Source organism: Acinetobacter sp. GW821-FHT01C12 (genome assembly GCF_059422625.1).
Genome location: NZ_JBWKXD010000016.1, coordinates 1 through 57,671 on the forward strand (window position 1 = coordinate 1; position 57,671 = coordinate 57,671).

Sequence of the window (57,671 nt, forward strand, 5' to 3'; positions counted from 1 at the left end):
ACCAATACGTCAAATATCGCAACGAATACATCAAATATTGCGACCAATACATCTGACATCACGACTTTAAAAGGTGGCTTTAACTTACAAACCAACGGTCAGAACAGTGGTGCGATTAAAGCGGGTGACACGGTTGATATTGGTGTAGCAACGCCAGCAGATACTAACCTTACAGCAACCAAGACAGGTAATAATGTCGCATTTGCTTTAAGCAAAGACTTGAACTTAACCAGCGTTACAGTGAACGATGGAATCAATGGTACAAATGGTTCTACAGTGATCGGTAAAGATGGTATTTCGGTTAAAGATGGTTCAGGCAATACCATTGCAGGTGTAGATAACACAGCATTGACTGTTAAAGATGGTAGTGGCAACACAGAAACTAGCATCAACAAAGCGATCAATACTCTGAATGCATCGCAAGGTGAGACTGACAAGTTTGCAGTGAAGTACGACAAGAATGCTGATGGTAGTGCAAACTATAACAACATCACATTAGCAGGCAGTGCTTCAAGTAGTACGAAAGATGCAACGACAGGCAAGATCACTACAACAGGTGGTACAAGCTTAAACAACGTTGCGAGTGCGGGTGACTACACTAAAGAGGCGAATGCGAGCAAAGGTGTTAACGCTGGTGATTTGAACAATGCAGTTGTTGATGCAACTAATGCAGCGACGAGTAAAGGCTTTGCATTACAAGCAGCAGATGGCGCTAAAGTACAGAAGAACCTAGGCGAAGCGGTTGAGGTTGTTGGTGCAGATAGCAACATCACTACGAAGGTTACAAATGGTCAAGTTGCGATTGAGTTAAATAAAAACCTCAACAACTTAACTGGCATTACAGTAAACGATGGAACCAATGGTACAAATGGTTCTACCGTGATCGGTAAAGATGGACTCTCAGTTAAAGATGGTTCAGGCAATACGATTGCAGGTGTAGATAACACAGCATTGACAGTTAAAGATGGTAGTGGCAACACAGAAACTAGCATTAACAAAGCGATCAATACTCTCAATGCATCGCAAGGTGAGACTGATAAGTTTGCAGTGAAGTACGACAAGAATGCTGATGGTAGTGCAAACTATGACAACGTAACCCTTGCAGGTACAGGTGGAACCACGATCACCAACGTTAAAGCAGGTGCCATTAACGCAACATCAACTGATGCGATCAACGGTAGTCAATTGTACGATGTTGGTAATAGTCTGAAAAATGCAATTGGCGGTTTGACCACGAGAGATGCAACGACTGGTATCATTACGACAAGCAACATTGGCGGCACGGGTTCAAACACAATTGATGGTGCAATCAACAGCATTAAAGATTCAGCAACCAAAGCGAGGACCACAGTTACGGCTGGAGACAACGTTGTTGTGACTGCTGGTACCAATGCAGATGGTTCAAGTAACTATCAAGTTGCAACAGCGAAAGACGTAAACTTCGATAAAGTGACTGTAGGTAATGTTGTTGTTAATAAGGCAAGTGACACAATTGAAGGATTGAGTAATAAAGATCTTACAGCGAGTGATTTTGCGACGAAAGGTAGAGCAGCGACTGAAGAGCAATTGAAGCAAGCTGTCACGAAAAACATCACTGAAGTTGTAGATGGTAATGGCAATAAAGTGAATATTATTGACCAAGTTGTAAATACAAAACCTGACAATAAGAACCAAGATTCATTGTTCTTAACCTACGATAAGCAAGGTCAAGAAACCACAGATCGTTTGACGATTGGTCAAACAGTACAGAAGATGAATACCGATGGTATTAAGTTCTTCCATACCAATGCCGATATGTCGAAAGGTGATTTAGGAACAACCAATGACTCAAGTGCGGGTGGTTTAAACTCTACAGCGATTGGTGTAAATGCAATTGTGGCAACAGGTGCAGATAGTGCTGTTGCATTAGGTCACAATACAAAAGCTGAGGGCAAACAATCCATTGCAATTGGTCAGGGTGCTGAGGCATTAGGTACACAATCAATCAGTATTGGTACGGGCAATAAAGTGAAAGGCAACCATTCTGGTGCGATTGGTGACCCGACCATTGTTGATGGTGCAAACAGTTATTCTGTAGGTAATAATAACCAAGTGCTTACAGATGATACGTTTGTACTTGGAAACAATGTGACCAAAACAGTTGCTGGTTCAGTTGTGTTAGGCAATGGCTCAGCGGCGACGACTGGTGCTGGTGTTGCGGGTTATGCGCTGTCAGCTGCAACAAGTGCAGACAAAACAGCAATTAGCAATACAACATCAACAACTGGTGCAGTAGCAGTTGGTGATGCGGCAAGCGGTATTTATCGTCAAATTACTGGTGTTGCAGCGGGTAGCGCAGATGCTGATGCTGTAAACGTAGCGCAGTTAAAAGCAGTTGGTAACCAAGTTGTTACCACTCAAAACGCACTTGTAAATGGTTTGGGCGGTAATGCGAAGGTCAATGCTGACGGCACCATTACAGGACCAAGCTATAATGTTGCACAAGGTAATCAGTCGAATGTTGGAGATGCTTTAACAGCATTGGATAAAGCCATTGGCTCTGCAGCAACAACATCTAAAACGACTGTTTCTAATGGTCAGAATATTGTTGTGAATAAGAGCAAAAATGCTGATGGTTCAGACAATTATGAAGTATCAACAGCTAAAGATTTAACAGTTGATTCTGTGAAAGCAGGTGATACGGTTCTCAATAATGCTGGAATCTCAATTGGTAATAATGCGGTTGTGATAAACAACACAGGATTAACTATTGCAGGTGGGCCAAGTGTAACGGTGGCAGGTATTAACGCGGGTAATAAAACAATTACCAATGTGGCAAATGCTGTTAATGCTACAGATGCAGTCAATAAAGGGCAGTTAGATAGCGCAATTGGCACTGTGAATAACAATGTCAATGAGCTTGCCAATAATGCTGTTAAATATGACGACGCATCAAAAGATAAGATAACACTTGGTGGTGGTGCAAATGGTACAACCATTTCCAATGTAAAAGATGGTGCAGTTAGTCAAGGTTCTAAAGATGCTGTAAATGGTGGTCAATTATGGAATGTTCAGCAACAAGTTGATCAAAACTCAACGGATATCAGTAACATCAAAAATGATATTAACAATGGTACTGTCGGCTTAGTTCAACAAGCAGGTAAAGACGCAACAGTTACAGTTGCGAAAGATACTGGTGGTACAAGTGTGAGCGTGGCGGGTACAGATGGCAACCGCGTTGTGACAGGTGTTAAAGATGGCGCAGTCAATGCAACATCAAAAGATGCAGTCAACGGCAGCCAATTGAACACGACCAACCAAGCAGTTGTGAATTATCTTGGCGGTGGTGCTGGCTATGACAACATTACGGGTAGCTTCACTGCACCAACTTACAATGTAGGTGATTCTAAGTATAACAATGTCGGTGGTGCAATCGATGCATTGAACCAAGCGGATCAAGCATTGAATAGCAAAATTGACAATGTCAGCAACAAGTTAGACAACGCTTTCCGTATTACCAATAACCGAATTGATGATGTAGAGAAAAAAGCCAATGCGGGTATTGCAGCAGCAATGGCACTTGAATCAGCACCATATATTCCTGGTAAATATACTTATGCAGCAGGTGCGGCATACCATGGTGGTGAGAATGCGGTAGGTGTGACCTTACGTAAAACTGCAGACAATGGACGTTGGTCGATTACAGGTGGTGTTGCAGCAGCATCTCAAGGCGATCCAAGTGTTCGTATCGGTATCAGTGGTGTAATTGACTAAATCACGAGACAAGGAAGATCGAACGGTCTTCCTTTTTCTTCGCAAATTTTTAAGAGAGAAAAAATGAAAGCATTTAACAAAAAAATTATGTTCAGTGTATTCAGTGGTCTTGTGATGTCATTGAGTCATGCCGCTGAAGTTGAAACATCAAATACCCAAGAAATTCATTTTCCTGAAGTGAAAGACAGTTATTTAAAGCAAGTGAATCGTTATGAATATGATGACGTGGCACGTTTAGATAAAGGTTTAAGCAAAGATCAGATTCGCCATGTTTTGGGGAATCCGCAATTTTCTGAAGGCCTCTTTGCTGTTAAAACTTGGAACTACGTATTGGATGTTCGAGAGCCGAGTTCAAATCAATATAAACGTTGCCAGTTACGCATAGACTTTGATAAGCACTACCGTTCAGAAAACTTATATTGGAAAGGTGAACAATGCCAAGGTCTGATGGCTTGGGGCATCAATAACCAATCCGCGACAGAACAAACGGCTCTATCCTCTACAGGCCAATCAGCCAGTGTTTTATTCTATTTTGATCATTCAGATAAAAGTGGGGTAAAAAATCCTGAAGTGATTAGCAAAATTGCCGATCAAATTAAACAAACTGATGGGAATAGCAAGATTTTTGTTGCAGGTTATACCGACCGTTTAGGTTCATTTCCGTATAACCAACGTTTATCAGCAGCGAGAGCCAATACCGTTGTAAATTTGTTGAAACAACAAGGAATTCCTGCGGATCAAATTCAATTTTCAGCAGAAAATAAAACGGATGTGTATCAGAAATGCAATGGAATGAACAAAAAAATTCAATTGGTTGAGTGTTTAGCACCTAACCGCCGAGTAAACATCACTTGGTAAAACTGAATGCATAATCAAATACATTCAGTTTAAAAGAAGGTGTTTGTTCTTCAAATAGATTGAGCCTTATTGCATACCAACGCCCGATGAAATTCATCGGGCGTTTTAAATTATTTACTGTTCTGGTTTATTTTGAATAAATCATACATCACCAAATAATATTGATTGCCAAGTTAACCCAGCAGAAACATCAGCAACACACTTTTTAAAGAAAGCCTTTAACCAAACTTTTTAATGCAATGCTTTAAAAAGAATTAAACTATTCACTTAACTTGGCTCTAAAATCTAATTTGAATGTATTGAGTATAAAAATGATGAAGAAGATAGTATTAGTGTTGCTTGGTTTCGGGTTTGCTGTGCAAACACAGGCCTTTGATAAAAATCAGGTGAATTTGGCCAATGATTTTTGGGGAACTTGGACTGTGTACAATGCGGAGGCCCAATGTACCGAAAGCTATCAATTTACTCAACCAGACCAATTTACTTACACCACAAAGCAAAAACGGATGACAGGTGATTTTGCAATATTAAGAAATGAGAATGCTCAGACTTTAGATGTTTTAGCCATGAAAGTTAAGCTAGACAACAAAAAAGCCGGTTGTGGTGGCGAGCCTGTGGATTATAGCAATGCTGATATCCGGTTAAGTTTAAAATGGATATCTGCCAAAACAGCGGAGCTTTGTACAGACCGTGAAGGCAAACAATGTACTGGCTTATATTTGATTAAACAGAAATAATCTGTGCAAAAATGAATGAACGGGCTTTTTTTGAGGCCTTTTATAAAATAAAATTTAGTGAATTTTATTAAGTGATAAATATTTTTTATTAAAAAATAAAAAATTATTCATAGAAGTTTTGTGTTTTATCCAACACGATAGCGTTATATTAAATTCTAATGTTTTATTTATCTATAAAGCTTGTTGGAATATCAATAGACACGTCTTGTTTAAAAAAAGATCATGCTCAAGATCATTGGTTATATGCTAAGTTATAGTATGATGTGTTCATATTTCGACTGATTTATTGCTATATCATCAGTTTTATTTAGCCAGAGTGAATTGATATTCATTTCAAGCTCAAACAATGTTGGAAATACAAATGCCTGACTATCGTTCAAAAACATCGACACATGGAAGAAATATGGCTGGCGCACGTGGCTTATGGCGTGCAACAGGAATGAAAGATGAAGATTTTGGTAAACCGATTATTGCGGTAGTCAACTCATTTACTCAATTTGTACCTGGTCATGTACATCTGAAAGACTTAGGTCAGCTGGTTGCTGAACAAATTCAAGCAGCGGGTGGCGTGGCAAAAGAATTCAATACGATTGCGGTCGATGATGGTATTGCAATGGGGCATGACGGCATGCTGTATTCATTGCCTTCGCGTGATTTGATTGCAGATTCTGTTGAATATATGGTCAATGCGCATTGCGCAGATGCCATGGTGTGTATTTCTAACTGCGACAAAATCACACCAGGGATGTTAATGGCGGCAATGCGTCTGAACATTCCAGTGGTATTTGTGTCTGGCGGTCCAATGGAAGCAGGTAAAGTTAAAATCCGTGGTACAGAACATGCGATTGATCTCGTTGATGCGATGGTGGTTGCTGCTGATGATAGTTTTACCGATGAAGAAGTAAAACAATATGAGCGTTCAGCTTGCCCAACTTGTGGTTCATGTTCAGGTATGTTTACAGCCAACTCAATGAACTGTTTGACAGAAGCCCTTGGTTTATCTTTACCGGGTAATGGTTCAACTTTAGCAACCCATGCAAATCGTCAAAAATTATTTGAAAAAGCCGGTCAATTGATTGTTAAGTTGGCAAAACGCCATTATGAGCAAGATGACTACACCATATTACCGCGTTCAATTGCGACCAAAGCATCTTATGAAAATGCGATGACGCTAGATATTGCAATGGGTGGTTCAACCAATACCGTATTGCATTTATTGGCCGCGGCACATGAAGCAGGTGTTGATTTTACCATGGACGATATTGATCGTTTATCGCGTAAAGTGCCTGTGTTGTGTAAAGTTGCGCCTGCAAAACAAGATGTCCATATGGAAGATGTCCATCGTGCAGGCGGTATCATGTCAATTCTAGGTGAATTGGATCGTGCAGGCCTATTGGATACATCAGTCTATACCGTACACGAAAATACGTTGAAAGATGCCTTAGATAAATGGGATATTATTCGTACCGAAGATCCAGAGGTTTACGAGTTCTTCCGTTCAGCACCAGGTGGTGTTCCGACTCAAACAGCATTTTCACAAAACCGTTATTATCAAACTTTAGATGGTAACCGTGAAAAAGGTGTGATCCGTAATGCTGAACATGCATTCTCTAAAGACGGTGGCTTGGCTGTACTGTACGGAAACATCGCTGTAGATGGTTGTATTGTAAAAACTGCGGGTGTAGATGATTCAATCCTGAAATTTAATGGTACGGCTCGTGTCTTTGAAAGCCAAGACGCTGCTGTAGATTCAATTCTTGGTCATGAAATCAAAGCTGGTGATGTGGTTGTCATCCGTTATGAAGGTCCACGTGGTGGTCCGGGTATGCAAGAGATGCTTTACCCAACCAGCTATCTAAAATCGAAAGGTTTAGGTAAAGAATGTGCTTTACTTACAGATGGTCGTTTCTCTGGTGGTTCTTCAGGTCTTTCCATTGGTCACGTATCGCCAGAAGCTGCTGAGGGCGGTGTTATTGGATTGGTTGAAGATGGTGATTTGATTGAAATCGATATTCCAAATCGTACAATTCATCTCGCTGTTGATGATGCAACCTTAGCTGCACGCCGTAAAGTTCAAGACGAAAAAGGTTGGCAGCCAGCTGAAGAACGTCCACGTAAGGTTTCAAAAGCATTAAAAGCTTATGCTATGCATACCACCAGTGCGTCGAAAGGTGCGGTGCGTGAAATCTAAGCGTTAAAATAAAATTCCCAAACAAAACAAAAGCACTCATGAATTGGGTGCTTTTTATTGCATTGACCTAACGATTTAAATTTTATCGAGTTTTGGGATATTGATCATTCAGATTCAAATTGTTATAAGTTTTGTTATGACTGGTTAGAATTAATTTTCTCAGCATCACCCGTGAATGAATGGTATGCTTGAGCGAGTTTCAATCAGATTTTCTTTTATTTTTCAGTGCTTATTTCGAGGCTCTACGCATGTCACTGTTACGCCGTTGGTTTGATCCAATCCGATCGAGTTGGTTTTACCAAAAGCCGATTCGTCAAGAGGTGTTATCTACGGAACAGGGACTGAGTATTTATCTGCGTTTAGATGATGTTTATAGTTATCTTGCTGTACAGCAACTGACCCAATTGGAAGATCTTTTAAGTGATGATTTAAAGCCACTTAAAGTGATTATTTCCAATACCGCAGCAGAACCCCCCAATGGCATGACCATAGAGGAATGGCGTAATTATAGTTTAGAAGACGCCAAAATCTTAGCCAATCAACATCGCTTTAGTTATGATGATGAAAAACCAGAACAACCGACTCAAGAAGCATTACAACAAGCGGAAACAATTCTTAGAAATACACCGCTGACCGGTCAAAATTTTCTTTATTTACTCGAAGATGTATTTCATATGCTGTGGCAGCAGCAGTATGGCAAATTGCGTACTTTATTCGTGATGGCAAGTCAGCATCAAAAACCACAGAATTTTCCAGAACGCGTGTTTGGTCAAAACCCAATTTTAGAAAGCTATTTTGAATTTGGTGGACGTAAATATCATGCAGTGGATGATTTATTACGGTTAACTCGTCGTTTAAAACAACAGAAATTATTGATTGATAACCCTATTTTTCTGATCAATCATATTGAATGGCGTGAGCATTTGATGAGTGATGCAGAAGAGCTTGCTGAAATTCAGGCGATGCATCCTGAACTTGATTTATATATTGCCTTAGAAGACCCGATCAGTTGGTTATTATTGGCATATATCAAAGAAGAACTCGCAAATTATTATAATATTCAGTTGAACTTATTTCCGCTGAGCTATCACGGTCGGGACTTTTTTGATTGGAGTTTGGCGACCCGTCTTTCCAAGCGTTCAGAAGTGAAATTTACCCCGTTCTGTCGTCCGACTGCTGAAAGCACCTTAAATATGGCAAAGCTTTATTACAGCGTACCAGAAGAGCAACGTGTAGATGTGATGTATGACATTTTACAAGCGGTTTGGACCAAAGGGCGTGATTTATCATTCAAGCCGCATTTACAGCAAATGCAACATGATTTAGGGATTGAAAATCTAACCGATACTGATGTTGAAGCTTTATTAACAGCCAATGATCAGCAATGTGCAGAGAAACATCAGCCTGATTTTCCTGTTTTAGAATTGCGTATTGAAGGAAAGCGTTACGTTTTTAATAGCCTATATCGGGTTTGGATGATTGAAAGTATTTTTAGTAATGTGTTAGAACAGAAGTATAAAGCCGAGAATGAGTTGGAACGCGCTCAACATCATATAGAAGCACAGGATGCAGAAAAAACAGATGATTAAAAAAGAGAAATGTGAATCATTAGAACAAGTACGTGATCGAATCGATCAGTTGGATCAGGAACTGATTGAGCTGATTGCAACCCGCCAATTTTATGTTGATCAAGCTGTCCGATTTAAACGTAATGTAGACGACGTACAGTCTCCAGAGCGTGTACAACAAGTGATTAATAAAGTACGTCAGAAAGCCATAGATGTTGGCACCAACCCTGATTTGGTGGAAATGCTCTATCGGGAAATGATCCAGCATTTTATCCAAAGAGAATTAAAAGAAATCCGTCCATAACGGTGATGTGATTTCAATTTTGCCCATAAAAATATTTATTTTAGAGAACGGTATGAAAAAAATTATTCTAATCTGCATCACAACAATGTTGAGTCAGTACGCACTTGCAGAAAATTGGAAATTTATTGTCAAAGATGAGGATGGCAGTTTTTATCTAGATACCGATCGTATTGTGAAAAAAGACAAAACGGTTAATTATTGGGCTAAGTTTGTTGCTGATGCAGACAGTGAAGAACTGGATATGAAAAAAGGTGACTATACACTTTCTCATAATTTAGACCAATGTGCTGATCGTACGACAAATATCACCTTGGTTGAAGATTATAAAAAAAATGGTCAATTGATCAATAGCGATCCACAAGAATCAGATCCAAGTAATATCGATGATGATGAAATTAATCTGGCATTTTTTAAAGTCGTATGTAAATAATTTTTAAATTGTTATTTATTTCAATGTTTAAATCATAACCAGCATTAACATAATTCAGTCTAAGCTGGTTAAAATCCCTTTTATATAAAAGGGATTTTTTATTGATTACTGTCAATTTATGATCATCATACTATAGCCAAACCACCTAATTATTCATATAAATGATTTGCATCAAGTCATTGATCATAAATGAACTTATGTTCTTGTATCAACTCTTAGAAACTATTGGTTATCAATTTGTTTTTTGTACTTTTGAATCATAGATGGTTATCCTATCGTGGGGCGACATGGATGTCGCCGTTGGATGGAGGTACAGGACGTACCTCTCATCCAACAGAAGATTTTTGTTACTTTTCATCTCTGAAAAGTTAGGCATCGCCTACACAAACTTATTCAAACTTTCAAAGCAAAATGTGGCAATGAACGTTTTTATAATCAAACAATTTATTCCACCATGTAATTGATTTAATTAAAGATATTAATTAAGAGGAATTATATTCTTGTGTATGCGTTTTTGACAAGTTGACTATTTTTTGATTTAGGCATTTTCATTCTTGAATCAGCCCTTTATATGCCCCATTCCAATTCTGCATTTGTGATTTTATTGATGACAGATTCATATTCAAATTTTTTACATGCACACCATAATTGGATGAAATCTGAACCAAAATATTGTTTAAAGACTGCATGTTTTTCAAATAATTGCAGTGCTTCAAGCTGATGAGAGGGTAAGAAATGCTGTGAGTTAATCACTTTTACTTGTTGGATTGATTGAGGTAAATCCAGTGCTGTATGTAAGCCATGCAGTACCCCCGTCAGAATCGTTGCAACACACAAATAAGGGTTGACGTCTGCACCCGCAACACGATATTCCAAGCGTTGATTGTCCTGATCTGAACAGGGGATGCGAATCGCAACATTGCGATTATTGAAGCCCCAATTGGCTTCTAGTGGAACATGATTGCCAAGTTGAAATCTGCGGAATGCGTTAATATTGGGTGCTAAAATAGCCATGGATGCGGGCATTAAGTCAAGTAAACCTGCAATCACTTTGTGCATGATGGGGTTTGGATTTTTCAACTGATCTATTTTAAAAAGATTGTCTTGCCATTGGTTGCGTATGCTCATATGAAAGTGCATGCCGCTGCCTGCTTTCGCCATATTTGGTTTCGCCATAAAACTGGCTTTTAAACCATGTTGCATCGCAATTTGACGAATCATTCGTTTAATACTCATGATGTCATCACACAGTTTTAAAATGTTGTCACTGTGCTGAATATTCAATTCAAATTGTCCAGAAGCACTTTCAGCTACAACACCTGTTAAATCAATATCTTGTCGTTTTGCTTCTAATTCAATTTGTTGAATGACAGTTTGAAAATTATGCGGAGTATCGACATCGAAACATTGGGTAGAAAGCGGATCAGATTGGGGAGAAAACGGGGCATCTTGGATATTTTCAGACAAATAAAATTCGATTTCACCAGCCATCATTGGAAAATAGTGCATCTGATGCAGTGTCGATAAAATTCTTTTTAATATATTGCGAGGCTCAATCACACAATCTGAACCATCATCGGATTTCATGGTTAATAGCAGCTGGGCATGCTGATTGGGTTGATCTGCACAAGGCTTTAGACTGCTCAAGATGGGCATACATAAGCGATCGGGTTCACCAATATATTTCCCCAGCCCACTTTCTTCAACCACTTGCCCATCCAAGCTCATCGCATAAATAGACAATGGAAAATAACAACCTTTCTGTAATTGGTGGAGGGCATTTACTTCAATACGCTTACCACGAAGATGACCATTGAGATCATGTAAGCAGATATCAATAAACTGGGTCTCTGGATAATCTTCTAAATATTGTTGAATTTCTTTGTTGAAATCATGCATGTCCTGATTTTCTAAGATCAGTGCTGTGGGGAATATTTTTGTAGAACTGGCAAGCGACATATTCATTGTGAATAGATCCAAATGAGGTAAAAAAATTATAGGAAGCTTGCTTACTTGAGTAACGTAAAATGATCGTAAATTCTTTTCTTAGACGCTTAGCCAAAACACTCAACCTCAAGCCTCAATCATTGCTTGAGGCTCTATCCTAAAAACAGTGATATTTCAAAACAAAGCTTTGGCGTAGCATTGCCTCAGAATATTGAGGTAAAATGACATGATGGGATTTGTAATTGGTGTATTTGCAATTGCAGGCATGATTAAAGGCACAATTGGTCTCGGCTTACCTGCCGTTTCAATGGGACTTTTAAGCCTTGTGATTAGCCCATTCCAAGCCGCAACTTTATTGATCATTCCATCTATGGTGACCAACTTTTGGCAATTGTTTGCTGAAGGTCATGTATGGCGGTTGGTTCGCCGTTTTTATCCCTTATTGTTGGGAATTATTATCGGTTCAATTTGGAGTATTTTCCCAACCTTAGGCCACTCTAGTAGTGGTTTCCATAGTGAAGCATTACTGGGGGGAATGCTGGCATTGTATGGACTCTATGGTTTATTTTCCAAACGTATGCCAAATCTTGCACCGCATGAAAAATGGCTTTCCCCAATCATTGGATATTTAGGCGGTGCTTTAACTGTTGCCACGGGGGTGGTGGTGATTCCTGTGGTCCCTTATTTACAATCTTTGCAGTTAAAGCGTGATGATTTGGTTCAATCTTTAGGTTTAGCTTTTACCGTTTCAACATTGTGTCTTGCTGTTTTTTTACATCAAAACCCTGTTGAAGATACGCCAATTGATTATCAGTTATCTCTTATTGCCTTAGTACCTGCATTAATAGGAATGTGGGTGGGAACAAAAATTCGTTATCGTATTCCAGAGCAAAAATTTCGTAAAGTTTTCTTCTGTGGCTTGGTGATTTTTGGCTTATATTCAGTATTGCATCAATTTGGCGTGATCTAATTCGTGGACTTAAATGGTCGTGTAATCGCGCTTTACGCAAATGTGAAGCTATGACCATATTGGGTAAACTGAAAAAATCAAAGCAGATGATAGCGATTTAGTTAGTTTTAAAAATGAATATCAGCGTGGTGCTTAATTAAGTATTTAACGTGAGTTTGATTTAAAGATATCTTTAATATATTGAAAAACAATGATCTTGACGGAGTCTTACTGAACTGTCATTCAATTTCAGGATCAGCCTGCGGCTCGCCCTACTTTTGTTTCGACAAAAGTAGGCAAAACCATTGTCATCCGCAAAACTCGTCAACCACCAGCGACGTATTCAATGAATCGCAGAAACAATACTTTATGCATGAGGTCCTGCCTCAGACAGTTGCGGATGACGTTTCCGAGTATCATATTTCATCAAGAATTTTATATCGAATTCAGATTATTTAAACTAAAATCAGTTTCGATTTTTGTGAAATTAAGAATTGGGCAAAGTGTTGATATGCTGTTGGAAGTTCATCAAAATTTTGAGCAGCCAATTGTAGTTGACGTTTTGCCCATTCACCGACTAGTTCAATTTGATCAAATGCATAGAGTTGATTGAGTCGCATTGCTGCCCGTTTGGGCATAATGGCAATGCCGACACCACTTGCAACCACTTGAGCGATCGCAGCAAAATTTGGCAATCTTAAACGATACTGAATTGCACAATTAAGCAATTTGGCTTGGTTTTCAATCGACTGCTGTAAAGAGTGATATTGCATTAAACCCACAAAGGCATAGTTCAGTGTATCGACCAGTCTAAGTTGTGTTCGCTGGCTTAATTCATGATTTGATGGACAAATCAGCACTAACGGATCATCTGAAAAGGTTAAAGTCTGTAATTGATGTGCATTAAAAAAGCTCGAAATTAAGCCGAGTTTTGCATTGCCTTTTTCAAGGGTCTGAATAATTTCATTACTTTCTGCTTCCTGTAGATCAATCTGAATATGTGGGTTTTCAACTAAATACTGAGGAAGTAATAAGGGCAGATATTCACTTTGTGCAGATGAATTACACCACAAAGTCATCTGTGTGCTTAGACCTTTTGCGAAGGGTGACATCGCTTGTTCAAGCTGTTTACTTTGTTGTATTAGACGTAAAGCCTGTTCTGCAAAAGTTTGACCTGCAATTGTGAGTTTGACCCCAGAGGCATGGCGTGTAAAAAGGCTTGTGGCATATTGTTGTTCGAGTTTTTTAATACGTTCACTGGCTGCCTGTAGTGAAATCGACGAGCGTTCTGCGCCTTTGGTGAGGCTTCCTGTGTCCACGATATTGATAAACAGTTGCAAATCGAAGAAGTCTAGGCGCATGCGAATCATAAAGAGCTGAAATGAGATCAAAGTATAGCTGAATAATCATACAAATATGCGATATCGTGTAGATTGTTTCAACGATGAGTAAGACGAGATTTAAATTGAAACAATGAAGGCTTGATCACGACGATATCGTACGATAGTCACAGGATATTTTAAGCGATTGTATTGGAAAATATATGGGCTTGAAACAAAAGTAACTTGATTGATATTGATCATATGCCTGACTTGCTCAATTTGAGTCTACAACGCAAACCATTGATGAAATATCAAAAGACCCTAGAAAAGATGAAAATTCTAAGCGAGCAAAAAAGTGAAAACGATTGGTTTATTAGGTGGAATGAGTTGGGAATCTACAGACTTGTACTATCAGCAGCTGAATAAAAGCATTCAACAAAAATTAGGAAAATTACACTCTGCAAAAATTGTTTTAATCAGTGTTGATTTCGCTGAGATAGAAATATTACAGCGTCAAGGCTTATGGGACGATGCAGCACTGTATTTAAAAGAGAAGGCAATTCAGTTGGAGAAAGCTGGGGCAGAAGGGATCTTACTGTGTACCAATACCATGCATAAAGTTGCTTCTGCTATTGAAAACTCGGTCTCAGTTCCATTTATTCATATCGCTGATGCAACAGCAAAAGACGTTTTAAATCAGAATATTGGCAAAGTCGGTTTGTTAGGTACTCAATTTACCATGGAACAAGACTTCTATAAGCATCGGTTAGAAGAACAAGGCATCAATGTACTGGTGCCTAACCAAGCGCATCGACAGCTGGTTCACAATATTATTTATGATGAATTGTGTTTAGGTGTGATCAAGGAAGAATCTCGTCAGAAATACATCCATATTGTTGAACAGCTAATATTAGAGGGTGCTGAAGGCATTATTTTGGGATGTACAGAAATTTGCATGCTCATTGGAGATACTCAGTTTTCTGTTCCGCTGTTCGATACAACGTCGATCCATGTGCAAGCTGCTGTGGATTTTGCTTTGTCTTGACCTTTTTGAGGTGGGTATTTGTATCAATAAAAAAGCTCCCGAAGGAGCTTTAAATATTATATAAGCAAAGGCTTACATAATTTTCACACCTTGTTGACCCGCAGGGGTAACTTTGAAGATTTCTACTTCAAACGTGATATTTTTACCTGCGAGTGGATGGTTGAAATCCACTTCAGTGATGTCTTCACCGACAGTTTTAACCACGCCAAATAGACTTTGTTTGGCTTTGTCTTCAAACTCAATCATGTGGCCTTCAACAGGACGTTGTTCAAATTTTACTGTATCGAATTTTTGCACATTTTCAGAATTCCACGGACCGAAAGCATCTTCTGGTGGAAGGCTAACAGTACGACGGTCACCTGCACGAAGACCAAATAAGGCTTTTTCAAAACCTGGCAATAAACTGCCATCCCCGATCACTAAGCTTACAGGCTCTTCACGGCTACGTGTGTTATCAATTTCAACACCACTTTCGATAGCAACAGAAAAATGCAGTTCTACTTTTGAGCCATCCGCAACACGCGTTTCGTCATTGGGGTTAATCATTTGTTCAGTCATTTTGCGCTTCCGCACGTTGAATACGATGCTTTTCTAAAAAGAAGGTATCAATTAACAATAAAATCGTACCGAGAGTGATCGCACTATCGGCAATGTTGAATGCAGGGAAACTACTGCCTTGGTAATGCAAATGAATAAAATCGACCACATAACCTAATGTTACCCGATCAATTAAATTCCCCAATGCACCGCCAAGAATCAATGCGATTGCAGCAGGTAAGATCAGCGTGGTTTTTGGCATACGCATAAGCCAAAAAATAAAGATGATCGATACAACGCCTGCAAGACCTGTGAATAAATAATGCTGCCAACCACCCGCATCAGACAAGAAGCTAAATGCTGCGCCGTAATTATGCAGTAATGTCCAATTTAAGAAGGGCAGTACAGGTACAGGTTGAGCATAAGTCAGCTCTGCACTTGCAATGTTTTTTGTCCATTGGTCAATGATAATGGCAAGGACAGAAAGTCCAAGCCACATCAAATTATGCGGATAAAACTGCAATAAGCCCTTTTTATTTTGCGGATTAGGCATATTTTCTCTCTTCACCTTGACCTGTAGGAAGGTTAATAATACAACGAGAACAAAGGCCTGGATGTGCATGATGTGTATTCACATCTGGAAGGACATGCCAGCAACGTGCACATTTTTCGCCTTCAGCAGCAGAAACTTTAACACGTAGGCCTTCAAGCTCTGTTGCTTCACCTTGCTCAGCGTAGTCATAAACAATTGCTTGAGAGGTGATCAAGACAAAACGAAGCTCATCGCCCAATTGCTTCAAGACGTTTTGTAGGTCTGTATTTGCCCAAAGTTCAACTTTAGCAGACAGGTTACTACCGACCAATTTAGCATTACGCGCTGTCTCAATCTGTTTATTAACCGCAGATTTGACTTCAATTAAGGTTTGCCAATCTGCTTCAGAGATCAAGTTGGTGCTTGATGCCACTGGAATATCATACCAATGCGCTGTAAATACATATTTTTCAGTTTGTTCTGGAATCAATGGCCACGCTTCTTGTGCTGTAAAGCTCAAGATAGGGCTCATCCAACGAACAAAGGCTTGAACCAAATGATACAACGCGGTTTGAGCAGAATGACGTGCTGTTGAATCAGCTTTAGTTGTGTATTGGCGGTCTTTGATGATGTCTAAGTAGAAACCACCCAAATCATTGATACAGAAACTGGTCAAAGCATTGGTGACGACATGGAAGTTCATATCTTCATAAGCTTGTTGAATGGTTTTCTGTACGTCTGCTGCTCGTTGTAGGATGTATTGATCCAATGCAATCAATTGGTCCACAGGTAACGCATCTGTTGATGGTTTAAAGCCGTTCAAGTTTGCCAATAAGAAACGTAAAGTATTACGAATACGACGATAGCTGTCACTTACACGGCTAAAGATTTCGTTACTTGCGGCAATTTCATAACGATAATCGCTTGATGCAACATATAAACGTAAACCATCAGCACCTAACTGCTTGATGATGTCTTCAAGTGGGATAAAGTTACCCAATGATTTCGATAATTTGCGACCTTTTTCATCCACGGTAAAACCATGTGTAAGCAGGGCTTTATAAGGTGCACGTTTATGGATCGCAATCGACGTGAGCAATGAAGACTGGAACCAACCACGATGTTGGTCAGAACCTTCAAGATATAAATCAGCAGGATCTTGCAGTTCTGCACGTTCACGCAATACTGCATAGTGCGTTGTACCTGAGTCAAACCATACATCGAGCGTGTCACGAACAGCATTGTACTGCTCAGCATCATCACCGATAAATGCTTTGGCTTCACGATTATACCAACCATCAATGCCTTCTTTTTCGATGAGCTTCGCCACATCTTCAATGAGCTCTGCGGTACGGGGGTGCAATTCATTGGTATCTTTATGTACAAAGAATGGAATCGGCACGCCCCAAGTCCGTTGACGAGAGATACACCAGTCTGGGCGACCTTCAATCATTGACTTGATACGGTTTTTACCCCAATCAGGGACAAAGTCGATGTCGTTTTCAATTGCATTTAAAGCATCTTGGCGTAACCCATTCGCATCCATGCTGATAAACCATTGTGGGGTTGCACGGAAGATGATTGGTGTTTTATGACGCCAGCAATGCGGGTAACTGTGCTTAATCGGCAGATGCGCCCAGAGTTTACCAGCATCTGTTAATGCTTCAATGATTTTTGGATTGGCTTTATAAATGTGCTCGCCTGCAAAAAGAGGCGCAGTCGGTAAATATACACCATTACCACTTACAGGGTTTTCAACTTTTAAGTTATAGATTAAGCCAACTTTATAATCGTCCACACCATGTCCAGGTGCAGTATGCACAGCACCTGTACCACTGGTTGCAATGACATGTTCACCTAAAATCACAGGTACTTGACGATCTACAATCAATGGATGTTGTAATTGTAAGTTTTCGAGCGTCGCACCAACAAAGTCAGCCAATACTTTTGGTTGTTCAAGTTTGTAACGTTCACATGCAGATTCAACTAAATCTTTGGCTAAGATTAAGTTTTGTGTACCACGCTCAGACTGAACTTCCACCAATTGATAGGCAATATCCGCATGTAAGGCAACCGCTTGGTTTGCAGGTAATGTCCAAGGTGTCGTTGTCCAAATCACGATATCTGTTGGATTGTTAACGCTGACACCAACTTTTGCAGACAAATCAGCAAGATCTACAACACCGAAACCCACATCAATTGCATCAGATTTTTTATCTTCATATTCCACTTCTGCTTCAGCAAGTGATGATCCACAATCCATACACCAGTTCACTGGTTTTAGACCAGGTTCGATATGACCTGCTTTGGCAATTTCACCGAGCGCGCGAACAATATCTGCTTCTTGTTTGAAGTTCATGGTGAGATATGGATTATCCCAATCTCCAAACACGCCCATACGAACAAAGTCTTTTTTCTGTAATTCGACTTGGGTATATGCATATTCACGGCAGGCTTTACGGAAAGTCGATGCGTCAACTTTTACGCCAACTTTACCGATTTTTTCTTCGACTTTGAGTTCGATTGGTAGACCATGACAGTCCCAACCTGGAACATAAGGTGCGTCAAAATCATCTAAAGTACGACTTTTAACAATAATGTCTTTTAAAACTTTATTGACGACATGACCTAAATGCAATGAACCATTTGCATATGGAGGACCGTCATGCAGAATATATTTTTTCTTGCCAATACGCGAAGCACGAATCTGCTGATAAATGTTGTCGGCATACCACTCTTCTAACCATTTTGCTTCACGTACTGCGAGATTTGCTTTCATTGCAAATTCAGTACCTGGTAGGTTTAGCGTGGCTTTATAATCCACTGCATTTTCAGAAGTTTGCTTATCGCTCATGCAAGTTGTCATCCAATATTATCAGCACCATTGCTGACGCGTTTTACAATAAAAGTTTAAGTTAAAAAGGAAATTTGGGGGTGTTTTTGCGAAACTCAAGCAAACGCTCGACATCATCATCAATTCCCGCCTGAAGCGCTTCAAGTGATGGGTAATTTAATTCACCATGTAAATAGTCGAGGAAAGTGACTCGCATTAACAGACCATACAGATTAGCAGAAACATTTGGAAAATGTACTTCTAATCGCCATTCTGGATGTTCTTGTTTGATTGCAGGGCGTGTTCCCACATGGCCCGCACCAAATAACGCATCTGTTTGATAGCCAGCAACACCTATTTTATCGGGGTTCTCAGCTCTGACTTTCTGTGTCAATGAGGTACTTTCGCAAATAACATCAACAGCATAAATACCACTTAAACAGGGTTTATGACGGCCAAGTCGAACATTGATGGTTGGAAAATTCAAAGTACGACCAATTTGATCACCATATTGCACACGACCAATCATGCTATATGGACGACCTAATAATTTTGCTGCAAGTGATAAGTCACCCGCTTGGAGAACTTGGCGAATACGGGTTGAACTGACACGTTCGCCATTAAATTCAATGGTATTGAGATTGGTGACATCAAAACCATATTGTTTTAAAAATTCACTATTGCCTTGACGGTCTTTACCGAAGTGAAAATCATCACCTAAGATCAAACTTTGCGCATTGAGTTTGTTTTTTAACAGGCTTGCAAAGTTTTCAGCACTTAAGCTACGGAATTGATTATCAAATTTAGCGATAGCAATATAGTCGACACCCAATTCAGATAAATATTCTACTTTTTCTCTGAGTGATGAAATCCGTGGTGGTGCTTCATAACCTTTGAAAAACTCTAAAGGTTGCGGCTCAAAAATCATCACCAAGGTTTTTAAATTTTGGGCTTTCGCCACTTCTTTGAGTTGAGAAACCATCGCCTGATGTCCCAAATGGACACCATCAAAATTGCCAATCGTCACAGCGGTTTGGGGCAATTGAAAATTTGGTGCTAAGGCATTTAGACGTAACAGCTGCATGGTTTCAAAATAAGCTTAAAATTTGAAAGGACTATATATTGCCATAATCTCACAGTTTCGTCTTTGTTGTTGTGTTTTTATCCAGAAAAAAATGACTGAGAATACTTTTATATCAGTAAAGTTGATTCATTTTATGAAATTAAATCAATTTTATTTATTAGAGGATGCTTTTATAATCAATTTATCTGCTGAAATGAGGATGAAGCAATGAAAAAGCCATTTTACCAACTTGAACAAACAGGTGATGTGATTCGACAGTTTACGCCAAACTGGTTCACCATGACCATGGGAACAGGGGTTGTTGCACTGATCTTGCCTGAATTTCCGTTTGCATCTGATTTTTTATGGCAGCTGGCAACTATTTTATGGCAGTTCAACACACTACTGTTTACTGTATTTATCATACTGTATGTTCTACGCTGGCTCATCTATCCTCAAGAAGCGAAGCAGATTTTTTCCCATCCCGCAATGGCACTCTTTTTAGGTGCAATTCCAATGGGGTTGGCAACGGTACTAAATGGCTTTTTAAAATATGGCATACCTATGTATGGTGATGTTGCGTTCCAAATTGCGCAGTTGTTGTGGTACGTCGATGTGGTTTTAGCGGTGGGTATCGGGGTGCTGGTACCGTTTTGTATGTTCCATAAACAAGATCATCAATTGCATACAATGACTGCAATGTGGCTATTGCCAATTGTGGCCTGTGAAGTTGCAGCAACATCAGGCGGCTTACTTTTAGCGCATATGCATGCTAGTCAACAGGCAGTGGCTATTTTATTCGCCAGTTATATGCTGTGGGGGATGTCTGTATTGCCTGCTTTTGGGATTCTCACCATTCTGATGTTACGTTTGGCTGTACATCAATTGCCGAGCAAAGAGTTGGCAATTACGAGCTGGTTAGCTTTAGGGCCAATTGGTACAGGTGCATTGGCACTCTTGGTTCTAGGTGCTCAGGCTCCTCAAGTCTTGGCATTGATTCAGTTAGAAAATTTAGGTGTGTTCTTTCAAAATGCTGGGATTGTGGCAAGTTTTATTTTGCTTGGCTTTGGTGTGTGGTGGGTTGCAATCGCAGTTCTAACCACACTTAAACATGCGGCAACCGAGCTACCATTTAATCTTGGTTGGTGGGGCCTGACTTTCCCACTGGGTGTATTTACCTTGGCAATATTGAGTTTAGGTCACCAATTACATCTCAGTTTTATTGTAGATACAGGCTTAGCATTTGCTGCAATTTTAATGATGTTGTGGGTGATGGTGATGAGCAAAACTTTGCGGGGGATGTATCAAGGGAATTTGTTTTTTTCTCCTTGTTTAAAGACTTTTTTAGAACGTGAATAAACAGAAAACCTTGTTAATCAGTCTATAAAACAATCATTAAGAACCAATGATAAAATCGCCCAAGCCCAATTGTCTATTGATGACAATTGGGCTTTTTAAATATTGAAATACAAAATAAATATTATATAAGCAGTATGATGTTGGTTTGAGAAAATTTAAAAATGGATGAATGTTGCAATCAATGAGGATTCAAAAAGCATTTCAGCCCGTGCTAGAAGAGGTGATTAACGCTTTTAGTCGCAGCTTTGCCGAAGATTTACATAGTATCTATGTTTATGGCAGTGTCGCTCAAGGCATTGCAATTATCGGTCAGTCAGATTTAGACCTTTGTGTTGTTTTTAAAAATAAACCTAAAAATTTAAATGAAAAAATTGCTGAAATAAGCGCAAATCTTAGGGTTTTACACCCATTTATACCTAAAGTTGATGTCGATATTGGTTTTCTAGACGAGGTTTTAAATGAGCATTCCCTACAAAGTTGGGGAGCATGGATCAAATTCTTTTGTCAGCACATTTATGGAGAAGATTTATCTGCGCTTTTTAACGATGTTCAAATTGATCGAGATGTAATTAAGGCGATAAATAGTGGTTATGATGCAGATATACAAGGGTATTTACGCATATTAGAGGCATCTGATCAAACAGCAAAAGAATTAATCAACCTTAAAAAATCTTTAATTAAACGGATAATACGACTGCTTCCTTTAACATTGGATAATATAGAAGGATGGCCATGCAATTTAAATGATACTGTGGCACAAGCGATAGATGTATATCCTGAACAAAAAGCAGCGTTTCAATACTTGTTAAACGAACTTGATCACCCAAATGTATCGAGTGAGACCTCTCTCCAAGAAATAAAAAACGTTTATTTGTGGGTAGATGCTCACATTATATAAAATAAAAAAAAGCAGCCTTTTGGCTGCTTAAAATAGGTTCAATTTATAATTATGATTTATCTTTTAAGCTAAAGAACCAGTTCAGAATCAATGCTGCAAACGTTGCAGTACCAATACCACCCAAGTTGAAATCACCAAATTGAAGGGCAAAGTCACCCGTTCCTAAAATGATTGTTACTGCGGCAACCATCAAGTTTTTATTTTGAGAAAAATCGACTTTATTTTCAATCCAAATCTTCGCACCCGCAATGGTAATTAAACCAAAGACCACGATTGAAGCACCTGTTAAAATCGCCGTTGGAATGGTATGAATAACTGCGCCAAATTTAGGTGAAAACCCTAAGAAAATTGCAAAAATACCAGCAATGACAAAAACAATCGTAGAATAAACACGCGTAACGGCCATTACACCAATATTTTCACCATAGGTGGTCATACCAGGTGCGCCGACACCACCAGAAAGCGTGGTTGCAATACCATCTGCAACAAAAGCTTTACCAATTTGTGGATCTAGGTTTTCGCCAGTCATGGCACTGACTGCTTTGATATGCCCCAAGTTTTCTGCCACTAAAATTAAAGCAATCGGGGCAATAATTAACATTGCATTGAGATCAAAAACAGGTGAATGGAAAGTGGGTGTACCAAACCATGCGGCTTGTTGAATAGGCGTGAAATTAATCGGTGTTCCATTTCCCATTACATTTGCAACAATGAAATAGATCAAATAAGCCAATAACAATCCGACTAATAGTAATAAGCGTTGTAATAGGCCTTTTGTGAATACAGCAATTGAACCCATACACAGTACAGTGACCAAGGCCATCCACATATTAAAGTCATTACCAGCGACACCTTTCACCGTAACAGGCGCAAGGTTTAAACCAATGATCATGACCACTGCACCAGTCACCACTGGTGGCATGAGTTTTTCAATCCATTTGGTTCCCGTTGCCATGACGAGTAAGCCGAACATTGCATACAACACACCACATGCCATGATCCCGCCAGCTGCAACAGCTAAATTTGCATTTGGTGTACCTGTACCTGATGCAGCATAGCCAGTTGCAGCAATTACGACCCCAATAAAGGCAAAGCTTGAACCTAGGTAACTTGGAACACGACCACCCGTAACAATAAAGAATAAGATGGTACAAATCCCTGACATTAAAATGGCAAGGTTTGGGTCAAAGCCCATTAAAAAGGGTGCGAGTACAGTTGCACCAAACATGGCAAATGCGTGTTGAATCCCTAAAACGACACTTTGCGCAGGAGGTAAATACTCATTGGTACCGACAGGTCTTGCATCAATGCTGCCAGAATAAGGACGCCATTTGGGAAACCAGTTGGACATAAATTGAGCACTCAAAAAACAAATTGGACACATCATACGCTTTCTTTTCGAGAGTTTTAATCATTTTAGTCAAACTAAGCACTTGCATTTATTAGGGAAAATTGATGTTTTGTACCATTTGGTCAAATAATTAAATAATGTTAGTGCGTAAAATCAAAGTATTAAAAAATATAAATATAAAAAAGAAGAATAATTCAGGATTTTGTAACTGCTTAAATTTTTTCCATTCAAATTGAGATTTTTTTGCAATTGTTGATGAATTAGGCATTTTATTTGTGTGAAATTGCTTCTATTCTAAATTAATAGTTTCATTTTTCGTTAGCACTGATTCAACGTTCTTCTGTTTATATACTTTATATAATTTTGAAATTCTTTTTCTAACTCGACAAGATTTTTATTATTAATCATATGCTTCTCATATTTTGGAATTTTCGACTTTAGAGTTCCTTCATTATTTAAAACAGTATAACTATAATTTTCTCTGTAACCTGTTAAAAATTTTGAATTGAAAAAATATAATATTGTCTCAGTTCCATATACTCCAGAATCACCATCTATTTGAGAAATAATCACACAATTTTTTTTATCTAATTTATAGATACTAATTTCATTATCAAAGACGGGACCTCCATTTTCAATTTCATAATCTATGATAAAGCTCTGTAAGATTTTAAATTTATTTTTAATTTCATATCCTGTATATTTATAAGAATCAGTGATTTTAGTTGTACAACCTCCAACTATAAAAATAAAAAATAACAAGGCTAAAACATTTTTCATAAACACTCCGAAAGCTAAAAATTTAATTTTTTATAATTACTTATACCAAGTACTAAAAGTTGAGGTCTTAAGTCACGCCATGTTTTTCCATTCGGATGTAATTCGAAATGAGGTCTATCAATTAGGGATTTCCATCGACCACCCCATACTAATCCTAATTGTTCACCAATTGGTCCTAATTTTTTATGATCTTCTTCTGCACTATTTCTTCTGTCTTGTGGAGATAATTTCTGATTATAGGCAACAATTTCACCATCTCGCACAGACCAAACATCTACAGCCAAACCATATTGGTGATAACTTTTTAATGGTCCCGCTTTTGTAACCCCGCCAGATAAAGCGCCTTGTGCTGCAGGGCTTCTATAACCATCCGTAATTGTCCAACATATGTTGAGTGTTTGGTAGCCAGTATTAATTAATTGAATTATGTAGGGTTGATATATTGGATGAAGTTCAGAAATTCTAGCTAATGCCCGTTTGTAATGCTTTTCTCCTCCACATGCCTCTGGTAATAAGCCACTAGTATTGACAGGATCAAATGCTTCCACTTCAGCCACAGGAGATTCTTCTTTGTTTTGAGAAGCATTCTGTTTTACTTTTGGTGGCGTAGATTTCTTATCTTTCTTGCTCTCAATTTTAGCTTTTGCTTGAGTGAGCCCTACTTTTCGGTCATAGACTTTTAACTTTTGGTTCTCACGGAGATGATCATCGCTTAGCCCATTAAGCTTTTTAATTTCATCGACCGTATTAGCTGTAAGCTTTGCAATTAAAGTTAATGTATCTTTATACTGAACCACAATGATCGTGGTTTTTTCTTGCTGACGAGGCTTTGTTTCTACTGGCTTAGTTTTATTTTCAGGAGTTGCTGTTTTTTTGACAGGGATTTTTAGCACTTGCCCAGGATGAATATCTGTATCACTTTTTAAATTATTTATTTTGATCAATTCTGATGTCGTTGTTTGATTATCATTCGCTATTCGAGATAAATAATCACCTTCAGCCACAATATAGGTTGATCTTAGATAAGTACCAGTTGCCACATCCTTTGTAGAAAGATTCACGCCTTTCAGTAAAACTTTTGGGCTACGAACAATAAAAATTGTTTTTTCTCCAACCAGCTGTATTTTGACTTTAGATTGATATTCCCCAGATGTACTACTCCTGATCCTCACATCAATCATCGTGCCTATAGGTCGCTTAAACCAAACAGATTCACCACTGGCAGGAGTAACATGATCAGATATAAGAGAAGACCCCACCCAAAGTTGATGGACTAATCCTTGAATAGGTTGTTCTAATGCATCAAGAAATTTAATATTTGCTAAGCAATCCATCATTAAACCTCTTGATCATGCTGGTCATGTGAACGGCATAGGTATTCAAACGCGTCCTCATCGTCAAGACCATCATCTACAGACACGGTCCAATCTTCTTCTGTACCAATGAGAATATCGTAGTTATCATTATGGTCCGAGCTTAGTCTTTGAGTTCGCCCATGCTGATCCAGTGTTCCTGAAACATAGGTGTTATTTTTATTATTGATGAGTTTATATTTCACATTAGAAAAATCAGTCTGGTAAAAAAGATCATAAAAATCCCATTTATTACTAAATAGAGTCTCTTCTTTTAAGATAGGAAGTGTTGGAATTTCAGCTTTAACACGACTTCCCGTTTTAAACTGATGTTGCCCGGCAAAAACTTTAAAATCATTTGGTGTTTTAATTGTTATGCCATTTTTTGAAATGATGATTTGTGAACCACCAGCCATGACTATACCATTTATTAGTTTATTGATATTATATGTTTAGCATATCTTACAAAAATGAACAATATGACTTTTATCATTGCTATACAACTTGAGGATGGTGTAGTGGTTGCTGTAGATAACAAAAACATTCAATTAAAAGATAAAAATATCAATGATTTTGAGGAATATGACGATGTAAAGTTGTATGGGTGGGATGGCGGTGTTATCACGGGAACGGGTGAAATGTATGTCATTGATAAAGCAATAAGACTTTTTATTAATAATGCTGAATCTGATCTTAAAAAATTACCAGAATGTTTAAATATATCGAGACAAATTCGTGAAATGGAGGTTGGTCAGCATGAGCAAATCCAATCATCCAAATTGCTCTATTCAAGCTTTAGTGATTCAGGTGCAAAAATTTTTGCGGTTGAATGTGATGAAACAGGCGTTTATCGAACTCGTGAATTTCAAAATAACGATGTAATCGTTTGGTTTTTTAACCAAAATATTCAGGAAATAACGCAAGATTTAAACAACTTGTATAGCAATGCACGAAGTTATAGTTCTTTTGAGCAACAAGCAGATGGGTTTAATTATTACCTTCATCCTATTGCAGAAATTTTCTATAAACAAAGTCAAGTCGATACTTGGATGAGTAGCAGTTTTAATATTTGCTTCCAAACAAGAAACCAATGCTTTTCTGCCTATATCCATAATCAAAGAAATGACTTTATCAAGGGTCACTAAGTTGAAGGGGTACCTATGTACCCCTTCAAAGAAACTTGAACTTAACCCGTATTACGTAAACCTGCCGCAATACCAGCAATACTGACCATCAGTGCATGATCTACAGGGGTATGCTCCGCCTGACATTCAGCCAAGTATGCACGACGACGTTTCATTAATTCGGCTTGTAATAAATGCAAGGGTAATAAATACGGCTTACGTACTTTCATGGCTTGATCAAGTACATCATTGGAACTTAACAGCTGCGATTCACCTTTCATCGCCAACAGGGTTTGTACTGCATCATGCAAGCGTTGACGTAATTCAGCACCAAGTACTTTTAAGTCTTCATCATCGGTAAGATGAGATTCATAATACAGTGCAATATTTGAGTCGGCTTTAGAGAGAACCATTTCCAACATATCAATTAAGGTTTGGAAATAAGGCCATTCCGTTAACATTTCATCCAATACCGCTTTTTGACCTTGATCAATCACTTGGTTGATCGCTGCGCCAGTACCCAGCCAAGCAGGAAGCATTAAACGAATTTGGGTCCAGGCAAAAACCCAAGGAATGGCACGTAAAGATTCGATCCCACCACTGACTTTACGCTTCGCAGGGCGTGAACCAAGTGGCAACATTTGTAACTCAAGCTCAGGGGTGACGGTACGTAAATATTTAACAAAATGAGGATTTTCACGCACAGTCTGACGATACACCTGAACAGATAAATCCGTCATGCTGTGCATCAAATCTCGCCATGCTTGTTTTGGCACAGGGGGTGGTAATAATGTCGCTTCTAAGGTCGCAGCAGCATAAATTTCCAAATTTTGTAAGGCAATTTCTTCTAGACCAAATTTAAAGCGAATCATTTCACCTTGTTCAGTCACACGGATTGCGCCTGAAATTGAACCCGGTGGTTGAGAAAATAATGCTTGTTGCGTCGGTGCACCACCACGACTGATTGAACCACCGCGACCATGGAACAAAGTCAGTTGAACGCCGTGTTGTTTGGCAATTGCCGTTAACTCTTCTTGCGCACGATACTGGGCCCAGTTTGCGGACATAAAGCCAGCATCTTTGGCCGAATCCGAATAGCCAATCATGACTTCGTGCTTAGCTTGGATATGCTGTTTATACCAGTGCATATTGAACAGGGTACTCATGGTACTTGCAGCACCATCCAAGTCTTTCAAGGTTTCAAATAAAGGAACAACGCGTAATGGATGCTCAATTCCCGCTTCTTTTTGTAGTAACAGTACCGCCAAAACATCACTTGGATATTCCGCCATTGAAATGATATAAGCGCCTAAGCTTTCTTTGGGTTGTTCAGCCAAAGTACGCATGGTTGCAAAGACTTCTTGAACATCAGGGTTTTCAATCAGACTACCTGAAGGCTCATTTAAATGTTTAGGCAATAACGGGCGTTTGCTTTGTAATTCTTGCAATAAGAAATTTTGACGCGCTTGTTCTGTCCATGTCTCAAAATTACCCAAACCGAGATATTCGGTAATTGCTGAGATAGCTTGGCGATGACGACCTGACTCTTGGCGAATATCCAGTTTAAGCAATTCAATACCGAAACAATTTACTCGATAGATAAAGTCGAGCAATTTACCATTGGCAATCTCAGGTAAATTACATGCCATCAGTGAACGATAGCAAAGTAATAACGGTTGTAATAATTCATCTTTATGGCGAATGATTAAACTGCGATCTACATCTGAATGTTGACCACGTAATTTATCAGCCAACCATTGACGGGTTGCTTTGAGGCGTTCACGGGTCGCACGTAAATATTCGCGGTAAGGTTCAGGATGGCTATAACCCAAAGCTTGAAGTAGCTCATTGGAATAGGCTTCAATCGAGAGTTCCCAACGAAGATCTTCGATATCACGTACATAAAGGTCAGCCGCTTTCCAGCGTGACAACCACAAAACTTCTTGAGTAATGTTATGGGTGACGTTCGGGTTACCATCACGGTCACCCCCCATCCAAGATGCAAAACGAATTGGGGAAATATCCAAAGGCAAAACCTTTGCACAATTGTCCTGAACGAGGTCATCCAATTCACGGATGAATTTTGGAACCGCATTCCATAAGGTCTGTTCAATCGTGGTAAAACCCCATTTTGCTTCATCTATCGGGGTTGGGCGATGCTGACGGATTTCGTCAGTTTGCCATGCAGAACAGATCAGTTGTTTTAAATCGGTTAACACATCTGCACGTTGCTTAGGTGTCAGTTTTTGCTGGTCAAAAGTAGACAGGCAATGATTAATGCCATCATATTTTTGGATTAAAGTACGACGACTGACTTCGGTTGGATGCGCCGTGAGAACCAATTCAATTTTTAATTCACAAATTTGTTTATAGAGCGTTTCTGCTGAAATTTGCTGATCTTTGAATTTGCTAAACAAATGATCCAGCACATTGGGTGATGGTGAATTTTCATCGCACTCACTTTGACGACGACTACGCACAACGTGATATTGTTCAGCAATATTGGCAAAATTTAGAAAGTGTGAAAAGGCGCGGGTGAGTGGCAGAATTTCATCATCTTTTAAATTTAAAAATAATTGTTCAAGTTGTTTTTCTGCTTCAATTTGACCATCTCGAGCACCTTTACCTAAAGCCCGAATTTGTTCAATTTGATTAAACAAATCTTGTCCTGCATGTTCCTTTAGCGTTTCGCCTAAAAGGTTTCCGAGTAAGCGTACATCTTCACGCAGCGGAGCATCAATTTGTTGAACCATTTGTTACTCTCCAGTTCTTGTTATCTCGAATATAACGTGATTCCACCACAATCCAAGAGACTCCCTACAAAAGTATGTAAATGACTGTGCAAGAAGTCGACTTTGGCTTAATTTTAATTTGGATATTTAGCTTTAGTTTTTGCCCTTTTGATATCAACAAGCCTATGCGATATGCATTGAGTATGCCTTAAACAACAATTGGACATTATTTTGTTTTTAAATAATTTCAGTTGGCTTTATATTTCATCATAAATAAATCAATACTTTCGGTGATGATTTGCTGTTTTTCATCTTCGGTGGGAATTGGGCGGATCCCCAATAAGACCTCGTGGTGTCGAACACCCAATAATAATGACAGAATCAGATTGATTTGTTTTTCAATGTTATCTGCTTGAATAAATTTAAGCGTGCCCGCTTGTTGGAAAAAATCTTGCCAGACTGCACACATTCTTTGATGGGAAGAATTATAAAATTGTAAAGCCAAAGGATTTTTTTCTGCGGCAAGTTCTAACAGCAAATGCTCAAGTTTAATGGCTTCAGGTAAGCTAATAACAGTGAGTGTCAACTCGCACGCCTGAAAAAAATGCGCATAAAAATTACTTTGAGCATTGAGCTGCAATGGCCGGGCATTGATGGATGCAGCACAAGTCTCTTCAATGGAGCAGCAAAATAAAGTTTCTTTATCTTGAAAATGGTTATATACCGTCAGCTTTGTGACGCCTGCTTCTTTGGCAATTTGGTTCATGCTTGAACCATGATAACCCAATTTTAGAAATAGCTTTTTGGCGGCTTCCAAAATGTGTTTCCGTTTTTCTAAGTCCTTGGGACGTCCAGCTGTTATTTGCACAATAAGTTCCAAAAAAAGAAAAATAGGTCAATTACTCTATACATGATTCACAATTACTGTACCATGCAGTATATTAATTAAAAAATGAGCAAATAAATATACTCATTCTATTTTGCCCGAAAAAATGCATTTGATTAAGAGCCTTGCCTATGCGTAGTTTAAATTTAATGATCACGAGCCTATTGGTATTGTGTAGTGTAACAATAGTGGGGTGTAGCAAACCAGCACCTGAAGCGGAACAAATTCCCTTGGTGATGGTGACGCAACCTGCAACATCACATGAAGACCAAAAAAGTTATGCGGGGGATGTTCAAGCTCGACAGCAAACAGCATTGGCATTCCGTGTCGGGGGACAAATTACAGAACGCTATGTCGATGTTGGGGCTCGTGTCAAAGTTGGGCAAGTCTTAGCAAAACTTGATGTGAAAGATGCCCAATTACAATTGAATTCAGCCAAAGCACAACTTGAAAGTGCACAATCTGCGGCTAAGGCTGCAGCAGATGAATTTAAACGCTTTCAGCAGCTCTTACCGATCAATGCCGTGAGTCGTTCACAGTATGATTCAGTGAAAAATCAATATGATGCTGCTCAGGCAAGTTTAAAACAAGCCCAATCTAATTATGATGTGAGCGCCAATCAAACAGGTTATAACCAATTGATTGCCAATAAAAATGGGGTGATTACCCAACGTAATATTGAAACTGGGCAAGTGATTTCAGCAGGGCAAGCGGCATACCAACTGGCGATTGATGGTGATCGTGAAGTGGTGATAGGTGTACCTGAACAAGCCATTGCAGAGATTAAAGTCGGTCAAAATGCATGGGTGACTTTATGGTCTAAACCTCAAGATCGATTTGCTGCCTATGTTCGAGAAATTTCTCCAGCAGCCGATCAATCACGTACATTTATGGTTAAAGTGGCTTTAAAAGAAGGGCAGTCTGCAATTCAACTTGGGCAAAGTGCGCGGGTATTCTTTAATCAAAATATTCAAAATGTATTGAGTGTGCCTTTATCTAGCGTCTCAGCAAATAACAATCAAGCCTATATTTGGGTGGTGAATCCAGACCAAACGATTGCTAAAGTTTCAGTGACTTTGGGCAGTTATGGTCGTGACAGCGTTACTGTTGTGAATGGCTTAAATCCTGGGCAATGGGTGGTTGTAGGAGGGGTACATTTACTTCGTGAAAAGCAAAAAATAAAACCGGTAGACCGTGAAAATCGTGCTGTAACTGTTCAAAAAGGAGCATGATCATGAGTCCATTTAACGCCTTTAACTTGTCAGAATGGGCACTCAAAAATAAAGGATTAGTACTTTATTTTATGATTTTGCTCGGTATTGTTGGGCTATTTTCCTATTCAAAACTCTCTCAGAGTGAAGATCCACCCTTTACTTTTAAAGTCATGGTGGTACAAACCTATTGGCCTGGTGCAACAGCTCAAGAGGTTTCTTTACAAGTTACCGATAAAATTGAAAAAGAACTGATGAGCACAGGGCTCTATGACAAGATTATGGCTTACTCGCGTCCGGGTGAGTCTATGGTCATGTTTATGGCAAAAGACTCATTAAAATCTAACCAAATTCCAGATGTTTGGTATCAAGTGCGTAAAAAAGTAGGCGATATCAAAACACAGTTACCTTCTGGTGTTCAGGGGCCGTTCTTTAATGATGAATTTGGTGACACCTTTGGGAATATCTATGTCCTAACAGGCAAAGATTTTGATTATGCAACGTTAAAAGAATATGCAGACCGTTTGCAGCTTCGCTTACAACGGGTTAAAGATGTCAGTAAAGTCAATCTGGTGGGCTTACAAGATCAAAAAATCTGGATTGAGCTTTCCAACACCAAAGCCGTGCAAATGGGCGTACCCGTTACTGCAATCCAAGAGGCTTTGGCAAAGCAAAACAGTGTGACCAGTGCAGGCTTTTTTGAAACAGGCACTGACCGTATTCAAGTGCGAGTCAGTGGTGCTTTAAAAAGTGTCGATGACTTGAAAAAAATGCCATTGTTGGTGGGAAATAGAACCATTCAACTGGGCGATGTTGCTGACGTTTATCGTGGATTTAGTGAGCCTGCACAACCTCGCATGCGTTTTATGGGCGAGAACGGGATTGGTTTAGCAGTTTCTATGCGTAAAGGCGGTGACATCATCGCATTGGGTAAAAACCTAGAAACTGAATTTAAAACCTTACAAAAATCACTGCCTTTAGGTATGGAGCTGAAAAAAGTTTCAGATCAACCAGTGGCTGTACAACGCAGTATTCATGAATTTGTCAAAGTTCTTGCAGAAGCGGTCATTATTGTTTTATTGGTGAGCTTTTTTTCGCTGGGTTTCCGTACAGGTTTGGTGGTGGCATTTTCGATTCCACTGGTGCTTGCGATGACTTTTGCAGGCATGAATTTATTTGATGTTGGCTTGCATAAGATTTCTCTAGGGGCCTTGATTCTGGCCTTAGGGTTATTGGTCGATGATGCCATCATTGCCGTCGAAATGATGACCATCAAAATGGAGCAAGGTTATAGCAGGATGAAGGCTGCTGGTTTTGCATGGACCAGTACAGCATTTCCGATGCTGACAGGAACATTAATTACCGCAGCAGGTTTTTTACCTATTGCTACAGCCGCATCAAGCACAGGGGAATATACCCGTTCAATTTTCCAAGTGGTGACCATTGCCTTAATTGTTTCATGGATTGCTGCTGTGGTTTTCGTTCCTTATCTAGGCGATAAGTTACTTCCAGATTTTAACAAAGTGCCACAAAAAGCGCCGTGGTATCAGCGTCTTCTCGCAAGATTACGAAAGCAACCAGAACCTCAGCCAGTGATTCATCATACTGGTGAGCATTTTGATCCATATCAATCTAAATTTTATCAAAGCTTTAGAAAATTGGTGAACTGGTGTGTGACTTATAGAAAAACCGTCATTTCAATTACGGTTGGGGTTTTTGTTCTGTCTGTGGTGATGTTTAAGTTTGTACCCCAACAATTTTTCCCGTCTTCAAACCGTGCCGAAATTTTGGTTGATTTAAAATTGGAAGAAGGTGCATCACTGACTGCAACTGAAGATGCCGTGAAGAAAGTCGAGGCATTTTTATCCAAGCAAAAGGGCATTGATAATTATGTTGCTTATGTAGGAACAGGTACACCACGCTTCTATCTGCCTTTAGATCAACAGATGCCACAAGCCAGTTTTGCACAATTTGTGGTTTTAGCATCGTCATTGGATGATCGTGATGAAATTCGTAAATCCTTAGATACACAAATTCGCCAATTATTGCCGCAGGTGCGTATCCGTGTCTCTTTATTAGAAAATGGTCCTCCAGTCGGCTATCCATTGCAATTTCGTGTATCGGGTGAAGATATTGCGATTGTTCGTCAGGAGGCGCAAAAAGTTGCTCAACTGGTGGGTGAAAATCCAAATACCGCAAATGTTCATTTGGACTGGGGTGAGCAAAGTAAAATCATTTCTTTGGTGATTGATCAAGACCGTGCCCGTCAAATGGGTGTGACCTCAGAAGATTTGGCGAATTTTTTAAACAGCTCAATATCGGGTGCAATTATCAATCAATATCGTGAAAAACGTGAGCTGATTGATGTTCGTATCCGCGGTGATCAGGCTGAGCGAGTCAATGTTGAAGCATTATCCAGTCTTGCTGTTCCAACAAGCAAAGGCACCACCGTACCTTTGGCGCAAATCGCTACACTCCAATATAAATTTGAAGATGGTTTGATTTGGCACCGCAATCGTTTACCGACCATTACTGTACGTGCAGATATTCGGACCAAGTTACAGCCTGCAACGGTGGTCAATGAGCTGGCTGAAAAAATGGATCAGCTTCGTACAACCTTACCAAGTGGTTATTTGCTAGAAGTTGGTGGCGCGGTAGAGGAGTCGGCAAAAGGGCAAACTTCTGTAAATGCAGGGATGCCATTATTCCTTGCGGTGGTATTTACTTTGCTGATGCTGCAGTTAAAGAGTATTTCGCGTTCATTCATTGTATTTTTGACAGCGCCGTTAGGTTTAATTGGGGTGGTGTTATTCCTACTCTTATTCAATAAGCCTTTTGGTTTTGTGGCGATGCTGGGTACAATTGCATTATCTGGAATGATTATGCGTAACTCACTGATTTTGATTGATCAGATCGAACAAGATATTCGAGCTGGTCAGAATCAATGGGATGCGATTTTGGATGCTACAGTTCGTCGATTCCGTCCCATTATTCTGACCGCCTTGGCAGCGGTATTGGCCATGATTCCGCTTTCTCGGAGTATTTTCTTTGGACCAATGGCAGTGGCCATTATGGGTGGTTTAATTATTGCGACACTTTTAACGTTATTTTTCTTACCAGCGTTGTATGCGACTTGGTTTAAGATTAAAAAAACTACAGAAAATACATAAATTGTTGAGAATATTAGGTGCGAAAAATTGAAAACTTCAATATAGTAGCACTTAATCTTTAACAGAAAATAACATAGGAAATTTTATTGCATAATAAGTAAATCGGTATGCAATAAATTTGAGGTCAAAAACACCCATGGGGCAAACAAATCCAGAACAGCATCGTAAATTTATTACGAGCTCTTATTTGTTTATGTTTCTTGCATTGTTTACGGTGATTACAGCCGTGTTGGCGTATTGGTTAGCACGTAAAGTAGCAGTGGCAGATAATGCAGAGGTATGGATACATGCGCAAGCGTTGTGGATTATGCGCAATGCTCTCATTTTTTTGATTTTGGCAGCCTTTGCTGCGCTATGGTTTATTCCGTTAATCTTTTTTTATTGGGACAGTTTCATTTGGGTAAAAGCGTGCACTGTGGCAGGTGTGGTATTTAGTGCCATTGCGTGGTTATATTTACTCAATACATGGCTCAAAGGTTTTACTAAATATTTACAGAAAAAAGCTGTTTTTTAAAAAAAACCACATTTCACGCTTGTAAAAAATAACATCGCCCCCAATTTACTCTGCATAGAAGTATTATCAAATTTTGTGGAGCATCGCCAATCATGGCTAAACGTGATTATTATGAGGTTTTAGGTGTTGCTAAAACCGCTAGTGATGATGAAATTAAAAAAGCCTACCGTAAGTTGGCGATGAAGTATCATCCAGATCGTAATCCTGACAACTCAGAAGCTGAAGAAAAGTTTAAAGAATGTGCGGAAGCATATGAAATTCTTTCTGACGGTGAAAAACGTAGCATGTACGACCGTATGGGTCATAACGCCTTTGAAGGTGGTATGGGCGGCGGTGGCTTTGGTGGTGGTTTCAGCGCCGAAGACATTTTCAGTCAGTTTGGTGACATCTTCGGTGGCGCTTTTGGCGGTGGTGGCCGTGGTCAGCAACGTGCGCGTCGTGGTTCCGACCTGCGTTATGTCATGGAATTAACACTCGAAGAAGCGGTGAGAGGCGTTAAGAAAACCATTACCTTTACTGCACCAGCACCTTGTGATGTGTGTGATGGTAAAGGTTCAAAAAATCCAAATGATGTAGAAACCTGTAAGACTTGCCATGGTGCAGGTCAAGTACGTATGCAACAGGGCTTCTTCTCTGTTCAGCAGACATGTAGTACCTGTCGTGGGCAAGGTAAAATTATTAAAAATCCATGCAGCAAATGTCATGGTTCAGGTGTATCAGATCGTCAGCAGACCCTTGAAGTTACTATTCCTGCAGGTGTTGATAATGGTGATCGCGTTCGCTTAACAGGTAAAGGTGAAGCGATCCGTGATGGTCAATCTGGTGATTTATACGTTGAAGTCGTAGTGCGTGAGCACGATATCTTCCAACGTGATGGTGCAGACTTATATATGGATGTACCTGTCAGTATCGCAGATGCTGCTTTAGGTAAAGAACTTGAAATTCCAACATTGGATGGTCGAGTCAGTTTGAAAGTGCCTGAAGGTACACAAACCGGTAAAATGTTCCGACTACGTGGTAAAGGGGTAAAACCTGTGCGTAGCAGTATGCAAGGTGACTTACTTTGCCGTATTGTGGTGGAAACACCTGTACATTTGACCAGCCGCCAACGTGAGCTATTGAAAGAACTTCAAGCCACGATGGAAAGTGATGACAATAAATCGTCACCAAAGAAAAAATCTTTCTTCGATCGTTTATTTGACTAATTGAGTTTAGACCTTTTCATTTAGCAAGCTAAACATTGAATATGTAAAAACGGAGCAACAGATCTTGTTGCTCCGTTTTTTTATTTTGATGCTTGATTCGATGGTGATAAATCAAATTCGTTGTCATCCGGGGCCGCATCTATTGAATTATCATCTTGGGGGAGTATCACAGCGGGATGTGTTGCTGGTGTCGATGATTCCGATGATGGGGCGGGAGAGGATGTCGGCGTTGTGTCTTCGGCCCAAACGAGTGAAACTGTTGTTGTCATCACCAATCCTAAAATGATTTTTTTGAGTTGCATGGTATTTCCTTTGATATTTGCTTTTTATGATTGCATCCAAGCGCTTTTAGTTTAATAGATCTGAAGAATTTAATTTTTACTTTTTAGTTATTTTCAGCTGTAATTTAATATATATTTCAATAAATTTTTAGATGATTTAAAAATAATATAACTGTTAATGTTTAGCGATAAAGCCTGATTTTTATAATGATGATTACAATTGAATTGAGCTATTTTAAAAAAGACAGGTCGAAGATATTGGCCATACCCTCAACCGCTGAGAAATAGGTACTTATTACTCGATGATTGGTGCATCAATATCTTCAACACGAACTTCTGTTTGAGGTTCAGATGCTGTGTTGCTATTGGGTTGAGCAAGCGTTTTTTCTTCAGTTGTTGCTGATGTTGTTGCAGGCGCTGATTCAGCCCAAACATTTGTCATCATCATGCCGAGTACCAGGGCGAAAGCCATTTTATTCGAATGCATATTGATCTCCTTATAAGCCATATTATTTTCATTCGTGGCATGTAGTCTGCTGTGGGATTCTTGCATTTTGATGAAATAGATTTGAAAAGTTGTAAATTTTTCAAAGTTTTACCGATATCTTTTATAAAATTAATCTATTTATTCGTTCATGCTATTTTGGACCAATGAGCGCATCAAACCCCAAAGCAAGCAAAAAGATCACAGTATTTTTTATACTGAAACGTCGTCTTGGAACCGAGTTTTGTTATAGTAGAGCCAAATTTTCAAATTCAGATTTAGGAAGATCGTATGTCAGCAGCTCCGCGCATTGGTATTGTAGGTGCAGGTGGCCGTATGGGCCGTACATTGATTCAAGCTGTACAACAAGCAGGTTTTCAACTTGCTGCTGCAGTAGAGCGCCCAGAAAGCACATTAATTGGTGCGGATGCAGGAGAGCTTGCAGGAATTGGTGCTGTGGGAATCAAAGTGGTTGGCAACTTGGAAGAGATCCTCAAAGATGTGGATGTGGTAATTGATTTTACTGCGCCTGTTGCAACTGAACATAATTTAAAACTATGCAGTGCTGCTGGTGTTGCGATGGTGATTGGTACAACTGGTTTCTCGGATCAACAAAAAGAGCTGTTAAATCAATCTGCGACTCAAACACCGATTGTCTATGCTGCAAATTATTCAGTGGGTGTGAATGTTTCGATTAAATTACTTGAGTTGGCAGCTAAAGTATTTGGCGATACTGTGGATATTGAAATTATTGAAGCACATCACCGTCATAAAGTAGATGCACCATCAGGTACTGCACTGATGATGGGTGAAGCTGTTGCTGACACACTGGGTCGTGATTTAAAGAAAGTTGCTGTCTATGGTCGTGAGGGGCATACAGGTCCACGTGAACGTGAAACCATTGGTTTTGAAACGATTCGTGGTGGTGATATTGTGGGCGAACATACAGTGATGTTTATTGGCGAAGGTGAGCGTGTAGAAGTGACACACAAAGCCACAAATCGTATGAATTTTGCTGCAGGCGCTGTACGTGCAGCCGCTTGGGTTGTCGGCAAAGATGCAAAAAAATACGATATGAAAGACGTTTTAGGCTTAAATGATATTTAAGCTTAAAATCTGATGCGATAGAATTAAAACAATTAGTCAAATTTTGAACATTCAAAAATGAAAAAAACAGTGATGTTATTTGCTTGTGTAATCAGTGCTTTTGGCCTGACTACACAAGCTGCTTTACCAAGCAATGCCAAATTGAGTTTGAATAAAAATAACATTCAGGTATGGACATACAAGGATGCCAGTAATTCTGTGTTGTCTTATAAAGCTGAAACAACATTAGACGTACCAATTGATCGTGCTGTTGCTTTGGTATTGGATGTTAAAAACTCACCGAAATGGGTCCCCAATGTTGCCAAAGCTGAAGTGTTATCTCGCGATGATAAAAAAGGTGAATTCAGCATTTATATGGTTTTAGATTTTCCCTTTCCGTTAAAAGATCGCGATATGGTGGTCAAAGGAACCATGTCTAAAGATGCAAATGGCAGTATTTTTATTAAAAATTCTGCGATTCAGCAAGGTAAAGCACTGAATCCTGACTATGTGCGTTTAAAAGATTATTCAGGTGATTGGATCTTTCAAAAACTGGGTGCCAATAAAGTCAAAGTCATTACCTCTGGACACGCCAATCCAGAAGGTTCCATTCCTGCCAGCTTAACCAATATTTTGGTCGAACAGCAGCCTTATCAGATGTTGCAGAAAATGAAAACAGAATTGGCAAAGAATAAACCCTTTACAGCTTTGCCTGATATTTTAAAATAGGCATTGTTTGATCAATAATTCTGAAGCAGATCACTTATTGACGAAACAACGCTATATTCGAAAAAATAATGCTTGGCAGATCTTTCCGCTCATTTAACTATTGAAAGTAACCTTTCTCAATGTGTTGATGTAGAAAGAAAGGTTACTTGCAGTCTTTGTGGCGATTGTTAAGCGCTACGCTGAATGGCTATATTGTTGAGCAGGTGCTTTATTCATTTTCATTTGAATAAAAACCAGCACTAACCCTAAAGCTGTAAGTACCGCACCTGCAATAGACACCGCAGCATAACTCATGCCCATACTCAATACTGCTCCACCAGCTGTTGCACCTAAAGCATTGCCTAAATTAAATGCCCCAATATTCACAGAGGACGCCAATCCAGGTGCTTCATGAGCAACAGACATGACACGCATTTGTAAAGGTGGGACCACTGCAAAGGCTGCTGCTCCCCAGACAATCAGTGCCAATGCTGCACCAATTTGAGTTTGAGCCAGTATTGGGAACAGCAACATGCTCACCATCAGTAACAGCAAGAAACTGGTCAATGTTTTGGTCAGTGACAGGTCTGCAAATTTCCCACCTAAGTGATTACCAATTGAAAAACCAATCCCAATCAGTACCAGCATCAAAGTAATAAACATCGGGCTTGCATGGGTGATGTTTTGTAGGCTAGGCGCAATATAGGTATAGAGGGTAAACATTGCACCTGCACTCATCACCGTGGTGAGCAATGCAAGAACCACAGGCAACCGAGTCAGCACTTTTAATTCTGCTTTGACATCAGGACGTTGACTTGCTTTATCTTCAGGCAAGGCTTTCCATAGTGACAGCATAGTAATCACGCCGAGTAAGGCGATTGCTGCAAATGACATACGCCAACCAATATTCTGCCCAACCCATGTGGCTAAAGGCACACCACCGATGTTGGCAATGGTGAGGCCCATAAACATGGTAGCAACAGCACTGGCTTGTTTGTCTTTAGGTACGACGCTTGTTGCAACAATGGAACCAATCCCGAAAAACACCCCATGATTGAGGCTGGTCAGGATTCGAGCGGCCATTAAGCCCCAATAATTGGGGGCAATTGCAGCGAGAATATTGCCAATGGTAAAAATAATCATGGCTAGAATAAGCGCTTTACGTCGTGGGAACCGTCCAAACCATAAGGTCATAAACGGTGCGCCAATCATAACTCCGAGTGCATAAGCGGTGATCAGCATACCTGCGGTTGGGATTGAAATATTCAAATTTTCTGCAATTTGGGGAAGAAAGCCCATAGGAGAAAATTCAGTTGTTCCTATTGCAAAAGCACCAATCGCCAATGCGAGTAAGGGAAAATTTAATTTCATGAGAAATCTCAAATATACAGCATATTGAAAATGATGGGATGTAACAGTGTGCGGTCAATCACGAGGATGGTCATTTACTTTTCAGCCGCTATTTTGATGAAATGACAAAATAAAGCTTCGCAAGAAAACACTCTTGCGAAGCAATCTAAGTCATGATCAAAAGGGGTAAATCATGTTTTGAAGCCTAGTAAGCAAAACCTAGCAACTAAACTTTGCTAATCAAAGCCTAAGCCAAGATTTGCGCTGCTTTAAATCACTTTTACTCCAGCAGTGAATTAAACATCCCACTGAGGTGCTAAGTTTTCAGGATCAACCTCACGGCCATTACGTTCCAATTGCGCGATTAATTGCATTTCTTCAGCAGATAGCTGAATCTCTTGTGCTTTTAAGTTGGCGATTAAGTTTTCACGTTTAGTTGATGACGGAATGACAGCAAAACCTTTCTGCAATGCCCATGCCAATGCAATTTGAGCGCTAGAAGCCTGATGCTGTTTGGCAATTTCAGTTAATGTTGGGTCATTTAAAACTTTGCCATATGCCAAGGTCATATAAGAGGTCACATCAATATTTTGTGACTGTAAAAAATTCACCAACTTATCATTTTGCAAATAAGGGCTAAGTTCAATTTGGTTGGTGGCAATATTTTCAAGTCCTACAGCAGCGATGGCTTGTTGCGATAAGTCGATATTGAAGTTTGAAATTCCAATATGTTCAGTTAGGCCCAGCTTTTTCGCTTCTAACAGGTTATGCATCATTTCTGCAACAGAAATTCCTAGACTTGGCGCTGGCCAGTGAATCAAGGTTAAGTTGACAGCATCAGTACCCAGTTTCTGTAAGCTGTCTTTAAGACTTGGAATAAGTTTGTCGGCTTGATAATGATCTGTCCATATCTTTGTTGTGATAAACAAATCATCACGATGGATATGGCTTTCTGCAATGGCTTGACCGACTTCTGCTTCGTTGCCATAGATTTGAGCAGTGTCTACAGCACGATAACCAACGTCTAAGGCTGTTTTCACCGAGTCAATCACAGTTTGTCCTGTTAAACGGAAAGTACCGACACCAAATTGAGGAACGATGTTTGTCATGCTGGATTTCACTTTATTTTCTAAGATTGAGTGTATTTTGCTACTTTAATTGTTGCGGAAAAATACAGGAATATGCAAAATATTATTGACTAGAAATCAACAATAAACAGAGCGCTGACAGCAATGAAATCTACACTCGAAGAATTACAGGCTTTTATTAATATTGTCGATAGTGGTTCGATTGTTGCAGCCGCAACGCATCTTGAACAAACCACTTCAGGTGTAAGTCGAGCCTTGCAACGACTTGAATCTAAACTGAATGTCACCTTATTAGAGCGGACAACACGTAAACTTAAGTTGACCCAAGAGGGGCAATTATTTTTAGCAAAAGCCCGAAAAATTGTGCATGACCTCAATGAAGCAGAAGATGCTTTATTAAAATCAGACAGTGATACCTCTGGGCTGATTCGAGTGGATTCCGCGACACCTTTTGTATTGCATGTGATTGCACCGTTGATGCAAGAGTTTTCTCAGTTGTATCCTGAGATAGAAATAGAGTTAAACAGTAACGATCAGATCATCGATTTATTAGAACATAAGACAGATGTTGCAATACGTTTTGGGGATCTTAATGATTCGAGCTTACATGCGCGTTTGTTATGTAAAAGCCGATTATATATCGTTGCCAGTCCTGAGTATTTAGCCACACATGGTTATCCAGCAACACCGCAAGATATTTTAAATCATACCCAAATTGGCTTTAGCAAAGTCAGCCGTTTAAATACTTGGCCGATTCGAGTCAATGGAGAAAGGCTTACTGTCAAACCAAAAATCAAAGCATCCAGTGGTGAAACTGTCCGCCAACTGTGTTTACGCGGGCATGGAATTGCGAGATTGTCTGAGTTTGAAATTTTAAAAGATATAAAGCAAGGACGCTTGATCGCTCTATTTGAAGATCAAATAGAGCTTTATGAGCAACACATCCATGCGGTGTATTATCAACAGGAGCATTTACCAAAGCGTGTCCGTTTATTTATTGAGTTTTTAACGCAAAAGCTGTCAAAGTTTCGATAGTCTTTTGTGGTGGTAAATCCAGACTTAATAAAGTTTGGCTACTGGGTTGTTGTGGATTGACCAATTGGATTTCAAAATGATCAGTTGCTGTCTGAAGGCATTTGAATACCAAGTCTTTTTGCACCGGGATATTAATCTTCATCCGCTGATCACTACTGCTATGGTAGCGGTAGTTTCGCACAGCAGCAGTCTGATGTAGTGTGGGTTCTAGATGATCAAGCTGATACTCAGCTAAATTTTGTGTTTTTAAAAAGCCTTCAATCAAAGATTTACATACAAAATGTTGTTTCTGAGCAGCTTGATTGACCTGCTGAGGCTGGCAAGCAGTTAATCCAAAGACAATACTGATTAAAGCGATCGTTTTCATTTTTTTCTCCTTTCAAATCAATTTGTTTGTAAAAATTGGCTGTGAATGAAGCATAAATCTGTTAACTTTATAGATACAGATACAACAAATATTAAAATTTGAGTACAGATATGGCTTTTCAATATCAAACATTAGCACAACAAATTGCACAGAAAATTTATTGTGGTGAGTTGGCCGTTGGGCAACGACTCAGTTCTTTGCGAAAATTTGCAGCATTGCAAAATATTAGTCTTAATACAGCAAAGAGTTGTTATGAATTGCTTGAAGCGCAAGGCTTGATTTACGTCAAAGAAAAGTCTGGCTATTTTGTTCAATCGCAGCAAAAAGCACCACAGATTGCTGTACCTGACCATCCTGATTTTAAGTCGAGAGCGCGTGAAGTTTCAAATCTAGACTTACAAATTCAAATTCATGAAGCTGCAATCAATAATAAGCTGATTCATTTAGGTTCGATTCAGTTATCGCCTAATCTAGTTCCTGTAGAGGCCCTACGCCGTTCAATACAACGTGCTTTAAAGCACAGTAAACCAGAAGACTTTTTATATAATGACCGCCAAGGGCACCTTCAGTTAAGAGAGGCTTTGTCAGCACATTGGGCTGAAGATGGTTTTTATATTGCCAAAGAAGATATTTATATCAGCAATGGTTGTATGCCGGCATTGTCTGTGATGATTCAAAGCCTGAGCCAAATCGGTGACAGTGTGATTGTGCCCACACCAAACTATAATGGTCAGTTGCAATTGTTGGCGTTGCTCAAACGAAAAATTATTGAAATCCCCGCCAATACCGAAGGTTTTGATCTGGATCGTTTAGAACAAGAGATGCAAAATTCAGCTGCAAAAGTCTGTTTATTAACGGCCAATTTTCAAAACCCTTTAGGCTTCTGTTTGACTAATGCCGAGAAAGAAAAAATCGCACAGCTGGCAGCGAAGTATCAGTGTTACGTGATTGAAGATGATATTTATGCTGAATGTAGCTTTAATGCCAAACGCCCTTTACCGATTAAATATTGGGATCAACAGGGTTATGTGGTTTATTGCGGATCCGTTTCCAAGTCGTTGTCGACCTCTTATCGGGTCGGTTGGTTCTGTTTGCCACAACGTTTACAGCACTTACATGCCAAGTTGATTTTACAAAATGTTTCGGTCAATACACCATTGCAATTGGGGCTTGCCGATTTGATTTATAGCCGAGCCTATCGTCAGCATTTGAGTGAGTTACGCCCTAAGTTGATGGCTCAAGTTGCGCAATATTTACAGTTTATTCAACATGCTTTTTATGGGGTAGAGATCCGCTTGAATCAACCGCAAGGAAGTTATGCCTTGTGGTTACAGTTCCCAGAACAGATTGATAGCTTGGCGTTGTATTATTATGCACAGCAATACAGTATCAATATTGTGCCAGGGATTATTTTTGGTGAGGATCACCGTTATAACAACTGTATTCGTTTAAATGCAGGGCATGAATTGTCTCAGGAAATTCAAGATGCAATCATGTTATTGGCAGATTGGGTAAGAGGTGAATTGTCCGCCAAGAGTGTGGCTTAAACTGATTTGTGAGCAAATGCATACCATGACAGGCTTATTCCATTCACGGTTCTTGATAAACCGTGAATGGATGGTCAGGCTTAAATTAGAAATCCGCTTTTAATACGATACGATAACGGGCTTTTCCAGAGTGAAGTCGCTCCAAAGCCTCATTAATTTTTGACATTGGATAAACTTCAATTTGTGGTGCAATGTTTTTGCGTGCGGCAAATTGTAATAATTGACGTAATGCAAAAGGGGAGCCTGTTGGTGAACCAGTCACTGATTTCGCACCGCCAATCAGAGCACCCGCAGGAATCGGCATCGGTTCGAGGACTAAACCTAGCATATGAATTGTGCCATTTGGCGCCAGTGTATTCAGATATGCTTTCCAGTCCAAAGTCACATTTACCGTACAGAGCAATAAATCAAATTTGCCACGTTGCGCTTTTAACGCATTGGCATCGCGACTATTGACCACATGGTCTGCACCCATCGCTTTAAGTTCATCTGTTTTATCCAAACTCGATGTAAATGCGGTGATTTCACAGCCCCACGCTTTGAGTATTTTAATGGCCATATGACCTAAGCCACCAATTCCAATGACACCAACATGGTGAACTGCTTGAATTTGATGTTTTAAAATTGGGTCAAAAACAGTGATACCGCCACACAATAAAGGGCCAGCACTTTCAGGGTTTAAATCTTCAGGAAAAGGAATAATCCACTGCCAACCTGCACGGACCTTATCTGCAAACCCGCCTGCATGACCAACGATAGTTGCAACTGACCCCCCAGTGCAAAGCACTTGTTGACCACTAACACATGGATCACAGTGCTGACAACTTTCCGCAGTCCAGCCGATACCGACACGTTGACCGACTTTTAATCCTTTCGCTTCTGAACCCAGCTGAGTGATGGTACCGATAATTTCATGACCGCCAACCACTGGAAAAACTGAATTTCCCCATTCATTGTTAATCACTGAAACATCGGAATGGCATAAACCGCAATATTCAACTTTGACTTCGACCTGATGAGGCTGTAATTCACCTGCATCAAATTGATAGGGTACAAGTGCTGCACCTGCCTCTAAGGCAGCATAAGCATGAAACGTGTTATTTGACATGTGAATCCTTCCTGTTTGCTCAGTTAAACTTTTAGCGGGATATACAATCATTTTCATGGTCATTGACCATACCCACTGCTTGCATAAAGGCATAGCAAGTGGTTGGACCAACAAATTTAAAACCATTCTTTTTTAACGCTTTGGAAAGCTTTTGACTGGTTTCGGTTTGTGCAGGCGCTAATTTATAATCAGGGACATCATTGAGTTGTACTTGCTGGTCGACGAAATCCCATAACCAGTTCACCATATCAATCTCTTGAGCTTTCATGTTTTGCCATGCAATGGCATTGTCACGAATTGCCGTTAATTTCCCAATATGGCGAATCAGCCCAGCATCCTGACATTTTAGGGCAAGCTCTTGTTCAGTAAAATTGGCGATAGTTTGAATCGGATGGTTAAAAAATTGGGCGCGGTAGCTTTCACGCTTTTTTAAAACAGTAATCCAAGATAAACCTGCTTGTTGCCCCTCTAGGCAAAGCATTTCAAATAAATGCTGTTCATCTCGATTGGATTTACCCCACTCTTGATCATGATATTCAATATAAAGAGGATCATCTGAACACCAACCACAGCGTTTATTTGTCATAAAAGATCTACCATTGTTCTGATTGATTTAAGTTTTAATTGTCTAAAGTTTAAATTCGACCCATTGATCTTGTTTGTTGTCCCAATAGGAAAGTTGCGCATTTTGTAAATCTTTAAAACTTACCCAAATATCTTTACCCGCTTTGTCTGCAAAGCCAGTACTGATCATTAATGCTTCATCGGTGATTTCCATAATCCAGCCTTGATGATTTTGTCCATTGAGGGCAATTTTTTGTTGATTGCCTGATTCTGCAAATTCAACTAAACGCTCAAGCAATGCTTCTGACATGGAATATTCCTAAATTGATTCAATCTAAAATTAACGTAAATAAGGGTAGGGGTTAACTGCACCTTGGCCTTTACCCCTTAAGTATAGTCCATAGTGCAAATGCGGTGCAGTATGTCGTGCATTTCCCGTATTGCCCACATAGCCGATTAATTGACCTTTTTTAACGTAATCACCTTCTTTTAGACCACGTTTGTGATCGTTTAGATGAGCATAATAGTGATAAACCCCACCTGGTCCGATGAGCCAAATCACTTTACCCCCCAGATTATTGCTCTTTAAACTGGTAATCACACCTTCAGTGCTACTATAAACTTTGGTTCCACGTGAAGCCATGATGTCAATTCCTTCATGTGCTCGCCCAGCACTACGAGATGCACCCCAAGTATCTGTGAGGTTTTGTGGTTTTACTCCATCTACAGGAATTGCCAATCGGGTTGGCATTGACATTGCTTTTAGGCGGTTAATTTGAGCTTGTGGAAGCTGAGGCTTAGATGAGCTTGGCTTTTTAGGTGCAGTGGTACATGCAGTTAAAATAATGGCAAGCAAGGCCATCAAGCAATATTGGATGCTACGTGACACGAGAAATCCTTTTTTTCAAGTTTCAAAAGGGCAAATTAAAATTGAAATATGCTTCGAATACCCGTGTCTGACTATGTCATATTTTTACTGCTGAGATCAATTTTTTCATGGCTGTAGGGATGCCCATTTGTGTAGCTTTTTGTGGTGTTAACCATTCGCCCCCAAGTTCAGCCTGAAGGTATTCTTTTTGGTCTGATTCAACTCGAATAATATGCGCATTTAAAATCCATGTGAAATGGGTAAAGCTATGCGAGATTTGGACAGGTTCAACAGTTGAAGTAAGTTTTAGACTTTGACAAAGCTGTTGAAACGCGAGCTCATTTTCAAAAATCGGTAAACTCCATAAGCCTCCCCATAAACCACTGTTGGGACGCTGTTCCCATAACCATTGTTGATCTGACTCAATTAATAACACAGTGCCAGTTCTAACAGGAACAGGCTTTTTAGCTTTCTTATAAGGCAGTTCAGTTTCTAGCCCTTGTTGATGGGCTTGGCAATGTTGTTGCATAGGGCAGTATAAGCAGAGTGGCTTTTTGGGTGTACAAATGGTTGCGCCCAAATCCATAATTGCTTGGGTATAGTCGTGGTTGCGTTCAGTTGGGCATAAGCTTTCCGCCAGTTGCCACATGGCTCGTTCATGGATGGGTTTACTCAGGTCATCTTCAATGGCAAAGAAACGGGCCAAAACACGTTTTACATTGCCATCCATAATGACGCCATATTGGCGTAAGCCAAGCGACATCAGTGCGCCACCAGTAGAGCGACCAATACCTGAAAGTTCCACCCATTGTTCTAAGCTTTGTGGAAAATGCCCTTGCTGGCTGACCACGCCTGCTGCTTTATGCAAATTGCGTGCACGGGCGTAGTAGCCTAATCCTGCCCAATACGGGGCAACATCATCCCATGAGGCTTTACCCAAATCATCGACAGTTGGAAAGCGTTGGATAAATTTATCAAAATATTGCAGTACAGTTTTGACTTGTGTTTGTTGCAACATAATCTCAGACACCCAAACTTTGTATGGATCATCAGCCACTTGCCACGGTAAATCATGGCGCCCGTGTTGATCAAACCAAGTCAATAGCGCATCTGAAAAGGAAAATTGCGACATAACAATCTAGCGTAAAAATTGGATGCTCAGTATAACCAAGATAAATTTATTGCGGAAAATTATCTTAAACTTGAGCAGTAATCTACATAAAAAAAGACGCCAAAGCGTCTTTTCAAATGCGTTTATAGCCACAACTTAGTTTTCGTTGATGATACCCCAACGCTTATCCAGTTTAAGCGGTTCGTTTTTATAACGTGGGATAATGTGAATATGGAAATGTTCACTTTGGTCTTCACCAAACACATGACCATCATTAAAAGCGATATGGAAACCTTCAGGTTGATGGCGAATCTTAAGCTCGTTACGTGCCAGTTCCAATAAAGAGGAAAGGCTTTTACGTTCTTTCTCTGAAACCTCAAAAAAAGAAGCAATATGGCGCAAAGGAATAATCACTGAATGACCTTTAGACAAAGGGTTATGTTCAGGCAAAATTGCACCAAATTCATTTTTATCAATGATATCAAATTCTTCAAAGTCACAATAAGGACATACTTTTTCAGTCATTTCTAATCCCTCGTTTTGTTGTCTTAATCGACGTAGAACGTATTTTAATTAAGCCAGAGTAGGTTAAGCTAAGGTACGATCTAATAAATCATACATTGCTGCTAATCCGGCTTTTTCTGCTTCGGCGTTATAACCTAGATCTACACCATTGGCTTTTGCTTTTTCATCTGCTTGTGGGTTACTAAAGCCATGTTTAGCATCTTTCAGGATGATCACTTCATATTTTACCTGAGCATGCTGCATTTCTTGTTTAAACGATTCGACATCTGCCAAAGACACCATGCTGTCTTTTTCACCATGTAGCACTAACACTTGCGCTTTAAATTTTTCTGCTTCCGCTGCTTTTTGCGCAGATAAATTTGCATGGAAAGTAATCGCAGCTTTTAAGTCAGCACCTGAGCGTGCCAAATCTAATATCACTTTACCACCATAACAGAATCCAATCGCAGCCAAACGCGTTGCATCGACTTCTGGTTGTGCTGCTAAAGCAGCCAAAGCCGCAGCTGAACGCTCAACAATGGTCTGCTCATGTTGGAAGGTTTGCATCATCCACTCATGGGCTTGAGTCGCAACAGCCGTGGTTTTTTTATCACCATACATATCAATTGCCAGCGCAGCAAAACCATGTTGTGCCAACTCTCGAGCACGTTGTTCAGAATACTCATTTCGGCCCCACCATTCTGGACCAACAATCACACCTGCAACTGGTTGTGCGGATTCAGGCGCAGCAAAATAACCGATTAAAGTTGTTCCATCTTTTGCTTGGTATTGAATTTCACGAGTTTTGATTGCAAGAGTCATCTGTTAATCCTTGTGTATCGGCGAGAATGAGATTGATTAAAGCATAAATATATAAGATTCAAATGACTAAATTTCGAATATTTACAATAGAAATGTGAAAATTTATGAATGAAAAAGGTCGTTTTCAAATGAAAAAGAGAAGAACCAAGGTTCTTCTCTTTCATGAAAATTGATCAGGAAAAGCTAAACTTTTCCTCTCGAAATAAAACCAACAATCGCGAGGATTACCGCGACAACAAGAAGAATGACTGCGAAGTCTTTAGACATTCCCGCAACACCACCAAAACCAAATAAACTTGCGATTAAGGCGATCACAGCGAAAATAATTGCCCAACGAAACATAAGATTCATCTCCATATTTTTGTTATGTATTTTCAGTATAGGCAGAAAAATCTAAGGGACTTGTGAAGTTGTGTTTAAAAAGTGTGATTAATAAAGCAATATGTAAAGGTTTGTTCTGTTTTAAATTTTCTAATTTCTGCTTATATACTGATATAATTATTTCGCCTTAAATGACTTTAATGTTATGCCATGACCTTTGAGATCCGCCCCCAGTTTTGGAAGAATTATACACTGTCTGAGTTAAATCCGACAGAGTGGGAAGCGTTGTGCGATGGTTGTGGGTTGTGCTGTTTGGTGAAATTAGAAGATGATGACACACATGAAATAGCCTATACCAAAGTGTCTTGTAAACTCCTCGATTGTGAAACAGCACAATGTTCTGACTATCCTAATCGTTTAGATTATGTACCCGACTGTATTCAATTAAGCCCTGAAAAATTAGCCAATATTCATTGGTTGCCTTCAAGTTGTGCTTATCGTCGGGTGAATGAAGGTAAAAATTTACCGGCATGGCACTATCTGATCACAGGCTCAAGAAGCAATGTGATTAAAGCCAGAAAATCTGCTGCTGGGCGTTGTATCTCAGAAACAGAAGTCAATGAAGAAGACATTGATGAATACATTGTAAGATGGGTGCGGTAAATCATTTGAATCAATTATGAATTGATAATCATTATCAAATAGTAATATGATAGGCAAACTCTTCAGTTTGATGTGTTTTAAAATGTTTGCTTTATCTTGGTTATTCAAAAAAAGTGCATTCTGTGTATGTGCAATCAGCCTGAGTTTCGGTATTCACTCCAATGTTTATGCAAAACCAGATTTGCAAGCTTTAGGGCCAAATATTGCGGAGCAAGGCTCCAGTTATTATCAATTTCAAGTAAAAAATTTTCAATCCGCAGATCAACAACGGCATTATAAAGTTTGGGTCGGTATCCCTAAACATATCAATAAAAATAAGATCTTACCTGCTGTTTATATGTTAGATGGCAACTCTGCTATGGCGCGTTTAGATGAGTCACTGTTAAAAAAACTATCCGAACAAGACAGCCCCGTGTTGGTGGCTATAGGCTATCAAACCCAGTTACCGTTTGAGTCCGCTTCACGGTCTGTAGACTACACACCTGCTGATGAATCTGGAAAAGTGGCGGCTGACCCACGCAATCCTGAACGTATGGCAGGCGGAAGTGCACAATTTAGACGGGTGCTGTTTGAAAAAATTATGCCGTGGGTCAATACGCAAGTAAAACTGGATAAGCAACGTACCGCATTGTGGGGACATTCTTATGGTGGTTTATTTGTTTTAGATACCCTTTTAAATAGTCAAAGTACAGATAATAAGTTTTCACACTATTTTTCAGCCAGTCCATCTCTCACATGGGCAGATTCTCGATTACTCAAAGCCGTTGAAAAAGCCCCGCCTGAGCAACTAAAACACAAAAAATTATGGGTGATGGAGGGTGACATCATTCAGTCGACAACTAGACCAATCAGCCCAAATGCAGATCGGGATATGATTCAAAATAACCGTCAATTGGTTTTAGATTTGGCCAGTAAAGGCGTAGATGGCAAATTAATGCTTTATCCACATCTTAGTCATGGTCAAGTATTTCAGGCCTCATTAATGGATGTTTTGCAGAATCGATTATTTTAAAGCTGAAAGTGCAATATTGATGATTTTCCATAGTAGACTAAGGACAGCATTCATCAATTAAAAAAGCAGTATGTCAGACACTCAAATTCCGCTTCCAGAACGTTTACGTCCACGTGATTTGTCTGAAATTATTGGGCAAGATCATTTACTCGGTGTTGCAGCACCACTCCGTCAAATGATTGATCAAGGGCATTTACCCTCGATTATTTTTTGGGGGCCGCCTGGTGTTGGGAAAACCACCATCGCATTGTTATTGGCTCAAGCAGTCGATCGTACATTTATTAGCTTATCTGCCTTAAATACAGGGGTAAAAGAGCTCCGTGAGGTGATTGCTGACAGTGGTGATTTATTAACACCGGTGGTGTTTATTGATGAAATTCATCGTTTTAATAAGTCGCAACAAGATGCCTTATTGAATGCGGTTGAAAAAGGCAAAATTACCCTGATCGGTGCGACCACTGAAAACCCTTCATTTGAAGTCAACAGTGCTTTGCTGTCTCGTTGTCAGGTATATACCTTAAATGGATTAAGTAATGAGGCGATTCAAGAACTCATTTTACGCGCGATTCAACAAGATAAATTTTTAAAAGACCGCCATATCCAGATTGAAGAATTTGATGCATTGGTTCAATTTGCTGCGGGTGATGCACGTAAGGCACTTAATTTAATCGATTTAATTGCCAGTACCTTTGAGTCCGATATTGAAAATATTGTGACCAATGCGATCGTGGTCAAAGTTGCGCAACAGAACATTGCACGCTATGACAAGTCAGGTGAGCAGCATTATGATCTTGTGTCTGCGTTTATTAAATCTATACGAGGTAGTGATCCTGATGCAACGTTGTATTGGATGGCACGTATGCTTAAAGGTGGTGAAGATCCGGTTTTTATCGCTCGTCGTATGTTGATCGCTGCTTCAGAAGATATTGGTAACTCAAATCCAAATGCCTTGCTTTTAGCGGGCGAATGTTTCCGCTCGGTTCAAGCGATAGGCATGCCTGAGTGTCGAATTATTTTAGGCCAATGCGCAGTTTATCTGGCAACCAGCGCAAAGAGTAACAGCACTTATTTGGCGATCAATAAAGCCTTAGAACTTGCAGAAAAAACGTCCAACCTACCTGTGCCACTCCATTTACGTAATGCACCGACCAAGCTTATGAAACAACAAGGCTATGGTGTGGATTATCTTTATCCTCATAACTACCCTGAAAATTTTGTGCTACAGGAATATTTACCACCTGAATTGAAAGGCACAAAATTATATGAGTCTGCTCGTAATAAGCGTGAAGTTGAAGGTGAGCGTTTACAGCAACGTCGTTGGCAACAAGAACAGCAGCAACAGTAGTTGTGAAGTTTATTTGCTTAGGCATCTTTTAAATAGATGTTCTATTTTATATAAAGGTTTAAAATATCGGCAAAATTTAAATTAGGCTGACATCATTTTAGAAATATGCTTGAGCAAAGTGCTTCTAAATTGTTTAGAAATTTTATGAAATTATCCGTTTTATCTTTTGCTGTTTTAATTTCTTTGCCGATGTTGAGCCATGCTGAACTAGCAAGTAAAATTTCGACCCAAAATCAGCCTAAATTTGCCGCGCAGCCGCTTAAAACACTTTATCAACAAAGTTTTGTTCAGCAAAAAACAATTCCTCAAGGTTGGCGTATTCCTGGCAACAATGCCGGCAACGTCTATGTTGAAAATGGAATACTTCATATTGATGGTCGAGCAAATTCAGTCAGTCCGACCTCAATTTTATTACCACAAAATCTTGAAAAACAACAAAACTATCGCATTGATCTCGAATTTACTTTAGACCAAGCTGTCAATAACTCGCGTTGGGGCAGTGTGATTTATGATGTCACAGAAACTCAGGGGGTGATTCCAAGCAGTTATTATCAATTTACCCTCAGAACAGACACCACTGCAAAAAATGGTACGGAGTTTGGTCGGCATAAAAGTAACGGGCAATGGGAGGTCTCTGAAACGAAAGCATTTTCGGAGAACATCAAAGCAAATCAATGGTATAAAGCCAGCATTGTGGTGTCTGGACAACGGGTACAGCATTATTTAAATCATCAGTTGATGCAAGATGTAGAACTTGACCAAGGATCTGCCAAAGGCGGTATCGGGCTTTCAGCAACAGGCCTTGTCTTAAAAGTTAAAAATATTCAAGTCTCTGAACAAACCAGTGCATTGCCAGACTTAGCCAATAAAGTCACCCAAGTGCAAGAAATTCAAACTAATGTCGCTTTGGCCCCGACGCTGATTCAAAAAGTTAAAACTACCAGCAGTCCATTAAATTCAACCAATCAGTTATATTATCAATTAGATGCCAATTTAAACTTGCTCGATCAGACAGGGCAGGTAGTTGAAACATTACAACAATATTTATCCAATCCACAGCGCAATACCATCCCTGTTTTAGAAATCAAAGATCCCAAAAGCATTGAAGCCTTAAAATTACTCTCTAAATCTCACGATATGAGCGATATTACTGTATTGTCCAAAAGTGATGATTTACTCAAGTCTGCGCATCAAATTGTACCTACGCTTCGAACAGCATTAGATTTAAGTCGCGAAAATTTAAAGGAGAGTCATGTAGGTCTTTCTGAAATTATGCGTCGTACTAATCAGGCTTATGCACGCATCGTGGTTCTTCCGCATCGCCTTGCCAACAAATCGAGTGTCAGCTTTATTCAACGTCATTTAATGACAGTGTGGGTTGATACACCAGCACATGATCCACAGGATGTCGCCAGTATTTTGACTTCAGGTGTGAATGGGATTATTACAACGCAAAGTACGCTATTTGCCAGTGTTTTAAAGCAGTTTCCAAAAAATACACTATTGCGTAAACCCTTTATTATTGGGCATCGTGGTGTACCCAGTTTAGAAGATGAAAATACCTTAGAAAGTGCAAAACATGCAGTTGCTTTGGGAGCAGATATTGTTGAAAACGATATTTATTTAACCAAAGACCAGCATCTTGTGGTGATGCATGATGCAACAGTGGATCGCACTACGCGTTCAACAGGTAAAATTGAAGAAATGAGCCTTGCGCAGGTTCAGCAATTAAAATCTAAAAACAAAGCTTATCCAATACCGACCCTTGCAGAATATTTCACTACATTTAAGCACAATCCAAACTTTGTATTGATGATCGAAATGAAAAGTGCCAATCCAGCATTGGTTGCAAAAATGCAGGATGAAATTAAAAAGTACCAAGTTGAAAATCAAGTCGTCACGACCTCATTTAATGCAGATCAAGTTGCGCGTGCACAGTCACAATTGTCTGAGATACCACGAGGGTTATTGGTTGGAAGCATGCCCAATAGCCGCAATACTTTAATTGCCGCCAAACAAATCAATGCCGATGTTCAGAAATATAATTCAACGTATAACCCAGCTTATCGTGCTGATTTGATCAATCTTTTAGAAACGACCAAGCACCGTGGAATCAGTTTTTGGCCTTGGGCATTGAATGATGAAACATTTAAAAAACTATATATTGCAGGGACCTACGGGATAACCACCAATTCTGCGCAACTTTATGCGAAATACATCGTTGATATTCAAGCACCCAAGAATGTCAAAGTAAAAGCTGAACAGCCAGTATTACTCAATGCGCAATTGGTTCAGCAAGATGGGGCGAAACTCAATCAGCAACTCAGTAATTTTGTCGTTTTATCAGGTTCTGCAAAACATGAGATTAAAAATGGTCAGTTGAGTTTCTCTGAAAAGGGCACTGCATATGTTTTGGCTGGTTATAAATATCAGATTGATGCACAAAACTTCTATCAAATCTTTTCAGCCCCTATAAAGGTCATCATTCAATAGCTTATTTTATGGCATCTGTTTGAAATGGGAGTTTTACATCTTTGGGGAAATTCGGAAAAAGTGTAAACAGCATCTGAGGAGTATTCTTTAGTCCTGCACCGTCCAGATAGGTCCATTGACGTGATTGTAGTGAACGAATGGCGACCATAAATGAGGGCGATGCTGCTTGAATTTGACCCGCAACTTTCATGGTGATGGTTTTGGGTACAAAGCAAATTTCTTCATGATCTACGATATAGCTATAAAGTGGTGGCTTTGATTGTACATTGACAATTTCTACCTGTGATTTGGCAAGCAGATTTTGAGCGTATTTGAGCAACTGCTGATAAGCTTCTGCACCACCAACATAATTGATTAGAGATGGATGGGTTTTTTGTTGCATAAATGAATAATCATTTTTCTTTAAATCTTGTCCTAATTGATCTAAGTCAGGCGCAATAATTTTAGGATAATCTTGCTGACAGCTTAACTCTTCCGCCTGTGCAGGATTTAAAATGATCAAGAATAAAATGACAGCATAAATTGTTTTTATCATGTTGGATTAAATCTGAATATCGTTTGTTTTGAGTATATAAGTTTCTTAAAAAAAGTTCATCAGCAATTCAAGCTTACCGATACTCGCTGATCCAACAGGAGATTTTATAACTTGCCTCTTCTCATCTCTGAAAAGTTAGGTAGCGTCTACGCAAATTGATTTAATTAAAATTATGAATGAAGAAAATTATATTCTAGTGTATGTGTTTCTGAACAGGTTGGGGATATACCCAATAACGATAAGCATAAAAACCGAGTCATTCAACTCGGTTTGAAGCCCTTGGTTAACTTTAACCTCTACCACTTATAATTAATTTTGCCGTAATAGAACGCACCATTAAAGCCAAACGGTGAGAACTGGCTGTATTGCAAACTTCCGCCTGTAGGTTTGTTGATGTCATAAACATCTTTATCAGGATAAACATTGGTAATGTTGTCTCCCCCAACAGTAAATTTCCAATTGTTTAATTGGTATGTTAGTGCTAAATCCAACAGCCATTTTGCAGAAAATTTCTGATCACTGGCAGCACCTGAGTTACTGTAAGTTTCGAAGCTTCCATAACGTGTGATATTGGTATTGATACCAAAATTTCCAATTTTATAATCATTGGCTAAACTGAATTTATGTTCAGGTGTGCTTCCTGCCAATAGACCATATTGTTCACGACGGTCTAAACGGGTGAGGTTGACACCCAAGGCATTTAAAATCTCAGGGTTTTTATCGACATCGGTGACTTTATTGCGATTAAAATTATATGCTAAAGATGTGGTTAACTCGCCATAAGGCAGGTTTTGCCATTGGTAATTGGCAACTAAATCTACACCACGAGTGCGGGTATTACTGGCATTATTAAAGAAACGCACCGTGCTGAAATTGGTATCGGTAATCCCTTTAGACACCAAATAAGCGCGAACAGCGGGGCTGCTGGCATTGATATTTGAAGATAAGCTAATGCGGTCATCAATATCAATTTGGTAGGCATCCAAAGTTACATATAGGTTTTTAGTTGGGGTAAGTACCAAGCCAAGGCTATAATTCTTTGATTTTTCAGCTTTTAAGTCTTCTGCGCCGAGCAATTGTGCAACTTGTGAAGAACTTGGAAATGTTCCAGCCTCAACAAACTGTCCATTGACCAATTGCGAAGAGGTTTGAGTGAAATATTGTTGTGCTAGACTCGGTGCTCGAAAGCCTGTAGAAACTGAGCCACGTACCGCAACTTGAGGTAAAAGCTTATAACGTAATGAAAGAGATGCATTATTGGTGTCCCCAAAGTCATCATATTTCTCATAACGATAGGCTGTAGATGCTGAAAGTTTTTGAGTAATATCTGTTTCTAAATCGAGATATCCTGCATAACTGTCACGTGTCCATTTCCCAGCATCTGCTTGGCGAAAGCCTGATAAACCTGAAGAGCCGCTTTTATAATAAGAGGCAGGATTGCCTGCTTTGATTTGATATTGTTGATTTAAATATTGAGCACCAAACGCGACATTTAATGGACTTGCAAAAGCAGGGATCTCAAATTCTTTTGACAAATCAATATTATAAACAGCTTGGGTATTCTTTAACTGTCCATTATGGAATGAATTTGGTGTTGAACCTGTATCTTTGTATAGATCGACATTGATGGTTTTTGTATTTACATCATATTGGTTTAAGCCATAATTGGCTGAAACATCATAGCGCCAGTCTGCGACTTCCCCACGTAAGCCTGCAACAGCACTAAAG

The 57,671-nt window shown here is 39.5% G+C and carries 51 protein-coding genes (1 of these 51 running past the window's edge); 24 read left to right on the forward strand and 27 right to left on the reverse strand.

Features of this window, described 5'->3' with window-relative positions; translation table 11 throughout:
• The 7 genes from AC07WY_RS20660 to AC07WY_RS20690 form a co-directional block, all read left to right on the forward strand.
• A partial coding sequence (locus tag AC07WY_RS20660) for a YadA-like family protein (RefSeq protein WP_494737028.1) occupies positions 1-3,753 on the forward strand: 3,753 nt, incomplete at its 5' end.
• 63 nt (positions 3,754-3,816) lie between these two features.
• Positions 3,817-4,611, forward strand: coding sequence for a trimeric autotransporter adhesin/peptidogylcan-associated protein TpgA (gene tpgA, locus AC07WY_RS20665; RefSeq protein WP_105713947.1), 795 nt, complete (start codon positions 3,817-3,819; stop codon positions 4,609-4,611).
• Positions 4,612-4,922: 311 nt separating this feature from the next.
• Complete coding sequence (locus AC07WY_RS20670) at positions 4,923-5,348, forward strand: hypothetical protein (protein ID WP_262084755.1); 426 nt, start codon at positions 4,923-4,925, stop codon at positions 5,346-5,348.
• 361 nt (positions 5,349-5,709) lie between these two features.
• Positions 5,710-7,539 carry a dihydroxy-acid dehydratase gene (ilvD, locus tag AC07WY_RS20675; protein ID WP_004718884.1) on the forward strand — a complete coding sequence of 610 codons (1,830 nt, stop codon included), beginning with the start codon at positions 5,710-5,712 and terminating at the stop codon, positions 7,537-7,539.
• 248 nt (positions 7,540-7,787) lie between these two features.
• Positions 7,788-9,128, forward strand: coding sequence for a hypothetical protein (locus AC07WY_RS20680; protein ID WP_096732441.1), 1,341 nt, complete (start codon positions 7,788-7,790; stop codon positions 9,126-9,128).
• Positions 9,121-9,411, forward strand: a complete 291-nt coding sequence (locus AC07WY_RS20685) for a chorismate mutase (RefSeq protein ID WP_016539541.1) — start codon at positions 9,121-9,123, stop codon at positions 9,409-9,411. Before AC07WY_RS20680 ends, AC07WY_RS20685 begins: the two co-directional genes overlap by 8 nt.
• A 52-nt stretch (positions 9,412-9,463) precedes the next feature.
• Positions 9,464-9,841 (forward strand): surface-adhesin E family protein, encoded by a 378-nt coding sequence (locus AC07WY_RS20690; RefSeq protein ID WP_262084756.1) that lies wholly within the window; start codon positions 9,464-9,466, stop codon positions 9,839-9,841.
• A 567-nt stretch (positions 9,842-10,408) separates the two neighbouring features.
• Here the strand turns inward: AC07WY_RS20690 and AC07WY_RS20695 are convergent.
• Positions 10,409-11,806: a glutamine synthetase family protein gene (locus AC07WY_RS20695; RefSeq protein ID WP_494737029.1), complete on the reverse strand. Its 1,398-nt coding sequence runs from the start codon at positions 11,804-11,806 to the stop codon at positions 10,409-10,411.
• Between the two features lie 208 nt (positions 11,807-12,014).
• Here AC07WY_RS20695 and AC07WY_RS20700 point away from each other — a divergent pair, with 208 nt between their 5' ends.
• Positions 12,015-12,758, forward strand: coding sequence for a sulfite exporter TauE/SafE family protein (locus tag AC07WY_RS20700; protein ID WP_234623450.1), 744 nt, complete (start codon positions 12,015-12,017; stop codon positions 12,756-12,758).
• A 434-nt stretch (positions 12,759-13,192) separates the two neighbouring features.
• Here the strand turns inward: AC07WY_RS20700 and AC07WY_RS20705 are convergent, their stop codons facing one another.
• Positions 13,193-14,098 (reverse strand): LysR family transcriptional regulator, encoded by a 906-nt coding sequence (locus AC07WY_RS20705; RefSeq protein ID WP_262084758.1) that lies wholly within the window; start codon positions 14,096-14,098, stop codon positions 13,193-13,195.
• Between the two features lie 316 nt (positions 14,099-14,414).
• On the opposite strand from AC07WY_RS20705, the gene AC07WY_RS20710 reads away from it, so the two are divergent.
• A complete protein-coding gene (locus AC07WY_RS20710) occupies positions 14,415-15,104 on the forward strand; it encodes an aspartate/glutamate racemase family protein (protein ID WP_262084759.1) in 690 nt (229 codons plus the stop codon).
• A gap of 72 nt (positions 15,105-15,176) precedes the next feature.
• Here AC07WY_RS20710 and AC07WY_RS20715 read toward each other — a convergent pair whose 3' ends face one another.
• The 4 genes from AC07WY_RS20715 to ribF form a co-directional block, all read right to left on the reverse strand.
• A complete protein-coding gene (locus AC07WY_RS20715; protein ID WP_004818226.1) occupies positions 15,177-15,662 on the reverse strand; it encodes an FKBP-type peptidyl-prolyl cis-trans isomerase in 486 nt (161 codons plus the stop codon).
• Complete coding sequence (lspA, locus tag AC07WY_RS20720; RefSeq protein WP_004718873.1) at positions 15,655-16,194, reverse strand: signal peptidase II; 540 nt, start codon at positions 16,192-16,194, stop codon at positions 15,655-15,657. Before lspA ends, AC07WY_RS20715 begins: the two co-directional genes overlap by 8 nt.
• Entirely contained in the window at positions 16,187-19,027 is a 2,841-nt protein-coding gene (ileS, locus tag AC07WY_RS20725; RefSeq protein ID WP_096732450.1) for an isoleucine--tRNA ligase, read from the reverse strand. The genes lspA and ileS overlap by 8 nt, the downstream gene beginning before the upstream one ends.
• A 61-nt stretch (positions 19,028-19,088) precedes the next feature.
• A complete protein-coding gene (ribF, locus tag AC07WY_RS20730) occupies positions 19,089-20,090 on the reverse strand; it encodes a riboflavin biosynthesis protein RibF (RefSeq protein WP_262084761.1) in 1,002 nt (333 codons plus the stop codon).
• A 207-nt stretch (positions 20,091-20,297) separates the two neighbouring features.
• Between ribF and AC07WY_RS20735 the strand changes: the two genes are divergently transcribed.
• Positions 20,298-21,428, forward strand: coding sequence for a TDT family transporter (locus tag AC07WY_RS20735; RefSeq protein WP_151957664.1), 1,131 nt, complete (start codon positions 20,298-20,300; stop codon positions 21,426-21,428).
• 181 nt (positions 21,429-21,609) lie between these two features.
• Positions 21,610-22,326 carry a nucleotidyltransferase domain-containing protein gene (locus AC07WY_RS20740; RefSeq protein WP_494737030.1) on the forward strand — a complete coding sequence of 239 codons (717 nt, stop codon included), beginning with the start codon at positions 21,610-21,612 and terminating at the stop codon, positions 22,324-22,326.
• A gap of 49 nt (positions 22,327-22,375) precedes the next feature.
• On the opposite strand, the gene AC07WY_RS20745 is transcribed toward AC07WY_RS20740, so the two are convergent.
• The 4 genes from AC07WY_RS20745 to AC07WY_RS20760 form a co-directional block, all read right to left on the reverse strand.
• Positions 22,376-23,677, reverse strand: coding sequence for a solute carrier family 23 protein (locus AC07WY_RS20745; RefSeq protein WP_004718863.1), 1,302 nt, complete (start codon positions 23,675-23,677; stop codon positions 22,376-22,378).
• 318 nt (positions 23,678-23,995) lie between these two features.
• Positions 23,996-24,457: a hypothetical protein gene (locus tag AC07WY_RS20750; protein WP_262084764.1), complete on the reverse strand. Its 462-nt coding sequence runs from the start codon at positions 24,455-24,457 to the stop codon at positions 23,996-23,998.
• Between the two features lie 14 nt (positions 24,458-24,471).
• A complete protein-coding gene (locus AC07WY_RS20755; RefSeq protein WP_494737037.1) occupies positions 24,472-25,791 on the reverse strand; it encodes a M15 family metallopeptidase in 1,320 nt (439 codons plus the stop codon).
• 2 nt (positions 25,792-25,793) lie between these two features.
• On the reverse strand, positions 25,794-26,225 hold the full coding sequence (locus tag AC07WY_RS20760; RefSeq protein ID WP_262084765.1) for a hypothetical protein: 432 nt from the start codon (positions 26,223-26,225) through the stop codon (positions 25,794-25,796).
• 63 nt (positions 26,226-26,288) lie between these two features.
• Between AC07WY_RS20760 and AC07WY_RS20765 the strand changes: the two genes are divergently transcribed.
• A complete protein-coding gene (locus tag AC07WY_RS20765) occupies positions 26,289-26,954 on the forward strand; it encodes a hypothetical protein (RefSeq protein ID WP_315079505.1) in 666 nt (221 codons plus the stop codon).
• A gap of 41 nt (positions 26,955-26,995) precedes the next feature.
• On the opposite strand, the gene ppc is transcribed toward AC07WY_RS20765, so the two are convergent.
• Both ppc and AC07WY_RS20775 read right to left on the reverse strand, forming a co-directional pair.
• Positions 26,996-29,686, reverse strand: a complete 2,691-nt coding sequence (gene ppc / locus AC07WY_RS20770) for a phosphoenolpyruvate carboxylase (RefSeq protein WP_419281038.1) — start codon at positions 29,684-29,686, stop codon at positions 26,996-26,998.
• Between the two features lie 226 nt (positions 29,687-29,912).
• Positions 29,913-30,533: a TetR/AcrR family transcriptional regulator gene (locus AC07WY_RS20775; protein ID WP_262084767.1), complete on the reverse strand. Its 621-nt coding sequence runs from the start codon at positions 30,531-30,533 to the stop codon at positions 29,913-29,915.
• A gap of 149 nt (positions 30,534-30,682) precedes the next feature.
• On the opposite strand from AC07WY_RS20775, the gene AC07WY_RS20780 reads away from it, so the two are divergent.
• The 4 genes from AC07WY_RS20780 to dnaJ all read left to right on the forward strand — a co-directional run bounded on the left by AC07WY_RS20780 (position 30,683) and on the right by dnaJ (position 36,651).
• Complete coding sequence (locus AC07WY_RS20780) at positions 30,683-31,783, forward strand: efflux RND transporter periplasmic adaptor subunit (RefSeq protein WP_494737031.1); 1,101 nt, start codon at positions 30,683-30,685, stop codon at positions 31,781-31,783.
• 2 nt (positions 31,784-31,785) lie between these two features.
• The gene (locus AC07WY_RS20785; protein ID WP_151801881.1) at positions 31,786-34,932 is read left to right on the forward strand and encodes an efflux RND transporter permease subunit; all 3,147 of its coding nucleotides are present in this window, start codon (positions 31,786-31,788) and stop codon (positions 34,930-34,932) included.
• A gap of 136 nt (positions 34,933-35,068) precedes the next feature.
• The gene (locus tag AC07WY_RS20790) at positions 35,069-35,446 is read left to right on the forward strand and encodes a hypothetical protein (protein ID WP_004718846.1); all 378 of its coding nucleotides are present in this window, start codon (positions 35,069-35,071) and stop codon (positions 35,444-35,446) included.
• Between the two features lie 92 nt (positions 35,447-35,538).
• The gene (gene dnaJ / locus AC07WY_RS20795; protein WP_004718844.1) at positions 35,539-36,651 is read left to right on the forward strand and encodes a molecular chaperone DnaJ; all 1,113 of its coding nucleotides are present in this window, start codon (positions 35,539-35,541) and stop codon (positions 36,649-36,651) included.
• 80 nt (positions 36,652-36,731) lie between these two features.
• Here the strand turns inward: dnaJ and AC07WY_RS20800 are convergent, their stop codons facing one another.
• Complete coding sequence (locus AC07WY_RS20800; protein ID WP_494737032.1) at positions 36,732-36,953, reverse strand: hypothetical protein; 222 nt, start codon at positions 36,951-36,953, stop codon at positions 36,732-36,734.
• Between the two features lie 274 nt (positions 36,954-37,227).
• Complete coding sequence (locus tag AC07WY_RS20805; RefSeq protein ID WP_494737033.1) at positions 37,228-37,419, reverse strand: hypothetical protein; 192 nt, start codon at positions 37,417-37,419, stop codon at positions 37,228-37,230.
• 288 nt (positions 37,420-37,707) lie between these two features.
• On the opposite strand from AC07WY_RS20805, the gene dapB reads away from it, so the two are divergent.
• Both dapB and AC07WY_RS20815 read left to right on the forward strand, forming a co-directional pair.
• Positions 37,708-38,523: a 4-hydroxy-tetrahydrodipicolinate reductase gene (gene dapB / locus AC07WY_RS20810; protein ID WP_004718838.1), complete on the forward strand. Its 816-nt coding sequence runs from the start codon at positions 37,708-37,710 to the stop codon at positions 38,521-38,523.
• 57 nt (positions 38,524-38,580) lie between these two features.
• The gene (locus AC07WY_RS20815) at positions 38,581-39,231 is read left to right on the forward strand and encodes an START domain-containing protein (protein WP_151956668.1); all 651 of its coding nucleotides are present in this window, start codon (positions 38,581-38,583) and stop codon (positions 39,229-39,231) included.
• 174 nt (positions 39,232-39,405) lie between these two features.
• Here AC07WY_RS20815 and AC07WY_RS20820 read toward each other — a convergent pair whose 3' ends face one another.
• Both AC07WY_RS20820 and dkgB read right to left on the reverse strand, forming a co-directional pair.
• Complete coding sequence (locus AC07WY_RS20820) at positions 39,406-40,581, reverse strand: MFS transporter (RefSeq protein ID WP_004718835.1); 1,176 nt, start codon at positions 40,579-40,581, stop codon at positions 39,406-39,408.
• A 275-nt stretch (positions 40,582-40,856) separates the two neighbouring features.
• Entirely contained in the window at positions 40,857-41,669 is an 813-nt protein-coding gene (gene dkgB / locus AC07WY_RS20825; RefSeq protein WP_154130161.1) for a 2,5-didehydrogluconate reductase DkgB, read from the reverse strand.
• 123 nt (positions 41,670-41,792) lie between these two features.
• Between dkgB and AC07WY_RS20830 the strand changes: the two genes are divergently transcribed.
• The gene (locus AC07WY_RS20830) at positions 41,793-42,683 is read left to right on the forward strand and encodes a LysR family transcriptional regulator (RefSeq protein WP_004718832.1); all 891 of its coding nucleotides are present in this window, start codon (positions 41,793-41,795) and stop codon (positions 42,681-42,683) included.
• Here AC07WY_RS20830 and AC07WY_RS20835 read toward each other — a convergent pair.
• A complete protein-coding gene (locus AC07WY_RS20835; protein WP_419330250.1) occupies positions 42,643-43,050 on the reverse strand; it encodes a hypothetical protein in 408 nt (135 codons plus the stop codon). The two genes, AC07WY_RS20830 and AC07WY_RS20835, sit on opposite strands and share 41 nt — an antisense overlap.
• 110 nt (positions 43,051-43,160) lie before the next feature.
• Between AC07WY_RS20835 and AC07WY_RS20840 the strand changes: the two genes are divergently transcribed.
• Positions 43,161-44,597 carry an aminotransferase-like domain-containing protein gene (locus AC07WY_RS20840; protein ID WP_419305947.1) on the forward strand — a complete coding sequence of 479 codons (1,437 nt, stop codon included), beginning with the start codon at positions 43,161-43,163 and terminating at the stop codon, positions 44,595-44,597.
• Positions 44,598-44,682: 85 nt separating this feature from the next.
• Here the strand turns inward: AC07WY_RS20840 and ahr are convergent, their stop codons facing one another.
• The 8 genes from ahr to AC07WY_RS20880 form a co-directional block, all read right to left on the reverse strand.
• Entirely contained in the window at positions 44,683-45,705 is a 1,023-nt protein-coding gene (gene ahr / locus AC07WY_RS20845; protein ID WP_262084775.1) for an NADPH-dependent aldehyde reductase Ahr, read from the reverse strand.
• A gap of 31 nt (positions 45,706-45,736) precedes the next feature.
• On the reverse strand, positions 45,737-46,291 hold the full coding sequence (locus AC07WY_RS20850; protein ID WP_004818255.1) for a DNA-3-methyladenine glycosylase I: 555 nt from the start codon (positions 46,289-46,291) through the stop codon (positions 45,737-45,739).
• A gap of 42 nt (positions 46,292-46,333) precedes the next feature.
• Complete coding sequence (locus tag AC07WY_RS20855) at positions 46,334-46,579, reverse strand: hypothetical protein (RefSeq protein ID WP_419335747.1); 246 nt, start codon at positions 46,577-46,579, stop codon at positions 46,334-46,336.
• Between the two features lie 30 nt (positions 46,580-46,609).
• Positions 46,610-47,158, reverse strand: a complete 549-nt coding sequence (locus tag AC07WY_RS20860; RefSeq protein WP_419335746.1) for a M23 family metallopeptidase — start codon at positions 47,156-47,158, stop codon at positions 46,610-46,612.
• Positions 47,159-47,234: 76 nt separating this feature from the next.
• Positions 47,235-48,269: an A/G-specific adenine glycosylase gene (mutY, locus tag AC07WY_RS20865; RefSeq protein ID WP_494737034.1), complete on the reverse strand. Its 1,035-nt coding sequence runs from the start codon at positions 48,267-48,269 to the stop codon at positions 47,235-47,237.
• Between the two features lie 135 nt (positions 48,270-48,404).
• Positions 48,405-48,773, reverse strand: a complete 369-nt coding sequence (locus tag AC07WY_RS20870) for an HIT family protein (RefSeq protein ID WP_004718818.1) — start codon at positions 48,771-48,773, stop codon at positions 48,405-48,407.
• A 63-nt stretch (positions 48,774-48,836) separates the two neighbouring features.
• Entirely contained in the window at positions 48,837-49,574 is a 738-nt protein-coding gene (locus AC07WY_RS20875; RefSeq protein WP_270383184.1) for a dienelactone hydrolase family protein, read from the reverse strand.
• 183 nt (positions 49,575-49,757) lie between these two features.
• Positions 49,758-49,916, reverse strand: a complete 159-nt coding sequence (locus AC07WY_RS20880) for a DUF1328 domain-containing protein (protein ID WP_004718815.1) — start codon at positions 49,914-49,916, stop codon at positions 49,758-49,760.
• Between the two features lie 189 nt (positions 49,917-50,105).
• Here AC07WY_RS20880 and AC07WY_RS20885 point away from each other — a divergent pair, with 189 nt between their 5' ends.
• The 4 genes from AC07WY_RS20885 to AC07WY_RS20900 all read left to right on the forward strand — a co-directional run bounded on the left by AC07WY_RS20885 (position 50,106) and on the right by AC07WY_RS20900 (position 55,408).
• The gene (locus AC07WY_RS20885) at positions 50,106-50,558 is read left to right on the forward strand and encodes a YcgN family cysteine cluster protein (RefSeq protein WP_034614705.1); all 453 of its coding nucleotides are present in this window, start codon (positions 50,106-50,108) and stop codon (positions 50,556-50,558) included.
• Positions 50,559-50,640: 82 nt separating this feature from the next.
• Complete coding sequence (locus AC07WY_RS20890; protein ID WP_262084778.1) at positions 50,641-51,570, forward strand: alpha/beta hydrolase; 930 nt, start codon at positions 50,641-50,643, stop codon at positions 51,568-51,570.
• 70 nt (positions 51,571-51,640) lie between these two features.
• Positions 51,641-52,915 carry a replication-associated recombination protein A gene (locus tag AC07WY_RS20895; RefSeq protein WP_004718810.1) on the forward strand — a complete coding sequence of 425 codons (1,275 nt, stop codon included), beginning with the start codon at positions 51,641-51,643 and terminating at the stop codon, positions 52,913-52,915.
• A 144-nt stretch (positions 52,916-53,059) separates the two neighbouring features.
• A complete protein-coding gene (locus AC07WY_RS20900; RefSeq protein WP_262084779.1) occupies positions 53,060-55,408 on the forward strand; it encodes a glycerophosphodiester phosphodiesterase family protein in 2,349 nt (782 codons plus the stop codon).
• A gap of 1 nt (position 55,409) precedes the next feature.
• On the opposite strand, the gene AC07WY_RS20905 is transcribed toward AC07WY_RS20900, so the two are convergent.
• Entirely contained in the window at positions 55,410-55,943 is a 534-nt protein-coding gene (locus AC07WY_RS20905; RefSeq protein WP_262084780.1) for a hypothetical protein, read from the reverse strand.
• Between the two features lie 296 nt (positions 55,944-56,239).
• Positions 56,240-57,671, reverse strand: partial view of a TonB-dependent receptor plug domain-containing protein gene (locus AC07WY_RS20910; protein ID WP_494737035.1) — the 3' portion only. Its footprint extends 971 nt past the window's final position; 1,432 of the gene's 2,403 nt are visible here — the last part of the coding sequence; its start codon lies beyond the right edge, outside the window; it ends in the stop codon at positions 56,240-56,242.

Excerpts from the sequence above, each read along its gene's own strand:
- tpgA (WP_105713947.1), top strand. The coding sequence starts at position 3,817 with ATGAAAGCATTTAACAAAAAAATTATGTTCAGTGTATTCAGTGGTCTT.
- AC07WY_RS20670 (WP_262084755.1), top strand. The coding sequence starts at position 4,923 with ATGATGAAGAAGATAGTATTAGTGTTGCTTGGTTTCGGGTTTGCTGTG.
- ilvD (WP_004718884.1), top strand. The coding sequence starts at position 5,710 with ATGCCTGACTATCGTTCAAAAACATCGACACATGGAAGAAATATGGCT.
- AC07WY_RS20680 (WP_096732441.1), top strand. The coding sequence starts at position 7,788 with ATGTCACTGTTACGCCGTTGGTTTGATCCAATCCGATCGAGTTGGTTT.
- AC07WY_RS20685 (WP_016539541.1), top strand. The coding sequence starts at position 9,121 with ATGATTAAAAAAGAGAAATGTGAATCATTAGAACAAGTACGTGATCGA.
- AC07WY_RS20690 (WP_262084756.1), top strand. The coding sequence starts at position 9,464 with ATGAAAAAAATTATTCTAATCTGCATCACAACAATGTTGAGTCAGTAC.
- AC07WY_RS20695 (WP_494737029.1), bottom strand. The coding sequence starts at position 11,806 with ATGAATATGTCGCTTGCCAGTTCTACAAAAATATTCCCCACAGCACTG.
- AC07WY_RS20700 (WP_234623450.1), top strand. The coding sequence starts at position 12,015 with ATGATGGGATTTGTAATTGGTGTATTTGCAATTGCAGGCATGATTAAA.
- AC07WY_RS20705 (WP_262084758.1), bottom strand. The coding sequence starts at position 14,098 with ATGCGCCTAGACTTCTTCGATTTGCAACTGTTTATCAATATCGTGGAC.
- AC07WY_RS20715 (WP_004818226.1), bottom strand. The coding sequence starts at position 15,662 with ATGACTGAACAAATGATTAACCCCAATGACGAAACGCGTGTTGCGGAT.
- lspA (WP_004718873.1), bottom strand. The coding sequence starts at position 16,194 with ATGCCTAATCCGCAAAATAAAAAGGGCTTATTGCAGTTTTATCCGCAT.
- ileS (WP_096732450.1), bottom strand. The coding sequence starts at position 19,027 with ATGAGCGATAAGCAAACTTCTGAAAATGCAGTGGATTATAAAGCCACG.
- ribF (WP_262084761.1), bottom strand. The coding sequence starts at position 20,090 with ATGCAGCTGTTACGTCTAAATGCCTTAGCACCAAATTTTCAATTGCCC.
- AC07WY_RS20735 (WP_151957664.1), top strand. The coding sequence starts at position 20,298 with ATGAAAAAGCCATTTTACCAACTTGAACAAACAGGTGATGTGATTCGA.
- AC07WY_RS20740 (WP_494737030.1), top strand. The coding sequence starts at position 21,610 with ATGAGGATTCAAAAAGCATTTCAGCCCGTGCTAGAAGAGGTGATTAAC.
- AC07WY_RS20745 (WP_004718863.1), bottom strand. The coding sequence starts at position 23,677 with ATGTCCAACTGGTTTCCCAAATGGCGTCCTTATTCTGGCAGCATTGAT.
- AC07WY_RS20750 (WP_262084764.1), bottom strand. The coding sequence starts at position 24,457 with ATGAAAAATGTTTTAGCCTTGTTATTTTTTATTTTTATAGTTGGAGGT.
- AC07WY_RS20755 (WP_494737037.1), bottom strand. The coding sequence starts at position 25,791 with ATGGATTGCTTAGCAAATATTAAATTTCTTGATGCATTAGAACAACCT.
- AC07WY_RS20760 (WP_262084765.1), bottom strand. The coding sequence starts at position 26,225 with ATGGCTGGTGGTTCACAAATCATCATTTCAAAAAATGGCATAACAATT.
- AC07WY_RS20765 (WP_315079505.1), top strand. The coding sequence starts at position 26,289 with ATGACTTTTATCATTGCTATACAACTTGAGGATGGTGTAGTGGTTGCT.
- ppc (WP_419281038.1), bottom strand. The coding sequence starts at position 29,686 with ATGGTTCAACAAATTGATGCTCCGCTGCGTGAAGATGTACGCTTACTC.
- AC07WY_RS20780 (WP_494737031.1), top strand. The coding sequence starts at position 30,683 with ATGCGTAGTTTAAATTTAATGATCACGAGCCTATTGGTATTGTGTAGT.
- AC07WY_RS20785 (WP_151801881.1), top strand. The coding sequence starts at position 31,786 with ATGAGTCCATTTAACGCCTTTAACTTGTCAGAATGGGCACTCAAAAAT.
- AC07WY_RS20790 (WP_004718846.1), top strand. The coding sequence starts at position 35,069 with ATGGGGCAAACAAATCCAGAACAGCATCGTAAATTTATTACGAGCTCT.
- dnaJ (WP_004718844.1), top strand. The coding sequence starts at position 35,539 with ATGGCTAAACGTGATTATTATGAGGTTTTAGGTGTTGCTAAAACCGCT.
- AC07WY_RS20800 (WP_494737032.1), bottom strand. The coding sequence starts at position 36,953 with ATGCAACTCAAAAAAATCATTTTAGGATTGGTGATGACAACAACAGTT.
- AC07WY_RS20805 (WP_494737033.1), bottom strand. The coding sequence starts at position 37,419 with ATGCATTCGAATAAAATGGCTTTCGCCCTGGTACTCGGCATGATGATG.
- dapB (WP_004718838.1), top strand. The coding sequence starts at position 37,708 with ATGTCAGCAGCTCCGCGCATTGGTATTGTAGGTGCAGGTGGCCGTATG.
- AC07WY_RS20815 (WP_151956668.1), top strand. The coding sequence starts at position 38,581 with ATGAAAAAAACAGTGATGTTATTTGCTTGTGTAATCAGTGCTTTTGGC.
- AC07WY_RS20820 (WP_004718835.1), bottom strand. The coding sequence starts at position 40,581 with ATGAAATTAAATTTTCCCTTACTCGCATTGGCGATTGGTGCTTTTGCA.
- dkgB (WP_154130161.1), bottom strand. The coding sequence starts at position 41,669 with ATGACAAACATCGTTCCTCAATTTGGTGTCGGTACTTTCCGTTTAACA.
- AC07WY_RS20830 (WP_004718832.1), top strand. The coding sequence starts at position 41,793 with ATGAAATCTACACTCGAAGAATTACAGGCTTTTATTAATATTGTCGAT.
- AC07WY_RS20835 (WP_419330250.1), bottom strand. The coding sequence starts at position 43,050 with ATGAAAACGATCGCTTTAATCAGTATTGTCTTTGGATTAACTGCTTGC.
- AC07WY_RS20840 (WP_419305947.1), top strand. The coding sequence starts at position 43,161 with ATGGCTTTTCAATATCAAACATTAGCACAACAAATTGCACAGAAAATT.
- ahr (WP_262084775.1), bottom strand. The coding sequence starts at position 45,705 with ATGTCAAATAACACGTTTCATGCTTATGCTGCCTTAGAGGCAGGTGCA.
- AC07WY_RS20850 (WP_004818255.1), bottom strand. The coding sequence starts at position 46,291 with ATGACAAATAAACGCTGTGGTTGGTGTTCAGATGATCCTCTTTATATT.
- AC07WY_RS20855 (WP_419335747.1), bottom strand. The coding sequence starts at position 46,579 with ATGTCAGAAGCATTGCTTGAGCGTTTAGTTGAATTTGCAGAATCAGGC.
- mutY (WP_494737034.1), bottom strand. The coding sequence starts at position 48,269 with ATGTCGCAATTTTCCTTTTCAGATGCGCTATTGACTTGGTTTGATCAA.
- AC07WY_RS20870 (WP_004718818.1), bottom strand. The coding sequence starts at position 48,773 with ATGACTGAAAAAGTATGTCCTTATTGTGACTTTGAAGAATTTGATATC.
- AC07WY_RS20875 (WP_270383184.1), bottom strand. The coding sequence starts at position 49,574 with ATGACTCTTGCAATCAAAACTCGTGAAATTCAATACCAAGCAAAAGAT.
- AC07WY_RS20880 (WP_004718815.1), bottom strand. The coding sequence starts at position 49,916 with ATGTTTCGTTGGGCAATTATTTTCGCTGTGATCGCCTTAATCGCAAGT.
- AC07WY_RS20885 (WP_034614705.1), top strand. The coding sequence starts at position 50,106 with ATGACCTTTGAGATCCGCCCCCAGTTTTGGAAGAATTATACACTGTCT.
- AC07WY_RS20890 (WP_262084778.1), top strand. The coding sequence starts at position 50,641 with ATGTTTGCTTTATCTTGGTTATTCAAAAAAAGTGCATTCTGTGTATGT.
- AC07WY_RS20895 (WP_004718810.1), top strand. The coding sequence starts at position 51,641 with ATGTCAGACACTCAAATTCCGCTTCCAGAACGTTTACGTCCACGTGAT.
- AC07WY_RS20900 (WP_262084779.1), top strand. The coding sequence starts at position 53,060 with ATGAAATTATCCGTTTTATCTTTTGCTGTTTTAATTTCTTTGCCGATG.
- AC07WY_RS20905 (WP_262084780.1), bottom strand. The coding sequence starts at position 55,943 with ATGATAAAAACAATTTATGCTGTCATTTTATTCTTGATCATTTTAAAT.